Raw genomic sequence first — 57671 nt, 5'->3', positions numbered from 1 at the left:
ACATACCTGCAAATGTCACTTTACGGGGTGATGAAAGTAGTAAGGGTCAGGGAATTCAAATTACCGGGGGTGGAGGTTATACTAGCCGTACCTTTGCCGCTCAAAATATTACCATTCTCGCAAACAACGGTGTCACCATTACAGGAGTAACTGTAACTAATCCCAATCAACGGGGAACTGCGGTTTGGGTGGAATCAACTAATCCCACTATTACCAATAACACTTTTACTAATAGTGTGCGGGATGGGGTGTTTGTAACGGGGACAGGTAATCCCAGGGTAGAAAATAACTTGTTTACCTTGAATCAAGGTAACGGTATTTCCATTGCCAAGGAAGCCAGGGGAGAAGTTCGGAATAACGTATTCCAAAATACTGGATTTGGAATTGCAGTCAGTGAAAATGCTGCTCCTTTGATTAGTAATAACCAAATTATTGGTAACAATGGTGGTGTGGTAATTACTGGTGCTGGGAAACCGGTGTTGCGCAACAACGTGATCCAGGATAGCCGTGACCACGGAGTTGTGGCAATTACCAATGGAGAACCAGATTTAGGAACCGAAGCCAGTCCGGGAAATAACCTAATTCGCAATAATGGGAGACAAGACCCGAAAAAATATTTTGATATTTTAAATGCAACACGCGATCGCACGATTATTGCAGTTGGTAATGATGTTGATCCGAGTCGGATTTCCGGGAAGGTGGAGTTAGTTGTCGCCAAAGTTGAACCACCACCACCACCAGGGGGAGGAGGTACAACAGCCTTTCGAGATGTTCCAGCGAATTTCTGGGCCAAAAGTTATATCGATGCCCTTGCTGCCCGTGATATTATTGCTGGATTCCCCGGTAATGAATACCGTCCCAATGAACCTGTCACCCGCGCTCAATTTGCAGCCATCATCAATAAAGCCTTCAATCCCCCAGCAAGACGGGAAGCAATCAATTTCCGTGATGTCCCCACCAGTTTCTGGGGATTCCAAGCAATTCAAACAGCTTCTCGCGGTGGCTTTTTATCCGGATATCCCAATGGGACTTTCCAACCCCAGCAACAAATTGAGCGGGTACAAGCTTTAGTTTCCCTCGCTAACGGATTAGGATTAACCACAACCGGAACAAATGTGCTATCATTCTACAGTGATGCCAATAGTATCCCTGATTATGCTCGCAATGCGATCGCGGCAGCCACTTCTCGCTCTATTGTCGTTAATTTCCCCTCCGTCAGACAACTGAATCCCCGTCGTCCTGCGACCCGTGCAGAAGTTGCTGCTTTTGTTTATCAAGCAATGGTAAATGCTGGTTCTGCACCTGCAATTTCTTCTCCCTTTATTGTTAATGTTTCCCAGTAGCAGTCTACTAAATTAACTTAGATGGGTGAAAAAGGCGCGTAGTCGCGCTAGTCCACGACAACCCTGCGGGTGTAGCGCCTTTATCATAAAGCTTTTTCGGAACTCAAGGCACTACTACAAACCCTTCAGGACTCATACCGTTTGAATGTGAAGTTGCACATAACAAGTTGTCCGCAGCGAGGAGGAACGACAAAGCAATCTCCTAACCTTCAATGTTAACGAGTTACTGAGATTGCCACCCTCTAATTCTTTCCGCACTGCGAGAGCAATCAGCAAGCTACACAATTATACGCCAAAAATTATATGCAGTTTCATCTAAAAATTGGTATCGTGTGGTCGAGTACTAGTCTACGACAACCCTGGGGGGTAAAGCACTTTCCCACTGGTGATGTCTGCTTTTAACCATATGGTAAGCGATTCGCCAGAATTTATATTTCTAAAGCATCATGATTTTGCCGCGTTCAGAATAGGAACGCGGTTTTTTGCTGGTATTGACGTGTAATTTATAACCTAGTATAAATACTCTTATCATTATGTTAATAAAAACACTAAAAATATTTTAATATCTGTCCGAAGATAGATGAAACAACTTGTAAAACTCTCAAATTTAGACTATATATGTTTTTATATATTTCGGATATCACGTAACTAGAGGGGCATAAAGTTCATGGTGCAAATAATAAAAAACTTGCCAGTAAATGAACTCAGCGATTAAAATCAATATTCAAATAATTTTATTTCATCAAAAAAAATTACAAGGAGACAATAAGTATTAATACGTATAGATTGTTATCGGTAAGGACAAATCAAGCTGTCCCATTGTCAATTGCGCAGGTGACAGATATGCACATATTTGCCAACCAGACACAAAGATTGCTGGGGATGGAGACACAAAGGTCTTTATGGGAAGCAATTGAGCGCATCCGGATAAAATCCGAGCTTGACTTGTTGCTATTGACGGGGAATATCTCTGGGGATGGGAGTTATGCCTCCTATGAAACGGTAAATAATTTAATTACGCCATTAAAAATACCGACCTATTGGCTAGTAGGAGATTGCGATCGCGATCGCATAATGGAAGACTGTTTAAATACGGGTATGTTTTCCCAGCGCAAAGTATTTGAGCGGGGAGGTTGGCATTTTATTTTGCTCAATTCTTGCGTAGTAGGTTCCAGCTACGGATTTTTATCAGCACAAACCCTAGATTGGTTAGAGCAACATCTAATCCAAGCAACCCCCAAACCCACTTTAATAGCTCTCCACCATCCCCCCTTTCCCATCGGTTCGGATTGGTTAGATACAAGTTGTTTACAAAACTCCGAGGAATTTTTGGCGGTTTTAGACCGTCATCACCATGTCAAACTGGTATTATTTGGACATATACACCAAGAATATCACCGCCATCGTCAAGGTGTAGATTATTTAGGTACGCCTTCTACCTGCGTCCAATTTCAACCCCAAAGTTCTACATTCAAACTTGACCATCGATTCCCCGGTTTTCGTTTACTGCAACTCTATCCAGACGGAACTTGGAAAACCCAAGTGGAAAGAATACCCGTATTTCGAGACTCAAATATTGCCATCGCACATCGATAACTTCCCCTACCTCCTGGAGTCGAAGAAAAGTAGGGAGGGGGAAGTAGTGAATAAAAAGATTTGGGTGCGACTTTTGACTACAGAGGAGTCAACAGGAAATACCTCCAGCAGAAAATCGTGCCATCATAGAGCTAATTACCACAATCATGGTGTACAAGTTTGAAGGTAAGAGTCAAAGGGAGGTAGAACAAATGTTGGGAATTACACTCAAAGAAACACAGGTTTATCGGGAAATTAAGGAAGAAGGACGGAAAGCAGAAGCGTGTCAACTCATTACGCGTCAATTAACCCGACGGGTAGGAGAACTACCACAACCAGTGCGATCGCAAGTTGAATCCCTTTCCCTAGAACAATTAGAAAATCTCGGTGAAGCATTGCTTGATTTTACTAGCATGGCTGATTTAGACGCATGGTTAGCAGCACTTAACCCTTAAAATGGTGAAGCTGCTATTTTCCAACCTGAATGCGTCGAGATTCGATATTTTACAAATTATTTCAGCAATCTCCCAGTTTATTATTCGCCCTGTTAACAAATCCACCTGCGAATGCAGACGAGTACATATTTGATTCGGTAGCAGTTAAAGAAGCAAAATTTGAAATCGATGGTGTATTTCTACCACCGCAAACCGAAAATCCAGGTGTGGTGTATTTCTGTGAGGTGCAATTTCAGAAGGACGAAAGACTATACGAAAGGGTATTTGCCGAATCCTATCTCTACTTTTATCGCAACCGTGGCAGATTCAGCAATTTGCAAATCGTCATCATTTACCCATCCCGTAGCTTAGAACAAACAGATATTAGTCCTTACCAGAGTCAACTCAACAGTCCCCAGGTACATCGGATATATCTGGATGAACTCGGAGATATTCGTTCGTTACCCGTATGGGTAGGATTAATGGTGTTGACTACAATTGATGAAGAACAAGCAACAGAAGAAGCAAGGAATTTATTAACAAGGAGTCAACAGGAAGTACCTCCAGCAGAAAATCGTGCCATCATAGAGCTAATTACCACAATCATGGTGTACAAGTTTGAAGGTAAGAGCCAAAGGGAGGTCGAGGAAATGTTGGGAATTACACTCAAAGAAACACAGGTTTATCGGGAAATTAAGGAAGAAGGACGGAAAGAAGGAATAAAAGAAGGAGAACAACGAGGAGAGCAACGAGGAGAGCAACGAGGAGAACAGCGAGGACGGAAAGCGGAAGCGTGTCAGCTAATTACGCGTCTACTAACCCGACGGGTAGGAGAACTACCACAACCAGTGCGATCGCAAGTTGAATCCCTTTCCCTGGAGGAATTAGAAAATCTCGCTGAAGCATTGCTTGATTTTACTAGCATGGCTGATTTAGATGCTTGGTTGGCTGGATTGGGTGATAATTCTCGATGAGATGATGCTGTTTTGACTTCAATTCATAGATAAATTATAAATACTGGGATTCACACTCAATTTTTCCGAAAGACAGCAGTGAAATAACCGCGATCGCAAATTCCGAAGGTTTGCAGCATCTGTCCAATGTTGATATTAGCAATCAAGAAAATATTTAGGCGTTGCATAAATGCGGGATGAACTGAAGGCTAAAAGTATTTAGTATTTCGTTCAATATTCAGCAAAATCATCCCCTGAATCAGCAAAGCTAATAGTTCAATAAAAAAAAGGAATTTTTGGGTTAAAACTACTCCCTGTACAGACGACCAGACGGGTCGTCTGTACCCACTCCCTACTCCCTTCCCTCACTAAAATACTTTTCCGCAGACCCTAAATAGTTCATTTCTACTCTCCACTCTCTATTTCCAATGTAGGGAAATTTATTTTCTGATTTGTGCATGAGTTAGCAAACCTCGGAAATATAGGTATATAGCACCCCAAGAGGGTGTGAAGTAATTACAAATTGCATTTATCCAGAGGAGGTGGAAAAATTGAGGTAATAATGGCGTTGATTAGGTGATAGTTCCGTGACTTCTGCATCCAAATATTGGGAATTTGTCAAATTAGATACCACAAGTAAGCGCCGAGTTGAGATGATTGCTGTTGCCAAAACCTATTTTCAAAGGCATTTTCCAGACTTACATGATGTTGCTGATGTGACGGTACAACGTCACCTTTGGCAGATTCAACATGACGCAAATGGAGAACGGGAAGACAAGTTTTTGGCTGAACTATGTCTACGTTGTTATATTTCACACCAGATTTACCAGGTTTGCTTGGATTTAGGGATGAAGTTTGGCAGCAAAAATGGTTTTACTTATCAAGACTTGTTACCGTATGTGTTGGATGATGAGGTTTTAGAGATAGCAGTACGTCAACCGCAACAGCTGAGTGCTTGGTTGAATACCCACAGAAGTCAACAAGGTTTCCCTGGTTTGGGTAATTCATCTTATCAATCTTTGGCTACCAATATTCTCAAAACTTTTGACCCGACTAAGGGTTCCTTGAGTGCTTGGGTAAGTCGTTATGTGAAACAGCATACGGAACTGAAGCGGTTTCTGTTGCAACATGGTGTGTTCTTGGTCAGTGATTGGGCTTTGTTAAATGATACTAATCCCAAGGAATTGCAGCGGATTTTGACGACAATATTTGGTTTGAGTCAGGTGGAAATTGAACAAGCTTGCGAATTATTGGTGAGTTACCACGGTGTATATCGTCAAGACCGCTTACAGCAAAGGATGGCTGGAGGAATGCTTAAGTGTCAACCTCCGACAACCCACCAGTTAGCGCGTATTGCTAATGATTTCCAATCCCGTTTGGGAAAATCGATTACACCAGATACTGTGTTTAAACAATTACAGTTAATTGCGTTAAAATTACGCCAGTACCGCATTGCTGCACAGGGAGGAACAGTCACATCTGTTTCCTTCGACCGGGAAGAGATTCGTCCAATGGTGGAAGCAACCCAGGTGACTACGGAAGATGATGAACAGGTAGAATTCATCCGCTTATACCAAGCTCAATTTTCCCAAGCATTGGATGAGGCGATCGCTCAGGTTTTAGCTGATGTACAAGCGAAAATTCAACGTAAACGGGGTACGGTGGAACAGCAATTTACTACGGCTTTGCATTTATTCCATTGTCAAGGTCAATCCATGAGTCAAATTGCACCCCTAATCGGTTTAAAAAAACAGTATGAAGTCACCAGGTTATTAAAATTAAATGACTTAAGAGCTGATATCCGGCAAAATTTATTATTAAGCTTGCGATCGCGGATTTTAGAACTAGCTGAAAATTTCACCGATTCATCCCGTTTACAAGCATTAGACCAAAAACTAGAAGGAATCCTCGATGAGCAAATTTCCTCTTTAATTCAAGAAGTTGAATCGGAAGTGAAAAACCCCATTCGCAACCAACCCTTACGCAGTTTACTTGCACGTCGAATCTGTCATTATTTGCAGTCCCAGGAACGGAAAGGGTCAAAATAACTGGGAAAGCACTATTAATTCCGATTAATAATTTATTATATAATTCCCCGTTAAACACCCATCCCCTCATCTGATTCCTGTCCTGAATGTGGTGTACCAAAAAAAATTCTCTGACAAACAACGACTAACTGATTTAACTAACTTAATATGATTGACCAACCTTTAACTAACTTAGATGTCACGGAATTACTCGACTGGTACGCTCTCAATCCAGCTTACACCGAGTTATCCCCAGAACGATGTCAGCTCGCAGCAAATAATAGCAAAGATGTGATCCATCTCCAACAACGTTGGCAAGTGTATGTCAATGGTTTAGCTGTACTGGGTTTTGCTGATTGGTTGGCAGAACGCGCTCCCGACTTAACAATTAATATCAATCACGCAACGATTTGGCAACCTATCTATGGGAATATTTTGGCAGCTGGATGCCATATTCAAGTTGGTGATTTCCGGGTTTGTGTGCTAAATGCTAGCAATTTTAGTAGTCAGCATAGTCTACCTTTTGCGGTTTTTGATATTCCGGATTTGGCAGCCCATTTTTATATTTTAATGCAGGTGGAAGAGGAAAGTTCCCAAGTTGCATTTGCTGGTTTTATGACCTATGAGCAGTTTTGTTTGCAGCGAAAAAGGGAAGATTTAAAAATTGAAACTGATTGGAATTATCGGATTGATCAAAGTTGGTTTAATGGGGATGCAAATGCTTTATTATTAAATCTACGCTGCTTACAACCAGATGCCATTTCCCTACCCCAATTAACATCTGTTTCGGAAGCCGAGGTCAGAAGTGTACGGCAAAAAATTACTGAGAACAAGTCCTTATTAGCCAAAAAAAATCCCTGGCAAATTTTGAGTATCGCTGACGCGAAAGTATTTTTCAGTCAGCCAGAACTCTTAAAATATTGGCTTGATACAGCAAAAAATGCCAACAATCAACCCTTAATTAATGTGGGATTGTGGTTACGCGATCGCATTGATATGGCGACTCAAGAGTTAGGTTGGATGTTGATGAATACACCCAGTTTATCTCCCGCACCAATGCGTTCCTTAAGACTGATTAACGATAATTTTGACCAAATCCGTTCCAGCTTAGAAACGGAAGGGGTGCATATTCCTGCTCATGCAAGGGGTGCATTTCGGGATTTAGAATGCGAGTCTGGTTGTATTCGCTTCTATGCTATTACCTGGATTATTTCGGAAACCGATGAAAATCCAGAATGGTTATTATTAGTGGCTTTGGGTGGACAACCAGGTACACCCATGCCAAAAACATTACAATTAGAAATTAAAGATGAAAATCAATCTTTGTTTAATGAGTCTTTATTTGATACAAGTAGAGGAGTTTTGTTTGCCCAAGTAATTGGAAATATCGGTGAAAATTTTTGGGTCAAAGTCACTGCTGATCAACAATTTACTTTTGATATCCCTCCCTTTGGGTTGGAATTAGAATGAAGGGATTTTACACCTTTGATATCATTAAATGACTATCGATATCCCATAATTCGGCTTTTTCGATATAGATATCTTGCTAGAAGTCGGCTTTCTTGCAGCGACCCAAACTCTGGAGAAAAATCCGACTTCTCATCCCAGGCAAAATTTAGTTTTTATACCGTTTTACTTTGGAGTTGATACCGGACGGGAAGTAGGGAAAGAATATGTATCAAAATTGGGTGGAATAGTTTTAGCTTTTTTATCTCAAGTGAAAATCATTGAGCAGCAATAAATCCAATTCTGATTCCAGCTAGAGATGGGTCATGTCTATGATATTCTACCACAGGAATAAAATATTCATGATTTGATAATTATCCATAATCAAATATTATACTTGGATGTATTTTTAGATACTTAAGAACACGATAAAGGAGGAATTGTTACAGGTATTGTTAATAGTGAACTAATTAGCAGCAATTTATATTAAACTTTGAAAAAATCCTGAATAGGATGCTCATCCTAACCTACATTCACAGGGTCATCCCATCTACCAAATCCCTACAACTTGCTTCTGAGTAGGGAGTAGCAAGAAAATCAATGCCTTACTCGCTCAATATCCAGATAATCCAATATCCCATGAATTATTGTAAACAATCATATTGATTCTTAATAATCAACCAGTAGATTAACAAGCATCAAACAGCCTGCGAGATGATAGACTATGGAAAGCTGTCCGCATATTTTTAATCTTAAAGTTCAAAAAGTTGAACAAACATGTTTATTTGAGTTGTCCTGGGGTGAAGGACAAAGATTAGCCTCGCAGGTTAACTATCCAACCACCTTGACCCAGTTATACAAAGAGTGGGAATGTGCATATCTGAGTTTTTACAAATCAGAACAGATGCGCGGACGAGCCGTGGGGGGTGGTGTTGCCAACTTAAATATCGATTGGCACGCCGAACTAGTCAAGGCGGAAACGAAGTTAATGTACGAGTTTCATCGCTGGTTGCGGAGTGGAGAATTATACGAAATCCGAGCCAGAATTGCCCAAGCAAGTCAGGAATTGCTGACAATCATCAACTCAGGGGAAGAACAGACAATTCAAATCAGCTTGACCTGCACACCGATGGAAATTGACCGTTTACCCTGGGAAGCTTGGGAATTAGGAAGCGAATTTGCCAGTATGGGAGCGATTAAAATTATTCGTACTCCCTTAAATATAGCAGCCAATGCCAGTGGCAGCAAGAAGTCACTCCGGGGTAAAACCAGAATTCTGGCAATTTTGGGTGATGATAGTGGTTTAAACTTTGAAGCGGAACGCAAAAGCATTAAATCCCTGGAAAAAATTGCCGAAGTGAAATTTGTGGGTTGGCAACCACAGCAAACAGCAAGTGAGGTGATCACAGATATTGTGGAAGCGATCGCCGATGAACGGGGTTGGGATATCCTGTTTTTTGCTGGACACAGTAACGAAACTGAATTAACCGGGGGAGAATTAGGGGTTGCTCCGGGGGTTTCCATCTCGATTAAGGAAATTGCTCCCCAACTAACAGCAGCAAGACAACGGGGTTTACAGGTAGCCATCTTTAACTCCTGCAAAGGTCTGAATATTGCCCAATCTTTGATTGATTTGGGTTTTAGTCAGGTGGTGGTGATGCGGGAACCCATTCATAACCGTGTTGCAGAGGACTTTTTAGTTCACTTTCTACAAGCATTAGGTCGCAACCTGGATTTATACGCAGCAGTAACGGAAGCCAAGCAGTATCTGCGGATGGAAAAAAGCCATACCTACCCCTCTGCTTACCTAGTACCATCTTTATTTTGTCACCCTGGTGCGGATCTATATCAAATAAAACCAATTCGGTGGAAGGATAAACTACGTCAAGGTTTACCAAACTTTACGGAAGCAGCCGTTCTCACCGCAACAGTACTGTTAGCCCTACTAGCTCCGGTAGAAATGTTGCTGGAAGATGGACGGATTCTCACCCAAGCAGTTTACCGTAACCTGACAAGTCAAATTCCCAATGACGAAGTTCCTCCGGTAGCTTTAATCGAAATCGACACGGAATCCATCTATCGCGCGAAATTAAAGGACAGTCAACTGTTACCAATGGATCGAAGTTATCTCGGTAAAATCCTGGATAACACCCGGAAACTGAACGCCAAAATCGTGGGGATAGACTACACCTTTGACACACCCCAACCGGGGGGAGACGAGAACTTAGGAGCAGCAGTCCGTAAAGCTGTGGATGAAAATATCTGGTTAATTTTGGGAGCAGTTTTAGAACCCACCCGGGAAGTGGGAACCAATGAAGCAATTGGTATTAACAAATGGGATTGGACATTACAGGGGTACACAGACGCTTACCATTACCAAGTGGAGTATCCCGATGGGGATTGTCGTCAAGCTTGTCCCATTTCCTATCTAATGGCTTTGGTGCAATCTGCAAATCGGGAAATCGAAGGAATTCCCCAACCAAATCTGAATCGGACAACTAACCTCCGGGCAGACTTTTTTGACGCGATCGCCCGCAAAAAACCAACCCAGGGAAGGACAGGAGCAATTCTCAAAAACCATGAATTCATGGGAATTCGTCCCCTAATCGACTTCTCCATCCCACCCAGTCAAGTATATACAAAAATACCCGCTTGGCAAATCATCGAAAATCCCAGTAATAACAAGTTTCCCCTGATACCCGAACAAATCGTCCTAATAGCTAGTGGTAGTGATGAGCGTTTAGGAACTAGTAAAAACAAAGCAGATTACTCAACCGCACCCTCCGCAACCCAATATTGGGCAATGCAAAATCAAAGTAGACAAAGATACCTCACCGGGGGAGAATTTTTAGCCTACATGACCCATCATTTCCTCCAACGGAGGATGGTAATTCCCATCCCCAATCTGTGGATGATTGGAGTCGCTGTCATTTTTGGTAAAACCACCTTTTTCCTTCTCAAACGTCAGCCGAAATGGACATCCCAACATCGTTTACAAATTATCCTCGCTGCGATCGCTTTTAGCAGCATTTACGGAATCGTTTCTTTGCAACTGTATATATCATCAGCAGTGTTATTGCCCTGGTTATTACCTACGTCCGTATTTTTAACCTACATTATATCCGTGACAAGGAGAAAAACCCATGTCTAGCAATCAGCGTCGCTTTTACAAAACCCTTTTAAGTTTATCTCTACTCCCTTTGATGACGGTGACAATCATCTCCCTGGGAATAAATCACACATCCGCATTGAACATTTCCGCAAAAACACCCCAACTGATTTCCCAAAACTTCACTGGATTTATTGCCTCATTTTGGGAACGTCGTCCCAGAAGACGTAATATCTCCCGTTCCGGTGCTGGTTTTTGCGCGATCGCACCTGGTTTAGTCGATACCTATAAGATTTGGCACAACAAACCCGTATTTTTATGGAATTATTCGGGTAAACCCGAACAGGTACAGTTAGTGGTGCGAGATTATGATACCCAAACTATCCTCTGGAAGCAGGATGTGAATATTTCTGCGCAAAAGCTAGCCTATACTGCACCCCAACCCCTAGAAGCGGGTAAACTCTATCAATGGCAATTAGTTGGTAAAACTAGCAGCAATTGGTTTACTTTCCAAGTTCTCCCCAGTCAAGAGCGACAAAAAATTGCCACGGAACTGCAAGCACTAGAGCAAAAACTCAAAGGCGATCGCGCTTCTGCTGAGGTCATCGCTCAGAAAAAAGCTGAGTATTTCCTCAACTATCAAATTCAACATCAAACGGAAACTGGTACATTTAATGCGTGGTCGGATGCACTTCAAGTTATCAGTGAAGTGGAAAATCCTTCCCCTGCTTTTGTACAAAAACGGGAGGAATTTGTTGCTAGTGTTTGTACTCCTAGTCAACCCACCGCAAGAAAAGGAAACCAGAGGGATTTTAGATTTTAGATTTTCGATTTTGAATTGAGATCATCAAAGGGATTTTGGATTTTAGATTGAGACTTCTTGAAGATAGGAAATAATCTCAAACCGTATATTTGTCCTGATCGACTGACTTGAGAGTGAGTAGTAGTCCATCGCACTAACTTTGATGGGTGAAAAAGGCACATAGTAGCACTAGTCTACGACAACCCTGCGGGTATAGCGCTCTAAATTAAAGCTTTTTCGAGGCTAAAGCCACTACTAAAAACCCCTCATAACCTATGTGATAGACCAATAAGGGGTAGTGAATAAATAGTGAGGGGTCAAAAACCCTGGGGGAAGTATTAAAAGCCTCTTTTCAAATAATCTTTAAAACATTATCCCTCTTTGGTAAATATAGGCTAATCGGACGTTGCGCATATATTCTTGGGTTTTGACTCTGGCAAATTGAGATGTATTATCGGTGTTCATCTCAGTTTCTGATGGTGCAGATGTCGGTAATTCTCTATTCTCTGGTTTCCGTTTCTCCTCATTAACTTGTTGATTAATACCTTCTGGTTCAGCTATCTGCGCGTGGAACATTGCTGTTTACTCCGTTTTTTTCTCATGGAGATATAAGTCGTTTTCGCAGCACGAAAAATACAGAAATAAAAATTTTCCCCGTCAAGACTTTTCCTCTGTATCTGTAAATCACAAAAATTCAATCTGCGATACTTTGAACGTCAATACCCCTAGAAGCTCTTTGCAACCGAAAGGGGAGATATCAAATCGAATTCACCCTTCTTTCCCTCCTCACCCTACATACTACATTGTTACTACAAACATATTCTCTGGATTTCGATAGATTTTTGGGAAAATATTCTACTCAACCCAAAATCCAGATTTTTTGATACCATAGTGATATCATTTTGGAATCAAAATAAGATTATGGATGTAATGAAAGCAGCAATCAAAGAATTTCCAGCCTTTAGAATCAACGGATTTGTGGTGTTAGGGGTGTTGAGTGCGATCGCCTTAGTCGGAGGGTGGTATATTTGGCATAGCGTCAACAATTTGCAAGCTATACTAGCGAGGGGTTTAAAAATTACCGATCTATTGGGAGAGGAAGGAGCAGCACAAGCGATCGCCTGGTTATTGGCAACCCTATTAGTGATTGTGATACCTTCACTTTCGGGATTTTTCAGTGTTGAACCAAATCAAGCCGTGGTGTTGGTATTATTTGGGAAATATATGGGTACGGTGCGTGAAGCTGGTTTTTGGTGGACAAATCCCTTTGCAAGCAAGCGAAAACTATCTTTACGGGTGCGTAATTTTAATAGTAAGATTATCAAAGTGAATGATGCAGAAGGAAGTCCCATTGAAATTGCCGCAGTGGTAGTTTGGCAAGTAGTAGATTCAGCCAAATCCCAATTTGCAGTGGATGACTACCAGGAATTTGTTGCCATTCAAAGCGAAACAGCCATCAGAGCCTTAGCAATTCGTTATCCCTACGACACCTCCAACGCACCAGATGGCAAAGAAACCCCTTCCTTACGGGGGATACCCGATGAAATCGCCCAAGCACTACAAAGGGAACTACAAGCTCGTTTGCAGGTGACAGGAGTAGAAGTATTAGAAGCACGACTTTCCCACCTAGCCTACGCACCGGAAATTGCCCAAATGATGTTACGACGACAACAAGCTAAAGCATTAATTGAAGCACGACGACAAATTGTGGAAGGTGCAGTAGGGATTGTCAACGAAGCTCTCAACCGTTTGAGTCATGAACAGACCCTTGAGTTGGACGATGAACGCAAAGCCTCTATGATTAATAATCTGTTGGTTGTTTTAACATCCGAGCAAACCGCTCAACCTGTAATCAACACTGGCACACTTTATAGTTAGTCGAGAAAATGAGCCAGAAAAAACGGTTTTTATTGCGTTTGGATATGCGATTATATGAGATATTAGAAAAATGGTCAGCAGACGATTTACGTAGTGTCAATGCGCAAATCGAGTTTCTGTTGACAGAAGCAGCAAAGAAATCAGGACGTTGGCAAGAAAGCAAAAATAAATCTGGAGATGATTGAAATGTACATAGGGATTTTTGGTTGCGATGACCCCACGTAGAGACGCGAAATTTCGTAGAGACGCTAAATTTCGCGTCTCTACAATAATTTTGGGTGTTGAAATTAGCGGTGGCTTTCCAACCTAGCAAAACTATTTTGAGGAAGAAACTGCGCCTTTTTGGGATTGGTTTGTTTTCGATTTATTTTCTTGTTCTTTCTCTTGTTCTTGATGATTGGGGAAAGAAACAGAAGATTGGGAATTATTTGAATTCACCACAGCGCTACGAATTGCTCCTCGGAAAATCAAAGCACCGACAGTTTTTAATTTAAAACCCCAACCTTTGGGTAAATTATCATCACCATCGTTTTGACCTAAATCAATATAAATCCGAGGGGGAATAAAATACTGCACTCCACTGTTAGCGAGTAATTCGTGGGTTTTTTCCATCATCTGATCAATAGCTTGATCAAAATCTATGTAACTTTGATAGGGTTGTTGCAGTTGCTGTTGAATTAATCCAATAAATTCCCGGATTATCGCGATTCTTGGGTCGGGAGTAGTATTGGTTGGGGATGAATCTGGAACTGAATAATCGATGGGTACTCCGGGAATTTCTAGCGGAGGTGAGGGGGGTGGAGTAACACCTAATTGTTTGAAAATAAGGTGTTCTAATGATGCAAATAAATTGGCTTGAGCTTGGGCTATTTTAACGTTATTCACGTCATTTTTCCGGGGAAGAAGAGTCCGAATTGCTCGACGGACGACTTGGGTCAAGGTAAAGGGAGGGAAGGGAATTGAGTTTGGATCAATATTTTCCCCATGTTGGGTCATTAGTTCGTCCAAAGGAATTAAATCCTGGGGTACAATTGGCATTTGAATGGTAAAATTCTGAAATTCCGGATTTTGGCTGGTTTTGCTGAGGAGATTGACTTGACGATTATTTTGACGGTTTTGTAGTTTAAGTAATTCTTCGGCTTTGGTTGCGTCTCCATCGAGTAATTTAGTCAAACCTTGCTGATTAAACGGATAAAGGGGACTATTTAAACCAATATAAATAAATTCAGCGCAGTAGGCTTTGTTTTCAGCAAGATTGAGGAAATCAATCGCATCCGTTGAACCAAGAGCAGCAAGAGCGCAATTTTTGAGAAACTCTTGGAGGGAATTGCGATCGCACACTCGCACCGGATCACCGCCATTAAAATCATTTTCCGAAAATTCAACAAACGAATTCATCACAGCTAACCAGCATATAATCGTATCGGTATAGCCTCTAGCTTGGGTTTTGGTCACGAATTCGGGAAACTCCAAACCCTGCGCGATCGCCACAAAACCTGGATGTCCGAACATTCCTGCGTGGTAGGTGTCGGGTTCGTTGAGGGAAGCAAAGGATGGATTTCCTGCACGAATTGCGGGAACAATTGCACCCGTATGGTGTCCACCCCCTTTAATAATCAGTTCCATCAAGTTTGTTTCGTCGCTACTATCCAAAATCCAGCGCAAATCCACCACCCGACCATAGGCATCCTTATGGTAAACATAGGTACAGGGTAAAATCCCGTATTCATTCAGGTACTTCACAATATCACCATGTCCCGAAACCGAGTTCCCATCCGGATCGATTAAATCATCCTGATCCGCAATCCCAATATATCCGGGAACTTTAATGGTTTCGCTACTCATAATTGTTTCATCGTCTACAATTATTTGTTTATAAAAAAGCCGTTTTATCTTTTTAACTGGTTTGCCATAAAACATTCCATAGTCGGGAGATTTAATTGCGTTAAATATTCTTAAATCCACCTGTTCGGGGGAATATAAAGGCAAATTATTCTGTTCTGTCATCTGATTCTGGAATTATTTTTTATATAGGGGAATTGCTAAGTTTGAGACAAAATTCATCGGTAAAAACAAACCTGATATTACAAAAATAGATAGGGTTTAGTTTGTTTACGAATCTCTTCGCTCTTGCTTAATATCAACGTGAATTCGACAGATACAAATAATCCCTCTCCAAAGCTCTTGAGAACAGAGGTTTTGGAAGAATTGATTCTTGATTGAAAACTGCGGATTTTCTGTTCCTCTGGGAAGTCACAGAGGGTTTGGGGTGAGGTTCATCGAACTCACGTTAATATCAATACTATTCTTTTTCAATCGGCTTGATAATTAACTATTTTTAGATATATTTAGGTATATTTAGGTATTCTAAAATTTATGAAAACCTGGTGGGATAGGCATCTTACCTGTTATTGTGTAATTTACGCATAGGAAGAACCCTCCCCGATTTCGGAGAGAAGTTACCAGGAAGATTTTCTTCTGACAAAGTTCTACGGGGGGAGTATCCCCCCGCAGACTTTGCGCTTTCTAGCAAACTTTGGGGGAGGGAACCCGCATTTCTCACAAAACCCTAAAACCCACAGGGAATGGGGAGTAGGGAGTAGTCAGAAAATCAATCCGTTACTCAAGGTTTACAACTTACTCGTGAGAAATTCAGGGGAACTGGATTTCCCTTCTCCGCAGCTATCCATTAGCCCCATCTTTCTTAACAATCCGAAGGTCTTTCTTTGAAGTTTTCATAAGGGTGTAACTGTAAACCCTCCCTAGGGATTTATTTCTAATTCCGTAATTGCACAGGCATTGCCAAATAGGTCATTTTCACACCACCGAGGGGAGTAAAAATTACGGGTGTGAGATGGGAATTTAACTGCATGAGGATTTCGCTTGTGGGTAATGCTTTTAACCCTTCCAGTAAGTATTTCACGTTAAAAGCCAGGTCGATGTCATCGCCGGAAATTTCGGCAGGGATTGTTTCAAAGGCACTACCGATATCTTGGGCTTCCACCGATAGGCTGACTTCCTGATTACCACTATCAATACTGACCTTGACGATGTTATTTTTTTGGTCAGCCAGTACGGCAATGCGTTCCAGGGTGGTTAAAAATAGTTTCCGGTCGAGGGTTAATTCCCGTTGAAATTGCTGGGGTAATAACTGACGATACTGGGGATATTGACCTTCCAGGGTACGACTAGTTAAACGCTGATTACCCCATTCAAAAATCGCCTGTCCTTGGTCAAAGGAAATTGCGATCGCCTCTTCTGGTTCTGTATGCCCTAACATCCGTTCTAGTTCCCGGAGGGCTTTCGCTGGGACGGTTACTTCTAGCTGTTCAAAGTCCTCGTCGGAGCTTTCGTTGGCTGTTTCCACCACCGCTAAACGGTGTCCGTCGGTAGCAGCAAATTCTAAAGTATCGGGCATCATTGTTAAGTGAACCCCAGTCAAAATCTGTTTAGTTTCGTCACTACTGGTGGCAAATAGGGAACCCCGTAAACCCTCACTTAAAATTCCCGCAGCAATTTCCACAGTTTGCGGTTCTGGGATAGTTGGTAGTTCGGGAAATTCCTCCCCACTCATGGCCCTAACTGTATATTTACCACTTTTTGGGATAATATTAACGATAAATCCTTCTGTCTCAGCCATGTTTTCCTCATTTGCCGACCCATCTAGACTAATTTCTCCCTCTGGCAAACGGGAAATAATATCATTTAATAACTTGGCGGGAATGGCAACGGTTCCCCCTTTGATGACTTCAGCACTAAAACTAGTCCGAATTCCTAAACTTAAATCAAAAGCCGTTAAACTCACCTGCTGGGTTTCTTCACATGCATCTAACAGCACATTGGCCAAAACCGGATGGGTCGGACGGGAGGAGACCGCACGACTTGTCAAGGAAAGATTGGTGTTGAGGTTGGTTTGCGTACAAACAATTTTCATACCGTCCGATTTTCTCCTAGACAAAATAGGGCCTTGTTTATCCTATCATTAACCAGAAAAAACCTGAAAGTCGTCGTTTTGCCTGTGCCAGAAATTTAAACGGGTGTCTTTTTTAACAGCATCTGTGGAAAACCTGTGGAAAAAATCCATTTTTTTCCACAGCAAAATTGGGGAGCATGAACCTAATAGGAACAGGGATACTGTCAGCACTCAGAAAAAAGGCAAATTGCCAGGGGAAATTATCGCCGATGGGAGAATAAACGGTTTTCCACAGCAAGGGAAGGTTTTTCCACAGGCTTTAGGAGCGTTGACTAATGTTAATGCGATCGCTCAATTGTCTAATTTTTTGCATCGTACTTTCATCACTGGCACATAATTGGGCAATCTTTTCACAGCTATATAACACTGTAGTATGGTCTTTGCCGCCAAATTCTTCACCAATACGGGGATAACTTAAATCTGTGTATTGTCGCATTAAGTACATCCCCACCTGCCTAGCCCAACTAATTTCCCGACGACGGGAATTGCCTTTTAAATCTTCAATGGAAACAGAAAACTCATCCGCAATAATACTTAAAATAGCCTCTGGGGTAGCAGCTAATTTTTGACGTTGTGGTTCGAGGACGGGAATCAAGTTTTCCACAGTCATCGGTAAACCCCAAATGGAAATATAAGCTAAAGCCCGAATTAAAGCTCCTTCTAACTCGCGAATATTGGAAGTGTAATTCGAGGCAATATATCTGACAACATCCGTAGGTAAACGGATACTTTCGTTTTCGGCTTTTTGTTGCAAAATTGCCATCCGGGTTTCCAAATCAGGAGCTTGAATATCCGCAACTAACCCCATTGCAAATCGGGACGATAAGCGCTCATGTAAACGGGGAATTTGATCCGGTGGACGGTCAGAAGCAATCACAACTTGCTTTCCCGTTTCATGGAAAGTATTGAAGGTATGGAAAAACTCCTCCTGGGTGGATTCCTGACCCTCAATAAATTGGATATCATCCACCAGCAAAACATCCGCAGTTCGGTAGTGTTCACGAAAGCTTTGCATCCCGTCCTTTCCCTTGCGAATGGCTGCAATCCAATCATTAGTAAATTTTTCCGTGGAAACGTAAAAAATTCTAGCTTGGGGGCAAATTTCTAGGCGATAATTACCAATAGCCTGCATCAGATGAGTTTTGCCTAAACCGACACCTCCGCACAAAAACAAGGGATTAAATTCCCGTCCCGGAGACTCAGCAACAGCAAGGGAAGCAGCATGAGCCATGCGGTTATTCGCACCGACAACAAACCGGGAAAATACATATTTGGGATTTAAAGCTGGTGTGAAGGGAGGTTTCAAGGCAGGATAATTAGGCGTAGTTCCTGTAGGTAAATTATTACTTAAGGATTCGTGCTGCCAAGATTCGGTCTTTACCTCATTATCATTATCGTTAATAACAATATAGATTTGTACTGATTGTCCAGTGATTTCCCTGACAACCGAGGCAATCGTATGGATGTAATACTTTTGTAGCCAATTACGGGCAAAGGGATTAGGAGTCGAAATCACCAAGCAGTTATCTTCTAAACGCTCGGCTTTGGTAGGTCTGATCCAAGTTTCAAAGGTGGGACGGGAAAGTTCGACTTTCAACCTTTCCAGAACCTGATTCCATAAATTGTCAATGGACATGGACATGCGTAACCACCTTAGCGCTCAATTGTCACGGGGGAAAATATGGCAAAAAAATAATTTAGCAAAATACAATCTAGACTGAAAGCACATTAACGGGGTTTGATATTGGTGAGTGATTTTTGATTGGGAGTTACAGCAGTCGGGACGGTATTCAGGAAACAGGAGTAAACCAGGAATCGGGATGAATCATCACCCTTGACTTGACCAAGGCTGACGAATTCATCGTCGTTACATCCATAGACGCAAAAGCTTGCATGAAATGAAAATTCCCCAGCAAATTTTGGGTATTACCCGTCCTTGGCGTTTTTTTATTTTCCCAATCGAAACCCGTGAACAAATCGTCTCGGTAGGGTATATCCTACCACTTGCTGACGAATACGGAGAAATTAAGGACACATGAATCAAAATATAGAAGTAACTAAATCCCAACAAATTGATACACAAGATACACAAAAATTTATCCCCAAACCGGGTGTATGGCGAATTGCGGGTTGGTGGTTGGGGTGGTTTGGCTTGATATTCCTGAGCGGATGTGGACAGTTAGCCAATAATTTGCCTGTGGTTCCCAATCAAAATCAAGCTTCCCCACCCCCACAGGTAGATAATAATCAGGATACCCAAGCTGCTCCTCCACCGATTATTGCCGCTAGTGGTGACCCCAATTACGTCGTATCGGTCGTCCAAAGAGTTGGGGACGGGGTGGTAAGGATTGATGCAGCGAGAACAGTACGTAGTCAACCGCGATCGCAATTTGAAGATCCATTTTTCCGGCGTTTTTTTGGGGGGGAATTCCCTGAAGAACCACGGGAACGAGTGGAAAGGGGTAGCGGTTCCGGGTTTATTATTAATCGGGAGGGACAAATACTGACCAATGCTCACGTGGTTGATGGTGCAGATAGTGTCACCGTCACCCTCAAGGATGGACGTAGTATTCAAGGTAAAGTTTTAGGGGAAGACCCAATTACCGACGTGGCTGTAATTCAAATTGAAGCCGATCGAATTACCCCCATCCCCATCGGCGATTCTGACCGCTTACAACCAGGAGAAGCAGTCATTGCCATTGGGAATCCCTTGGGTTTAAATAACACCGTTACATCCGGAATCCTCAGCGCTACCGGACGTTCTAGCAGTGATATTGGTGCATCCGACAAACGGGTTAACTATCTCCAAACCGATGCAGCTATTAATCCCGGTAATTCCGGTGGTCCCCTCCTCAACTCCAGGGGAGAAGTCATCGGAATGAATACGGCAATTATTCGCGGTGCGCAGGGATTAGGCTTTGCCATACCCATCAACACCGCTCGACGCATCGCCCAAGATTTAATTACTAAAGGTAGAGTCGATCACCCCTACCTGGGTGTGAAAATGGTGACACTTAACCGAGATATCCGCGATCGCATTAATCAACGTCTTGGAGTTAGCCTGGAAGCAGATAAGGGTGTACTATTAGTCGAAATCGTCAGTGGTTCCCCCGCAGCGAGAGCCGGATTAAGAGCCGGAGACGTAGTACAATCGATCAATAATCAACCCGTCACCAAAGTCGAAGAACTACAAAAAATAGTCGAAAACAGCAAAATTGGCGAACCACTACAAATACAAATTATGCGTAACAGCCAAGTTCTCACTATTCCCGTCAGTCCCGCACCCTTCCCCACCCAAAGTTCAAGTCGAGAGTAGAGACGACCAAAGAATCGTCTCTAGGTGCAGGAGATATTAGGATAAGGTATCTGTCTCCTGTATCCCCTATCCTGTCTCCGATCCTCATCATGGAAAACAACCATCAAATTATCCAACTCGGTAATCCGATTCTACGTCAGCAATCTCTACCTGTAGAAAACCTGGCTGACCCATCCATCCAAACCCTAATCGATGAATTAATTACCACTGCGATCGCAGCTAATGGGGTGGGTATCGCTGCACCCCAAATGGCTATTAGTGAGCGATTATTTATCGTTGCTTCCCGTCCGAATCCACGCTATCCCCATGCTCCCCAGATGGAACCAACGGCCATGATTAACCCCAAAATTATCGCCCATTCCCCAACCACCGTTAAGGGATGGGAAGGCTGTTTAAGTGTTCCTGGTTTGCGGGGTTTCGTCCCTAGATACACCACAGTTGAAGTTGAGTATACTGACAGGTATGGCTCAATTCAAAACTGTCAATTAACAGATTTTGTCGCCCGCATTTTCCAACACGAATACGACCATCTGGAAGGCATCCTGTTTATTGATCGGGTGGAATCACCACAAGATATTCTTACGGAAGCAGAATATCAGCAACTACTCGACAATTCGTCTCTACCTGTAGAAAGGGAGTAGGGAGTAGGGAGTAGAAATGAACTATTTTCCTGTTTGGCTGCGTTCAAACGACATGGGGGGCTGAATTAAAAGTGAGTAGGGGAAAACCACTTTCATACCTTTTGATGTCACACCATTTCGCAGAAATTCTGATATATTTTCTTCCCTGAACCGCACAGACGCGATATATCGCGTCTCCCATCACGGACTACTCCCCTTCATTAAGTTATTTTGTTTTTTCCCATTTACCTATCAAAAAAAATTAAAATAGTATTCGGTTAAGTCTTTTCATTTATACTCAATTTAAGCTATACTTAACCTAACGTTAACCACGTAACGCGTTTGGCTTTGGGAGCATCATGACAAAAATCACCACCAGCCGTCGCGATACTACCGATGGGCGTTTTCAAGCGTCTGCTGAGGGAATCGCAAATAGTCGGGAACCATCAACAAGTGGAGTCGAGCAGGATCAACCCTTGCGTCAGAGTTTTGTTGGTTTGGAAATAGTGCATGTGACGAGTGGACGTGTACGCATCCGTGCCAAACAAGCAGAAAAGATAGATTTGTTAAATGGGGTTGGGGAACTGCTGGGTACAAAGGAAGGATTTACCAGTACAGTCCTCCATCCCTCAACCAAAAGTCTGGTGGTCAAGTTTGATGAGTCTCAGATATCTTCCCAGGTTGTTGTGCGCATACTAGGGAAATTAGGTGTAGCCGATGGGAGATCATCCTCTGGACAAATGGCAGAAGACCTGTTTGCAGCGTGGAAATCCGTCGCCTTTTGGCAAGAACAGGGAATCGACCTGTTACCGTTGTTGCTAGGGTTAGCGGTGACAGGAAGATTAGGTGTGAATGGGTTTGCCGCAATTCCCGTATACCTGATTACAGTAGAGGCAGCCCGGAAAGTGATTAACTATTTACAACCCCAGGTGTCGGCATTTTTCGCCACAGATACCCCGGAACCGAAAAATCGACAAAACCCCATAAAAAACAAAATAAAAGACCAGATCAAAAATCAGGTGAAAAACCACCTGCGATCGCCGAGTGGAAAATCAGCGACTCCAAATCGGGATCAAAAAACATCTCAAACATCAACATCATCAAAATCATCAGTGGAGCATCGACCTAAATTGTCAACTCAGGGACTTTTAACGAAAGAAGAATCTCTCAACCGTAGCACTGGTTCCATCGAATACAGTGTTGTCCATGCAATTCCCGGTCGGGTACGGTTTCATGTTCCCCGCATCGGCACAGATCGAGTTTATGCTCGCAACTTGGAACGGCTGTTAAAAACGGATTCCCAAGTGACCAGTGTGCGGATTAACCCAGATGCATCATCAGTCGCGATCGCTTACCCAATTAGGAATTTAGAGCTATCCTATTGGGTGAATTTACTGATGCAAGCTGATACGGATACAACTCCATCTGCATCCAGTCATCAAAACAATCAAAATAATCATCACCAAAATCAGCCAAATCAACCGCAAGCACGTTCAGGTACTATCACCACCTCCCCATCAATGGTAGTGAATCAGACCTCGAATATCAGTGCTAGTCAGACAGAGGTATCAGTAACAGCAAGAGCGGTAGAGGAATCGAGTTTTGTTACTGCTTCCCCCACAACAGTGAACGAGATATCGAGTTGGTGGACAGATTTGAAAGCACCAGCCTTATCCTATTCCCTCGCGTTTATGGCGAATTTTCCCCTGGATTGAGGGAAGTTGATGGTTGACAGGTGAGTGTTAACTGTTCACCGTCATCACAACAGGATAATTTCGGTCTGGGTATTTTCCAATCGTGTAAATAAGTTTGAAAATTCGATTTCGTTAGTCAGTCGTCAACAGTCAATACGGTTTGGAGCAGAAAATTCGTCAACCCCAAATAATTGTAGAGACGGGATATATCGCGTCTCCCGAAATCACCACGAAAAATCATGAACCAACCGTATTGATTCAACAGTCAACCGTCATACAGAAGACATTCCTCCAGAGTTTCATGGTTAATTTTTATCTACCCATCATCATCGTCACTAAATTGACAATTCACCTATCACGCTTACAACTGTGAAATTATCAAGTTGTCAGCAAACCAGAAAATTAATTTATATCCCATTCCCAGCGACTTTTGAGTCAGTTGGGAAAATGTTGTCGCGCGAATAAGTAAAACTCACTGAAATTGCATAAATACTTACTTGATTTGGTGTGAACCGTCAACCGTTAACAGTTATCTGTGAAAAACTTAAATGCGTAACAGCAGATAAATTAATTTGATTTCGCTCAATTTAATCCAACAGTTCCTTCAGTTTTGTATGCGAGTAGAGCAATGGTACAACTCCAGACGGATTTACGACCCTCCCCCAGCCATCTTAATGCGATCGCCGGGGAGAAAGTAGTTTCTGTTGAACAAATTACTCCCACCAAGCGCTATCAATCACCGGAAATTCGAGTCGCTCAGACCTTGAAAACCGTTGAATACAGCGTTGTTCATGTCACACCCGGAAGAATACGTATACGCATTCCCCGTTTGCGTTACGACCCCGACTATGGTCAACGCTTACAAACCTTACTGGAAGCAGAAACCACAGTCACCGAAGTCAGAATCAAACCAGCTGCGGCTTCATTGGTTGTGAAATACACACCCACCTCCCCCCACGACACCCAAATTAAGCCGCATTTAACCCATCTTGTCCAAGCAGCAAGCGATGTGGTAGTTCTCAAACCGGTGAAAACCCCACCAGCACCGGAAAATAACTGGCCAGGATTGCAATTATCAACCCTAGCTACCACAATGGCCGTATTAGCAGGACCCTTGGGTTTCTCCATCCCTCCATTACTAATTGCGGGGACAATTGCAATTACCACCTTACCCGTACTCCAAAAAGCCTGGTTAGGACTATTTCAGGAAGGTAAATTTACGATTGACCTGCTAGATTTTATGGCAATCGCCATCACCACCTGTCAAGGACAATTCCTCACACCAGCATTGATGCTGAACCTGATCGAAATCGGGGAAAATATCCGCGATCGCACAGCGCGTTCATCCAAACAACAAACCCTCGATTTACTCGATTCCCTGGGACAATTTGCGTGGATTGAACAGGATGGGGAGAAAGTGCAAGTACCCATCGCGGAAGTGGAACCAGGAAATACGGTCATTGTCTATCCAGGGGAACAGGTTCCCGTTGATGGCATAATTATCAAAGGACAAGCCCTCCTAGACGAGCAAAAACTCACCGGTGAATCCGTCCCCATCCTCAAACGTCAAGGACAAAGCGTTTACGCATCCACCTTAGTGCGGGAAGGGTGCATGTATATTCAGGTGGAGCGGGTAGGTAATGATACCTGTGCGGGTCAAAGTATCCAACTAATGGAAAACGCTCCCATCCACGATACCAGGATGGAAAACTACGCCGCCAAACTCGCCCAGAAAGCCGTTGTCCCCACAATATTACTGAGTGGTATTGTGTTTGCAGCTACTCGTAATCCCGCCAGAGCCGCCAGTGTCCTCACTTTAGACTTTGCCACCGGTATCCGGGTATCCGTTCCCACCACCGTCCTTGCAGCCCTCACCGGAGCAGCCCGTCGAGGAGTATTAATTCGTAGCGGTCGCGCCCTAGAGCAATTAGCCGCCATCGACACCATTGTCTTTGATAAAACCGGCACATTGACCCTAGGTAAAGTTGCCGTCAAGAGCGTAGAAAGCCTCGATCCCCATACCACTCCAGAAAGAATTATGGCGATCGCGGCGGCAGCAGAACAGCGTCTGACTCACCCCGTTGCCGAAGCTGTCATTAACTATGCCCAGGAACACCAGGTGGAAATGTTACCCCGCAGCCAGTGGGATTACCAACTGGGATTAGGAGTGACAGCCCTAGTTGATGGCGAACAGGTGTATGTGGGGAGTGAAAGATTCCTGCGGCAGATGGAGGTGAATATGGATGCTTTAGCAGCATTAGCCGAACACCCCCAGAATGCCATTTATGTGGCTAGTAATGGGCAATTGAAAGGTATCATTCGGTACAGCGATGTGATTCGTCCCGAAACACCATCCGTTATCCATACCCTGATGGAAGTAGAAGGGGTGGAGGTACACATGTTGACGGGGGATAATCAGCGTACAGCCACAGCCGTTGCCCAGGAATTGGGGATTTTACCCGAATTTACCCATGCAGAAGCCTTCCCCGAAGAAAAAGCGCGGGTGGTGCGGGAATTGCACGAATCCGGTCGAACAGTGGCTTTTGTCGGCGACGGGATCAACGATTCACCAGCCCTTGCCTATGCCGATGTATCAATTTCCTTCGCTCATGGTTCGGAAATTGCCAGGGAAACAGCCGATGTGGTGTTAATGCAAAACGATTTATCCGGGCTAATTGCAGCCATTGAAATCGCCCGTAATGCCAAGCGTTTAATCCATCAAAATACGGGAATTATTGCGGTTCCCAATTTAGCAGCCTTAATCGTAGCAGTTCTATTTGGCTTAAATCCCTTAGCTGCTACGGTTGTGAATAACGGTTCCACCGTCGTTGCTGGAGTAAACGGATTACGTCCCATTCTCAAAAGTCAAACTGCAAATATCGATGAAGTTTAGCGAGCGAAGACAGATAAGTAAGTTACAACAGAAGTAGAGACGACCCGTCGGGTCATCTCCAATCCCGTCGGGTCGTCTCTAATCCTGACGGGTCGAATGTGAACCAATTTGGAAGAGATGTTCATCTGAAAAGCTAAATAAAGCTCTTGAGATTAATCCAAAATGGGATGCTTCTTAACTGTGTCTAAAGCACGATGAATTTCATGGAAATAAAACAGTACGATGGACAACTTTATCGGTATGCTCAATCTTGTGAAATTTGCTAGAAGTAATCGACTAGAAGCTCAAAAAAAACAATTTTAGGTTGATTTTTGAGCAAACTCAGCAAAACTAAGATTGAGATATCAACAGACGCAATTCACTTTTGCCAACCGATTAAATATATTGGAGGAGAATCAAAATGGCACCAAAAATTACTGACTTTGTTGAAGACGCAGGAGCACCTGGAATTATTGCTGGAATTGGTGCAGTTTTACTCGCTCCAGTTTTAATTCCAGTAGTAGCTAAAGTAGGTAAACCCATTGCCAAATCCGTCGTCAAAGGAGGAATAGTCCTGTTAGAAAAAAGCAAAGGAGCCTTTGCCGAAATGGGTGAAACCTGGGAAGATATAGTAGCCGAAGCACGGGCAGAATTAGCAGAAGCAAAGCAATTACCAGCTTTTGAAGCAACATCCCATGCTGAGGCGATCGCTGATAACGGTCAAGGATAAGCTGCTTGGTTTTAACTATTCCCCGACTTCTGGATGCAGAGGTTGGGGAGTAGAGACAACTTGGTGGGTCGTCTCCGGGGGAGTACAGACGACCTGTCGGCTCGTCTGTACAGATAGAAAAAATCACTTTCACAGGTTCTGGGGTGTCAGCATTACATGTCGGCTACTCCCAAAAACCATAAGTTTCTGTATTTCTCAGAAGTAATCCATAGGTGTTGAGTAACGGGTTGATTTTCCTTCTACGGACTATCCCTGTTCCCTACTCCCTGTCTCAAATCCAAAATTCAGTCAGGCAAACCCCAAGGAGCATTGAAAATGGCAAATAATGGATTTGTTGGAGCTGTGAAAATACCAACAAAGATGAAAAAACCAAACAGCAGAACTAATTCATCTCCCCATAGCCAAACCAAAATAGTGACGAATATTCCCACCCAGGTAATTAGTCATACCCCCGGTCGCTTACGATTACGAGTAAGTCACAGCGATCGCATGTATCTTCAGGATTTACAACAAACCCTTTTAAACCATCCTGAGATTGCAGATGTCCGCACAAATACAAATCAAGGTAGTATCACCATTTACCATCGTTTCCCTAGTTCTCAATTAACAGAAGTAATGGGGATTTTGGAGGATTTTGGGATTATCCTGGGAGATATATTTAATATTGGCACAGGTCGCACCATTGCCGCCGAAACTGTCACCAGTACGATTATTGATCTAAATCGACGAATTAAACGTTCCACCAATGGGGAATTCGATTTGCGGGTTCTCTTTCCCTTGGGTTTAGCCTGTTTATCGGTGCGTCAGTTACTAATTAAGGGTCTACAACTAGAAATTATTCCCTGGTATGTACTAGCTTGGTACGCATTTGATAGTTTCTTAAAGTTGCATACCGCATCGCTCCCAGAGGAAGGATAATATTTTAAAGTTGACTACCGCACACAGTGAAGTCAACTGATTATCCTAGCGGCTTCCTTACCAGTGGTGAAGAGACGATGAAAAAGCTGATCAATCAACCCGAAGACTTTGTTCGTGAAAGTTTAGAGGGTATGGCAGCTGCCCATTCCCATCTGATTCAAGTTCATTTTGAGCCGACTTTTGTCTGTCGTCAAGATGTACCCTTAGTCAACAAAGTAGCAATTATTTCTGGGGGTGGTAGTGGACACGAACCAATGCACACCGGCTTTGTGGGAATGGGAATGCTGGATGCAGCTTGTCCAGGGGAGGTGTTCACCTCACCAACACCTGACCAAATGTTGGCCGCTACTCAAAAAGTTGATGGGGGTGCGGGTGTTCTTTATATCGTCAAAAATTATAGTGGCGATGTGATGAACTTTGAAATGGCGCTGGAAATGGCGCGGTGTGAAGGAATACGCGTTCGCAATATCGTGATTGATGATGATGTCGCTGTCAAGGACAGTTTGTACACCCAGGGAAGAAGGGGTGTAGGTACGACAGTACTAGCGGAGAAGATTTGTGGAGCGGCAGCAGAGCGGGGATACCCATTAGACAAATTAGTAGAATTGTGTCGCCGTGTCAACTTGAATGGGCGTAGTATGGGGTTAGCGCTGACATCCTGTATTGTTCCAGTGCGAGCAACCCCCACATTTACATTAGGCGATCGCGAAATGGAAGTAGGTATCGGTATTCACGGAGAGCCAGGGCGGCAAAGATTACCTTTGAAAAGCGCCAATGAAATCGCCGAGATGTTAACTTTATCGATTTTAGAAGATTCTGGCTATACACGGATAATGAGGGAATGGGATGAGGTACAGGAAGGTTGGATTGACATCGAAGCCACGGATTTTCCCTTTCAACCAGGTAGTAACATTTTAGTATTTGTGAATGGCATGGGGGGAACCCCAATTTCCGAACTTTATATTATTTATCGTCGCGTTGCCCAAATTTGTTCCCAGCACGGTTTAAAAATTGTGCGCAATTTAATCGGCTCCTATATTACCTCCTTGGAGATGGAAGGATGCTCAGTAACACTTCTTCAGGTGGATGATGAGATGATGGATTTATGGGACGCACCCGTCCATACACCAACTTGGCGCTGGGGAGTTTGAATTTAAAACCAGGAGATGCAGGGGGAGATATGGATATTTAGTATATCTCTATATCATGATGATATGCCCCTTTTCTCCTCCGCACCTGATCCCCAACTCCCGTACAGAGGTGATATATCGCGTCTCTTCCTATTCCCCATTCCCTTTTATTCAAAATCCCATTCATCTCAAATATCTAAATAATTTTATGAATCAGGAACAAATTTTGCGCTGGTTGCAACGATTTGCCACCACAATAGATAAAAATAAAGAATATTTAACCCAACTGGACGCAGCGATTGGCGATGCTGACCACGGGATTAATATGGAGCGGGGGTTAAAAAAATTACAAGCCCAATTACCTGCTTTAGAAGACAAAGATATCGGTACTACCCTCAAAAGTGCTAGTATGACCCTGATATCGAGTATTGGTGGTGCAAGTGGACCATTGTATGGGACATTTTTTTTACGAGCGAGTGCAGCGATCGCCGGAAAACATGAATTAGATGAACACGATATGCTGACCCTACTGCAAGCAGGTTTACAGGGAATTGTGGAACGGGGGAAAACCCAATTAGGAGATAAAACAATGGTTGATGCATTGTACCCCGCAGTTTTGGCATTTGCCCAAGCAGTTCAAGATGGTAAACTGATGCAGGAAGCCATGCAGTTAACCGTAGCAGCTTGTGAACAGGGAATGATTAGTACCAAAGCCATGCAAGCAAAGAAAGGACGCGCGAGTTATTTAGGCGATCGCAGTATCGGTCATCAAGACCCCGGTGCAACTTCCTTGTATTTGATGCTCAAAAGTTTGTATGAAAGCGTTTGAAAATAAAAACATCAAGAAAAGGGAATAGGAAGGGAGAGACGAGAGATATATATCGGGTCTATACGGGAGTAGTAATAGTCTCTGGTAGATTGTTCGGTTAATCCTGCATTTGGTATCGTGTATTCTGTTTTCTCACCCAAAACGGTAAATTACAATTGGATTAATTGAAATTAATCAACAACTGGAGGATTCACCGGGATGCAAGCTTCATACAACACTGATAAGCGTAAATTTTTATCCTGTCTGTCCCATGCAGCCATATTTTTTAGCACTCTACTATTTTCCATTGGAGTACCCATAGTTGTAAAATTAATTTCCGATGACCCGGTTGTGAAAACAAATGCCAATGAATCGATTAACTTCCACCTCAACGTCTGGTTTTGGGGAACAGTGATTGGCGCACCCATTGCTTTTATTTCCTGGGTTACGTTCGGGATTGGCGGTATTATCTTTTTCCCCGTACTTGCCTTTGGATACCTACTGCACTGGGGTTTAACTTTTTGGGCGATCGCTCATTGCTTGAGTATGCCGGATGAACCTTTCCGTTATCCATTTATCTTTAGGATATTTTAATACTTGTCCCATATCAACCAGGCTGTGTCGCTAGTGTACTAACACCCACAGCCTCTGTAAATCCTTTTTTTGAGCAATCTGAGTTGGCAGCATTCTGCTGTAATATACTAAATACACGCCGCACAGATGTAGCCTTAATATGGTTCAGTATACACTCGCTCAAAGCCCAGAAGTCATCATCAATGTTCCTGGAAAAGATTCCGCCAAAGCTCGTGAAAAAGCAATGGATCAGCTGGTGGAATTAATGGATTCGGGAGAATTACCGACCGAATTAGAAGAAGGGTTTAGCCCTCAGCAATTAATCGAAGTTAAGGAACCAAAATTACAAACCGCAACCGACGAAGATGCAATTACCCAAGCGGTTCAAGTTTTAAACCATTTAGCCACCCTGAAACTCAAAGTTCAGGAATCCCGTAGCGAAGCATTAGAAATTCGCAAAGCCATCGATGTCCTGTTTTCCGATGAACCCGTTAGCGAAGAAGACGTTTCCCGTCTCAAGGAAGGCTTTAAAGTTTTGAAAAACTACGCTCAAGCCAACCTCCGGTATCGGGAAGCACGCGCTCAAGCAGAAAATGCTCGTAAAACCCTCGACGAAGCTTTGGCTTCTGCTGATAAGTAACAGTAATTGGGGTAGAAGTTTTCTGTGGGAACACCTGCATAAAAACCGCAAGTCCCATCTAGTAGTAAGTATGTTAATCAACACATTACTACTAGTATGAATACCATGTTATATAAATCACTGAAATTGTTTGTAATTGGTAGCGCGATCGCGGTTTCTAGTGTGATAAGTATGACTGCACCAGTGCTGGCTCAAACTCAAGTCAGAAAAATGAATACGACAATTGTTGCGAATTTAATTAAAGACTCTTTGAAAGGCACACAATTACATTTACATAATCTTGGCAGTAAAAGTGGTAGTAGTTATCACAAAAGTAACTCTTCCTACATCCAATTTGGTAAATCTTTGGGTGGGAACAAACAAATATTTACGATTCCCGAAACAAAAGTAGATGCAGGTTCCTATGGATGGTTAAGATACTACGTCAATGACGTGAATCTCTCCAGCTTTGATATCAAACAAGACGGAAACCGCTTTAAAGTCACCCTCCTATTTGAAGGTAATGGAACCGAATTAAAAGGTTATCATACAGCAAAATTCGTCGATTTTGGCGACAGTGGTGCGCCGGATGTAGAAATGGGTAACATGCGTTTAGATGTCTATTTAACCCCTGGAAATGACAGTCAAGGACGTTTAATCTACAATCAAGTGGAAGTAAATTTTGATGCAAATATTCAAGCAGGAGGAATTTGTAAATTTAAAACGATTAATTTCTGCGGTAATAGTTATAAAAGACAAATCGCCGTGGGGATAGAAAATGCTGTCCGTGCTCAATTAGATAATCCCATAACTCGTAATCAATTAGCAGCAGCTTTTTCTCCTGTAATGAAAGCTCTAAATATCGGCAAAATCACTAAAGTTTATATACAAGGTTCTACCATGTTTGTTGAATACCAATAAGGGAAAACTTACAAAGTAAAAAATAATCAAAAGACGCGACATATCGCGTCTTTTCAATTTTTGAAACAAACTTTTAAGGTGAGTACTCCTACGGAAAGAGCTAGCTAGGATCGATGGGTTATAAAGCCTGCAACCCTTTTCCATCAATATTTGTGGTCAATAAAAGTTTTTAAAAACCTTCTAGTACTTCACCATATTAATTTTGACGAGTAAGAAAAAGTAGTTAGTTACAGGTATAGAGCTTTATTGTCCAGCTTTTTCCAGGCTAAAACCACTACTACAAACCTCTTAGAATTCATGAGACTACTAGTCTATTGAGAACCAGATCAGTAAACCAGGAATCAATCAGTTATTGAGCTTGTTCTTAACTAAACTTATTGCAATTATGAAAGGGTATTTTAGTCGCAAAAAGTGATTTACAAATAGATATATAAGACTTAAAAACCTGGTATTTGTCATTTTTGCAACCTAGCAAAGGTGGAATGGGTTGAGTTAAAACTATTCTCCACTCCCTAGCCTTACCAAAAGACTCTTGCCGCATACCCCAATTATAACTTACTCGCGATGATTTTGAGTTGCCCCACATTCTCGGCAATAAGGTAAATATTTATATGTTAAGCTGTGGCAGTTAGGACACTCTACATATTGATAATAACCGCAGTGGGGACAATAGGCTTCATTGTAGTGAAGTTTTTTTGCACAGCGAATACAGCGTGATTTTTGGATGCGATTTGCAGCTTGAAGTCGGGGATTAAAAACGATTTTTTGTAGGAATTTAATAACAGCAAAACCAATGAGGGGAATGAGAAGAATATAGACGTAGCTGACGAGAAATAGTAATCCCCCGAAGATGGCGCTAATAATATCAAAAATGAATTTAAAGATAGCACCAATTTGCAGAAATTCAAACAGTTTGATGATGAGGGGAATACAAAATATAACCAATAAATGCCAGGTAATTAGGGAAATCAGTCCATATTCTCTGGTTTGACTAAATCGGTAAACGACTAAAGCAATGGTAATTAGGGGTAGGAGGAAGAGAGATTGGAAACCCAGTTGAATGGTGGGATACCAGAAGGATGAGCGTTTATATCCAGTTTCTACGGTTGTAAATTTATCCTGATTTTGGAGGATATCCAAAAAATTACTAGTTTCTGGCTTGGCAATTAATTGGTTTTTTAAACTGGTAATTTCCTGCTTGAGTATACCAATACTGCGGTTGTTTTTATCTAACTCTATTTTTGCTTTTTCTGCACCAACAACATTTATTGACTGTTCGCGAGGTTGTCCGGCAATTTTTTCCAATAAACTCGAATCATACTGGGAACGGATAGTTCGGTTTTTATCTTCTAGGGTGTTTATTTGTCGTTGTTTTTGTTCGATACTTTTAACAATTTTTTGATTTTCTGAATTGTTAATTCCATCCTTCAACTGGGCATAATCTAGGCAAATTGTAGAAACCTGACCTAGATGTCCAGTTTCTACAGCTTGGTAAGTTTTGAGTAAAGATGATTTCGGTTCAATATTAATATCTAGAAATGCCGTTCTGACGATATCAAAATCCTTTCCTGGATTAGTTTGAGTTCGGTAACTTTGCCATTCTTGATAACAGGGATAAACCTGTTCAGGACTTAAGTACCATTGACTGATACTATCGAGACCTGTAAATACATTAATCAAGATAAAAATATCAATCAAAATAATTACAATCAAACTAACTTTATTGATAGGTTCGTTGTTGATTGTGCGGGAATTACGGAAAAACTGGTTAAATAAACGGCGGATGCGATTGAACATATGATTTAGAAAAAAAAATACAGGATAAATAACTGTGAATGGGAATTCTAGTTTTGCGATCGCAATCCTTCAATGATTTTGAAAATCTTACATTTAGGGTTGTTGACTGTTAAGCGTTGACAGGTCAGTCAACAGTCAAAACCAATATTTTGCACTACGGAAATAGAATTGCGATATTTTTTGTGGTGTTGATTTCCAAGAAGTTAGACCTATCCGGTAGAGTTGAGTTTCGGAAGCTGCGGAAAAAGTCATTTTTTATTTGGGAAATAAAAATAACCTGTGCTAAAACAAATGTCAACTTGTTCGCCCTTGAAATATTTAGTTGGTTAGCCTGTGCAGTTGCATTCGATTAATCAAGTCCACCAATCCCCATCTCCGGAAAAATCGGGTTGTGTTTCCCCAATACCGAACAATGAGCAATTGTTGGTCTTGGCACAAATCTTTTCACGTAAATTAGCTGGGGAAATTACTGATAGTCAGAAAATTCAGGTACGCTGTGCCATTTCCCATCAGCGTGTCATGGTACTAATTGAACATCCGGAAGAGATTGCCATTGCACCAGACACAATTGTCGTGTTGTTGGCACAAACAATGGAATCACATCCAGAATATATTACACACAAGGTGGAGTTTTTTTTCCGCAAACTGGGGGTAAAACGTCCCTATGCCAAACGGATCGTCACCTTTAAAATCCGACACACCCATTCAACAAATTCTGCTGTCACCCCAGAACATAGTTCCGCATTAACCCTGAGAAAATCAAGTTCATTAATCACTCTCCAATCGATAACTAAATCCATTCCTCCCTTGCGAATGCAGGCAGAAATGGAAACAAACACAGACATCCAATCATCACCTTGGTCTAAATCTTCAGGATTATCGAACATTTTTCTGGGTTGGTTGATTGCTGGAATTACCGGAACTTGCGGCGCGACATACGTATTAACTCGTCCCTGTGTACTGGGTGAGTGTCAAGCACTACAAGCAGCACGTAAATTAGATTTAGATTTAAAACAGTTAGGCGAAAATGCTAACAACGAAAGGGATTTAAAGCAACTCCAAACCCGCATAGAGGAAACAAAAATTAACCTCAAAGCAATTCCCCGATGGTCATCTCGATCTGCGGAAGTAGCCAGTTTAACAGCCAAATTATCAACGGAATCCCAAGCTGTCACCCACATGATTATGGGTTGGGAAAAAGGTGTCACAGCCATTCAACAAACCAGAAGCTTTACAGACAATATTAACGACCTGTATACACGTCAACAGCTATGGCGCAATGCGATCGCACCCCTAGAGGCAATTCGTCCTCATAGTGCATTTTACCAAATTGCCCAAACTCGGTTATCCCTGTACCGCAATGGATTACAATCTGTTAACGTCCAACTACTTGCCCAGGGAAGATGGCAACAACGCCTGAATGCAGCCAAAGCGATCGCAACTACAGCTAGTCAACGGGATACTACAGCCAAAACCCTCCGTGAGTTCCAACAAGCCCAAAATACCTGGCAAACGGTAATTAACGCCCTCCAAAACATTCCCCAAACCAGTCCAGTTTATCTCCAAGCCCAACAATTACTCAAAGTCTATCAACCCAAACTCATCGCTGCCCAAACCCGCGTCCGCAATGAGCAAAATTCTGGTTTATTATATAATCAGGCCCGTAACACTGCTCAACAAGCCCAAACCGCCATGCAAAACAGTCAATGGCAACAAGCAGTCAGTCTATGGCAACAAGCCCTGAACCTTGCTCGACAAGTTGCACCAGGGACAAGTCATTATTCCCAGGCCCAACCCCTAGTCGATTTGTATACATCTGCCCTCGAACAGGCACGCACTCAAATAATTAACCCCGATGAAATCGAGATTGCCCGACGCGACCTGGAAAAAACCTGTCAAGGTACAACCAGAATTTGTAACTTTAGTTTAGCAAATCGGGCAATCACTGTGCGGATGACACCCGATTACGAAAAGACTTTAGAAGCGAGTTTACAACCCGTCGCTGGTAAAACCGAGAATGTCACCCTTGTCACTAATCACCTGCAAACTTTACAAACAGCCCTAGAGGCTATCAGTGATAATGCGGACTTACCCCTGTTCGTTTTTGATGCCCAAGGTGCGCAAATTTATACCCATATTCCCCGTAGTAAAGCTAATTAGCTTTGGAGAAAGTCGGGATATGGGGAGAAGATAGAGACGACCCGGCGGGTCGTCTGTACTATATATTTGAGAGGACTTATAGCATTTATAGTATTTATGTGCTATTAAATTTCCCCTTCTCCTGTCTCCTGTATTCTTTCTATGGTTCCCCTACAATAAAAGTAGTCTACACCAGGGCACGTTTTCAGAACCATTGGAGTCTGAGTAAATGCATTCGCCGATTGTCCCTTTGCCTACCAATTGAGAGAATATGTGTAGTTGGAAATTAGAAAACTTGCATTATAGTGATAATCCACCCCCCAATTATTCCTATACCCAACTATTCCCCAATCCATCTTGGTGTGGCACAATTTCGGAGCTAGATATTGAATTTTATATTGAAGGAAATACCCACGCACCCTATCCGCCTTTACTGAATTTAGCATCCCATATTATCCAAAATATGCATGTAATTGTTGAAAGGGCAATAATCGATGTATCTCTCCATTCTGGCTATGCATTGCCAAATCTTCAGGTGGGTTGGTTTTGTTTGCGGATGAAAAATCATTTACCCACTTATCAAGCTGTTTGTTTAGTATGCTTAACAGGTTATGAGTCTGATGCTTGGGTGGTAAATTTTGATAATGAAGATATGCCAATTAGTCGGGAAATTTATAGTTGGTAAATTAAGTTTGTGGTAGGAAAAGAATAGGGAATAGGGAACTATAGGGAAACACAATCATGTTAGAGTACAACTTATGCAAATATCTGCCCTCTGCGGACGAACTTCCCGACTCCGATGAAACACCAGTGGATAACGAATTACAGGAATTAATTCCAGGGTTATTAAAATCTATTTTGCTGATACTGGGGGCAGAACGGATGCACTGGTTGTTTGCCATTGATATGGGTACGTAGACCCGGACAAACCCCCCATTGTCCCGGACGCTTTTCTCAGTTTGGGGGTAGAACGAGTGTACGATGAGGAATTGCGTCCTAGCTATGTACTGTGGGATGAGAATGTAGTTCCGATTTTAACTTTAGAGTATAGTTTCCCCCAATTATCGTCAGGAATATACTCAGAAGTTACAGCAATATGCGGAGATGGGTGTGTTGTATTATGTGATTGATTCCTCCCGTCGTCGTCGCAAACCCAGATTAAAGTACAAATTACAACCAGGAAATCCAGTTTGGCTCCCGGAAATCGGTTTGGGAATCGGTTGTGAACGAGGTAATTATGCTGGAGTCACTAGGGAATGGTTATACTGGTATGACCAAATAGGTCAGCGTTATTTGACCCCTCAAGAACAAATTCAACAGCAAGCAGAACGTGCGAAGTTGCTAGGGGAAAAACTGCGCGAACTAGGGGTAGATCCGGATACAATATGCCCTTAGAATTAAACTTCCCTAATCGCTTGATATTCGGAATACCGTCCTTGCCATTTTGGGGAATAGATTACACTAGGGACTTGTAGATTTTACGGTGTGAAAAATCAATCATGTTCAAAGCAATTTTATGGCGAACTGGATTAATAGCTGCTTGCTGTCTAACCCTTGCGTGTGAATCACCAGACAACACGCAAACCACCTCAGAAGCAACAAGCACACCAGCAGCCACCGAAGCAAGTACAACTACCACACCAACAGAAACCCCAACCGCAACATCCTCCCCCGCTTCCACTCCATCCGACAAAGAAGTAACTACTCCCTCTGGATTAAAATATACTGACCTGAAAGTTGGCAGTGGTGCAACACCAAAAACTGGACAGACAGTTGTTGTTCATTACACAGGTACACTTCCAGACGGGACAAAATTTGATAGCTCCCGCGATCGCAATCAGCCTTTTGAATTTGCAATTGGAACTGGACAAGTGATCAAAGGTTGGGATGAGGGTGTAGGGACAATGCAAGTCGGTGGTCGTCGTCAATTAGTTATTCCCCCACAACTAGGTTACGGTGAAGCTGGAGTTGGTCCAATTCCCCCGAATGCGACACTAATTTTTGATGTGGAATTACTGGAAATTAAATAGGTTTTACCAGGGAATGGGGAGTTGGTAGTAGTGAGAAAAAACCACTTACCCCCTATTTCTCACAAAACCCTAAAGCTCACAGGGAATAGTCCGTGACGGTAGTAGTTTAGGGTGGAGAAGGAAAGTCAATCTGTTACTCAAGGCTTAAATTGACTCGCTCAAAATCCAGGTTTCATCTCATGGAGAAGCTGCGCTACGCGCATCTACGGCTATGGTGTCAGCAGTACTAGGCTACTCCCTTGCGACTAACCACCACCAACAATGGTGACAACCTCTAAGCGATCGCCTGGTTGGATCACGGTGGTTTCCCAATACTGGCGGTGGAGTATTTCCCCATTGTACTCTACCGCCACCAAGCGGGGATTAAAACCTAAATCAGTGAGTAGTTTTGGTAAATTAATTTGTTCGCAGCAGTGACGGGTTTCACCGTTCACCTGTAATTGAATTTGCACCATATGGAATTATTGTGAATCGAGAACTGGTAATGCAGAATGACACTCCCCATGCTCCCTTCTTGATCTTGATCCTAAAGATGGGCTTTCGGTTGAACGCGATTGAGTTGGGAGAGTAAATACTGAGCGACTAGGGTTGGTTGTTCAGCTTGCATTAAACTGCGAACAACTGCGACTCGTTGCGCTCCCGCGTCAATGACATCGTTAATATTATTGGGATCGATTCCGCCAATGGCAAACCAGGGAATGGGACAATTTTTGGCTGCATAGGAAACGTATTCTAAACCCGCAGCAGCTTTTCCCGCTTTAGTAGGAGTTTCGTATACAGGACCGACACCGATATAATCTGCGGCTTCGGCAATTGCCTGTTGCATTTCTTGCGGATTTGTGGTAGAACGACCTATCAGGCGCTGTGGCCCGAGTAACTGGCGAGCTGTGGCAATGGGCATATCCTCCTGTCCTAAATGTACCCCATCGGCATCAACAGCGATCGCTAAATCAATGCGATCATTGATAATAAGTAAAGCACCGTAATTGTGGCATAATTGTCGCAATTTCTGAGCAACAGCCAAGCGAGTAGAGTCGTTTGTCTCCTTATCGCGGTATTGTACCAAAGTTAATCCACCCTTGAGGGCTGCTTCCACATTTTCCAATAATTTTTCGGAAGGAGAGGTGACTAAATACAATTGCGATCGCTGTAATAATCGATGACGCTCATACCCCATTAAATTGGTTTCTAGGGTGTATATCTGATAACGCATTTGTTTAAAGGCTTTACCCATATTGGGGTGGTACAGTTTTCCGTATTCCTCCAGTACCCTGACGGCTTCCTGCACCCGACAAAAATTCGCCTGGAGTAGTGCCAAAATATCCTGACGGGTTTCTTCCTGGGGATGGGATAAATCCGTACCCACATCTGCCAAGGTGTCACGAGCAGCACGCAACTCCGCAGTATGCCAATGGGCAATTTCTTGTCGCAAATGCTTACACTGGGAGGCTAAGTTACTATCGTTTAATCCAAATCGACACCATTCTTCGATAATCCGTAAACCTTCACGAGCTCGGTCTAAGTTCGCATCGAGAATACGGCAAACAACTTGCTGAATCTGTCCATTACGGCTATATCCCCCGACCATTACTTCAACCCCATTCGTGCTTTTATCGTAACAGGCAGCCCAGTTCATATTGGTAATTTTTTCCTATAGTTTTTTTTGGCATTGATTTTATCTTCATAAAACTTCCAATTTTTCTGTCAACTCTGTTAACAGTTAACGGTCAACAGTCAACAAACTGAAATGGGAAAATCTGAGTTTTTGCTATTCCCTGATATAACTGTTACTAAATTAATTTGTATCAAAAAAGACATATGAATCAAAATTGTGTGCAAAAAATCTCGACAGTTCGCTAGTTAAGGTATAAAAAAGTCTTACGAGGTGAAAAAAGTTCAGTCACAGGTGACTTTCTCCTTCCCTTTGATAATTCCTTTCCACAACGCAGCAAAGCCGTCCTATGGTCAAATACTATATAACAAATTCAGTCGTTCCTACTCTCCTTCAAGCCACGATACAAGTGTCATTCTTGTTGTTGGGGATGAACTTGGGTTTAGCGACAAGCGTTTATGCACAAACTCCCAGTCTTTCCACCAACGACAGGGGTGGAAGAATAATTTCTCAGGAGAATGTGTTATTTGTCAACCCAACTAGTGGAGATGACAATAATAACGGTAGGGAAGCTACTCCCTTGCGAACGATTACCAGAGCGTTGCAAGTTGCTCAACCTAACACAGTGATTGTCTTAGGTCGGGGAACCTATTCTAGTGCCAATGGCGAAGAATTCCCTTTATTTATTAAATCAGGAATTAGCATCCAAGGCGATACGGCAAGTAAAGGACGGGGAATCCTGATTCAAGGGGGTGGGGAATATCTTAGCCGTAGTTTTGGCAGACAAAATACCACCCTAGTGGTTGGTAATAACGTCACAATCGCAGGAGTGACGATTACCAATCCCCAAGGACGGGGTTATGGGATGTGGATTGAATCAACAAATCCGCAAATTATAGGCAATACCTTTACTGGTAGTGTTCAAGATGGTATTGCGGTGACGGGGAATGCTATAGCCAAAATCAGTCAAAATTACTTCTATCGGAATGGAGCTAATGGTGTGACGGTTTCTGGTTCCGCTCGTCCCGAAATTAGTGAAAATATTTTTCAACAAACTGGCTTTGGGATTAATATTGCCCAAAATGCCGAACCGATAATTACAGGTAATCAAATTCAGTATAATCGGGCTGGGGTGATTGTTCAAGCTAATGCTCGTCCTGTTTTGCGTCAGAACCTGATTCAAGGTAATCGGGAAGATGGACTAGTGGCGATCGCTCAAGCAAATCCCGATTTAGGTAGTGATGGGGAACCGGGTAATAACGATTTTCGCAACAATGCCCGTTATGATATCAATGCAAACGCCGCCAAGCAACCCATCCTCTCGGTGGGAAATCGGATTGACCAGAAAAAGATTGCGGGACAGGTGAATTTTCGCGGTTCTGCTGCTCCTATCGCTGCTAATCCCATTTCACCAGCACCTTCACCCTTTAGTAGTAGATTAAGCTTAAATCGCCCCAGTCGTCCATCCAGATTAGCATCTACAGTCCAGACAAACACGAGCAATACAAATACCAATAATACAAATACCACCATCATCAACCCTGTCAGCAGCAATCGGGAAGCACCTGTTCGGGAAATTGTCTTTGCTGCTCCCGATACACCCACCCCGACCACTCCGAGTATTATCCCCCCCAACCGACCATTACGCCAACAACAGGTCTCTTCTGCAACCGGATTTCCCATTCCCCCAAGTTTAACCAATACCAACTCCCAAACAACGTATAATTACCTGCAAGTCAACCCAACCACAGAAATTAACCCACCCCAACCCCCCAGCATTCAACCCCCCATGCCTACTGGTAATTTAGGTGCCGTAGCAAGTAATATGCCAATGGGGACGTTATACCGGGTAATTGTGCCAATTCGCACCAATCAGGAGGAAGAAATAATTAAATACTTAGCTCCAGGTGCTTTCCGTACAGCATGGCAAGGACAAAGTGTAATTCAAGTCGGTGTATTTAGTAGCACCTTCAACGCTGAACAAATGGTACGAATCCTAAATAATAACGGATTACAAGCCATGATTCAGCAGTTAAGATGATTGGATTTTGGATTTTGGATTAGATGAATTTCGTTTGTTGGTAGAGACGTAATATATTACGTCTCTACATATATCGCGTTTGGATGTGTGGTTATTCCCTATTCCCTACCCTAAATAATCAGCCGTAATAGCCACAATGCGATCGCTTGCTTGACCATCTCCGAAGGGGTTAATTGCATTGGCCATTGCATTATAGGCTTCCGGATTGCTTAATAGTTGGGTGCTGGCATTGGTAATATTAGTACTATCGGTTCCCACTAGTTTAGCCACACCTGCGGTGACTGCTTCCGGACGTTCTGTGGTTTCCCGCAATACTAACACTGGTTTACCCAGACTCGGTGCTTCCTCCTGGAGACCACCAGAATCAGTTAGCAAAAGATGCGATCGCAATATGGCTCCAACTAATTCCCTGTAATCAAGGGGTTCGGTGAGAAATATGCGCGGGTGATTCCCCAGCATCGCTTGTAGGGGTTCTCGAACAATGGGATTACGATGGAGGGGTAGTAATAAGGCTGTGTCGGGAAATTTATCCAGAATTCGCAAAAATCCCTCGGCAATTCCCGCTAGGGGTTCTCCCCAATTTTCCCGACGGTGAACGGTTGCTAAAATCACTCGGTATTGTTCCCAATCTAAACCGGGAATATGACAAGGAGGTTCGGTCGCAGCGACTTTTAGCAAGGCATCAATCACCGTATTTCCAGTTTGATGGATGTGTCCAAGAACTCCAGAACGTTGGAGATTTTCCACTGCTAACTGGGTCGGAGCAAAATGTAACTGGGTAATTTGGGAAATCAGCCGACGATTGGCTTCTTCGGGATAGGGGTTATAAATATTATCAGTACGTAAACCAGCTTCCACATGACCCACAGGGATTTGTTGATAAAAAGCCGCCAATGCAGCAGCAAATGCGGTGGTTGTATCCCCCTGAACGATAATCAAATCTGGTTTTTCCAGTTTGTATAATTCCCCCAACCCTTGTAAACTACGACAGGTAATATCACTTAAGGACTGTTTTGGTTGCATAATCTCCAAATCAAAATCAGCCTGAAGATGAAATAAATCCATTACCTGTGCCACCATTTCTCGGTGTTGTCCTGTTAAAATCACCTTAGTGATAAATTGGGAATCTGCTTGAAAAGCCTGAATCACAGGAGCTAATTTAATCGCTTCCGGACGTGTACCCAAAATAATATCAACTCGTTTCTGGTTGGAATTAATCATGCTTCTATAGGAGACAGAATACAGGATACAGGATACAGGAGATGATTGGTTGGGTACAGGATATTATGATTCTATGGGATAGAGAATACAGGATACAGGAATAATGGCGTTGCTGAATACAAATATGATTTAAAAATTTTATTTTGTGTAGGGACGTAGCATTTTTATTTTGCGTAGAGACGTAGCACCGCTACGTCTCTACACTGCGAAATATGCCCAGGTGCTACCATTCTCCACCAATTCCCACATTGCTATTAAACACATCCGCATTGTTCAGATTAGCACCAATTAAGGTCGCTCCATCCAATTCCACGCTATACAAATGAGCATTCTCCAGATTCGCACTGCTTAAGTTCGCATCATTTAAACTCGCACTGTTCAAAAAAGCTGCTGCTAAATTAGCCTTTTCCAAATTTGCTCCGGTCAAATCTGCTCCTTCCAGGTTAGCTCCCCGCAAATTTGCACCCTGGAGATTAGCGTTCCGCAAATCCGCACCAATTAAATGAGCTCCTTGCAAATTCGCACCACGCAAATCACATCCATAACATTCACCAGTGGTGAGCAAACGTTGTACATTGGTAATATTCACCTTACCATTCGTGGCCGCAACCGGTGTCGAGCTAAATAATGCAACTGCACCAACAAACGCGATCGCATCGACAATTCTTGCTATTAACTTAGTTTTCATGGCTATTTCTCCTCACACTTCTGTGAGTGAATACACTCTCCCAATCCCAAATTCCTGAAAAAAATCAAAAAAATGCTACAATCAGAGCAACTGTACTATAAAGATATAGCAGACAGAACAATAGGGTTCGGATCAGAAAATTTATAAACCCCAAATAATTATTGTAGAGACGTGATATATCGCGTCTCCCGAAACCTGTGAATATCCAAAAAATTAATATCCAAAAATTAAAAGTTGAGATACAGTGTTTCCCAAGTAAATGAAGTGCAACCCCACCCGCGTTCTCAAACGCACCACCCACTGTGGAAAGCAAACGGGGGTGTACTATGCAACAAAGATGCTTCGTGTCTATGGTGGGTTTCCTAGGTATCTAACCAGGATAAGAAAGTCTAAAATCGAATAATCCAAAATCCAAAATCGGACAATCTTCCCATGCGTCCTACATTTCTACTAATCGATGGCCATTCCCTAGCATTTCGTTCCTTCTATGCGTTTAGCAAGGGAGGGAATGGGGGTTTGCGGACAAAAACGGGAATTCCTACTAGTGTTTGTTTTGGGTTTCTCAAATCCCTATTAGAGGTCCTAGGGAACGAACAACCGGAAGCTGTTGCAGTCGCTTTTGATTTGGGTGTACCGACATTCCGTCATCAAGCGGATGATACCTACAAAGCTGACCGTCCCCAGACCCCGGAAGATTTTTTGATTGATATGGAAAATCTCCATGAATTGTTAGCAGCTTTAGGGTTAAGAATAATTACAAAAGCTGGATATGAAGCCGACGATGTGTTAGGGACAATGGCACAACAGGCAGCATCGGCGGGATATCGGGTTAAGATTGTATCAGGCGATCGCGATTTGTTCCAATTAGTTGATGCCGACAAACAAATATCTGTTTTGTATTTAGGGAAGGAAGCTTTTTCAGTTCGTGGTGTCGGGGGTGTGACGGAGTATGGTGTGGAGGAGGTACAGGGTAAGTTAGGGGTTTTACCGCACCAGATTGTGGATTATAAAGCGTTGTGTGGCGATAAATCGGATAATATCCCTGGGATAGAGGGGATTGGGGAAAAAACGGCGGTACAGCTATTATCGACCTATGGCAGTTTGCAGAATATTTATGACCATATTGGGGAGATTAAGGGTGCAACCCATAAGAAATTAATTAATGGCAAAGATAATGCTGAAAAGTCCCAGTTTTTAGCGAAAATTATTTTGGATGTCCCTTTAGATGTAAAACTGGACGAGTTTGTTTTACGGGGTTTTGCAATGGAAGCATTAACCCCGGTTTTGACAAAGTTGGAATTTAAATCTTTTTTAAATAAAATTCAGCAGCTTCAGCAAAGATTTACCGGTGTTAATGATGAAAATTCTCTGGATAATCATGTTGCGGTGAGTCCTGTTGAGGATAGGGAAGAGCAGCTGGAAAATCAGCAATTATCTTTATTTCCAGTTGCATCCGCAGATGACGGTTTAGATTTTTGGACTCCCGCAGAAACCAGTGCAGCAATGAAAGGAGATGATATCGGGGATAATGATTTAATTAAGGTGAGAATTATTGATGACCAAGTTAAATTAGCTGAGTTAATTGAGATTTTACGAACTCAAACCAATCCAGAAAAACCCGTTGCTTGGGATACGGAAACCAGTGCATTAGAACCACGGGATGCGGAGTTAGTGGGAATTGGCTGTTGTTGGGGAATTTCCCCAGATGAAGTTGCTTATATTCCCCTAGGACATACCCAGGGAACAAATTTAGCTAAAAATTTAGTTTTAGATAGTCTGCGACCGATTCTAGAGGATGAAACCTATCCGAAAACATTTCAAAATGCTAAATTTGACCGTTTAGTGTTGCGTGTTCAGGGAATAAATTTAGCCGGGGTTATATTTGACCCCATGTTGGCTAGTTACGTGATTAATCCTGATGATAAACACAATTTAAATGACATTACAAGTCGATATTTAGAAGGGATAAACTTACAAAATTATGAAGACTTGGTGAGTAAGGGCAAAACCATTGGGGAAGTTTCAATTCAACAGGTTGCGAATTACTGCGGATTACAGGTTTATGCCACCTATCAACTATTTGCAAAAATGCAAGCAGTTTTAAATGAATATCCCCAACTACAGCAATTGTTTCAGCAAGTGGAATTACCCCTAGAAACCGTATTAGCAGAAATGGAATTTACAGGGGTGCGGGTTGATAGTGAATATCTAGAAAAATTTTCCCGACAACTGGAACAGGATTTACAAACCATCGAAAATAATGCCTATAATGCGGCGGGAGAAACCTTTAATTTAGGCTCTCCCAAACAACTGAGTCAATTATTCTTTGAAAAACTCGGTTTAGATGTAAAAAAATCCCGCAAAACCAAAACCGGATACTCCACCGATGCGGCTGTTTTAGAAAAACTCCAGGGAGACCATCCGGTTATTGATGCCATTATTGAACATCGCACCCTAGCTAAATTAAAATCCACCTACGTTGACACTTTACCAAAACTCATTCGTCCCGATACCCAGCGCGTTCATACTAACTTTAATCAAACCGCCACATCCACCGGGAGACTATCATCATCAAATCCGAACTTACAAAATATTCCCATCCGTACAGCCTTTAGTCGGCAAATTCGTCAAGCCTTCCTACCAGAACCAGGATGGTTAATGGTAGCAGCAGATTATTCCCAAATAGAGTTACGAATTTTGGCCCATTTAAGTCAAGACCCGACCCTAATTACAGCCTATCAACAAAATCAAGATATCCACACTGTCACCGCGAGATTAGTGTTTGAAAAAACCGAAATTACCCCCGACGAAAGACGCTTTGCCAAAACAATTAATTTTGGGGTAATTTATGGTATGGGAGCGCAAAAGTTTTCACGGGAAACAGGAATTAAGGTCGCGGAAGCGAAGAAATTCATCGCCAAATTTAATGAACGTTATGCCGATGTTTTTAGCTATCTGGAAAAAATGAAAAAAACAGCTTTAGCTAATGGTTTTGTGGAGACGATTTTAGGGAGAAGACGTTATTTTAAATTTCAAACCGCTCAAAGTTTACTAGGGAAGAATCACGATGAAATTGATTTAAGTAAACTCCGATTAAATAATGATGACGCAGGTTTATTACGTGCAGCCGCAAACGCTCCCATTCAAGGTTCTAGCGCTGATATTATTAAAATTGCAATGGTGCAGTTGCAGCAAATTTTGCAGGGATATCAAGCTCGTTTATTACTACAAGTACATGATGAATTAGTTTTTGAAATTCCTCCCCAGGAATGGGAAGAATTGCAAGGTAAAATTAAATCCACAATGGAAAATGCTGTCTCCTTGAGTGTACCCTTATTAGTGGAAGTGAAAGCGGGTGAGAATTGGATGGAAGCGAAGTAGGTTGTTCAGTTAGAGTTGGGAGTAGAGACGACCCATCGGGTCGTTTGTACGGGGAGTTGGGAGTAGTTTTAACTCAACAAGTCCAATTTTCGCAGCGATAGGTCAAACAAGTAAACCCCTAACAACAATCAATCGGAAATTCAGTAGTCATCATGAACTGCGTACACCAGGATGCATGAAAGTGATTTTTCCCCACTCCCTATACCGTAAGTCGGAGACATATGGATTTTGCCATTTTGCCCAATAAGGGAATATAATTTGTATTCTCGAACAATATTTTTCCCAGGGTTGCCAAGTGAAACCACCCATTACGCGTCTACCATCACAAACAAGAATCTGTTTTGTCGGAGAATCCTTTGTCAACGGAACAGGAGACCCGGAATGTTTGGGATGGACGGGTAGAATTTGTGTTGATGCACATCAGCAAGGTTATGATATTACCTACTATAATTTGGGAGTGCGAGGGGAAACAACCACCCAGTTAAAAGAGCGTTGGTATGGTGAAGTTGTGTATCGTTTACCAACAGAATTGGTTTCCGAGTATGATGGTCGGGTGGTATTTTGCTTTGGTGTTAACGATACCGCGATCGCAAATGGTAATAGAAGGGTTTCGTTGTTGAATACAATCTTGAATACCAGAGAAATATTAAGTCGAGCGCAGGAATTATATCCGGTTTTGTTCGTCGGACCACCACCAATGTTGGATAATGACCAAAATACAAGAATTGCAGAATTATCGATGTATTTTGGACGAATTTGTCGAGAGTTAGGGATACCCTATTTAGATATTTTTCCGATTTTAAAACAGTCTACTATCTGGTTTGATGAAGTGCATGGGTATGATGGTTCCCATCCCCGGAGTCGGGGGTATCAGGAATTTGCCAATATAGTTAAAGCATGGGATGGGTGGAAGCAGTGGTTTCCGTTAAAAGTTTAGGTATGTAGAAGACAGAATACGGTCTTCAGGAGATAATTTATTGTCGAGGAATACAGCCATGACAACATCAGCGAGACATGATAGCAAGCATGGTCAGAATATGGTAATTCTGCCTTTAGAAAATGGCGATCGCTTAACACGGGTTGAGTTTGAACGTCGTTACCAAGCTATGTCGAATCTCAAAAAGGCTGAGTTAATCGAAGGAACTGTATTTATTATGGCATCTCCCGTCCGTCACAGAAGTCACGGTCAACCCCATGCTTACATTATGACTTGGTTGGGGACATATCTGGCTGCAACACCGGGAATTGAAATTGGTGATAATGTGACGGTACGGTTAGACGCGGATAATGAACCCCAACCGGATGCTTTATTAAGGTTGGAGCAGGGTGGTCGTTCGACGGTGAGTGTGGATGATTATATCGAAGGTGCGCCAGAATTAATTGTGGAAATTGCTGCAAGTAGTGCTGCGATTGATTTACACGATAAGAAAAAGGTCTATCGTCGTAATGGGGTGCAGGAGTATATCGTTTGGCAAGTCTTAGAAAATAAGTTAGACTGGTTTAGTCTGGAAAATAGTGAGTATATCTCTGTTTGTCAAGATGAAAATGGTGTAATTAAAAGTCTGGTTTTTCCCGGTTTATGGTTGGATGTGAATGCATTGTTGACGGGTAATCTTGCTCAAGTTTTCGCTGTGTTACAGCAGGGTTTACAAAGTCAAGAACATCAGGATTTTATTACCAGGAATTAAACCACGTTCTGAATTATACTTTGCAGGCTGATATATTTACTTTTGGGTTTGTTGAGAGTTTACTGGTGACAGTAGACCTTTAAGGATTAAACGAATCGGGAATCAGAAAATTAACTGTAATCAGTGATTTTGAAGATTTTACCGTCTTTAAACTCAAATTCAGAGCATCCATTGAGTCGCAGGGTGTCTCCGGTTTTCATCCCATTGGGAAAATCTACAGCTAATACCGCTTCATAGTCAATTTGTAGCATGACTTTATCTTGGTTAAATGTCAAATCCCTAATCGTCTGCTGTCGTGATGAGAACAGTGATTTTGATTCCGTTGCTAATTTGCGTAATTCTTCAATACCGATTAATTCTACATTGACATTACTTCCTGTAACGTTTTTAAAAACCACTTCTGGATGGACTAAGGCAATCATTCCTTCGATATCAAAATTGTTGTATGCAGTAACATACTTGTGGATTAAAGTCTCCATCTCTTGGTTTGCCATCATCTTCTATACCTAAACCGATATATCTTCCTTTCGGAAATTATTCATGAAAATTTTCGGTTTAGTATCTTACCTACGACTGAAAACAGTACAAAGATTTTTACCAGCATTGGGATATACGTGGTAGAGACGACCCACCTAGAGACGACCCACCTAGAGACGACCCGGTGGGTCGTCTCTACTGATAATTATTTGATTTCTATCATTGGGTGCATCGTAAATTTGGGAAAATTTGGCAAGATGACCATGAAGCCAATTTTGGATTTTGGATTTTCGATTTTGGGTTACTATATTTCAGGATGTTGGGAACTTTTTTTAAAAGATATTAATTACACAACTATACATGCAGATACAGACACCAGATTGGGTTAAACACGCCGTTTTTTATCAAATTTTTCCAGACCGTTTTGCAAGGGGAAAACAAGCTCATCCTCGCTTGATTCAACAGCCAAATTGGGAGGATTGGGATGCTCCTCCGACCCTACAGGGATATAAAGGAGGGGATTTGTGGGGAATCATGGAAAATCTGGATTATATTGCATCTTTGGGAATTAATGCGATATATTTTACTCCAATTTTTCAATCTGCTTGCAATCACCGCTACCATACCCATGATTATTATCAAGTAGACCCGATACTGGGGGGAAATATCGCTTTTAAAGAATTACTCGATGCAGCCCATAACAGAAATATTAAAATTGTTTTAGATGGGGTATTTAATCATTGTAGCCGGGGTTTTTTCTTCTTCCATGATGTCTTAGAAAACGGTCCCCACTCTCCCTGGATAGATTGGTTCAAGATTGAAGGTTGGCCCCTTGCACCCTATACTGGAGATATTCCAGCTAATTACCGAGGATGGGCTGGAAACCGTGCTTTACCGGAATTTAACCACGACCATCCTGATGTGCGGGAATACATCATGCAGATTGCCGAATATTGGTTAGAATTCGGGATCGATGGTTGGCGATTGGATGTACCCTTTGAAATTAAAACACCTGGTTTTTGGCAGGAATTTCGCGATCGCGTGAAAGCGATTAATCCCCAAGCTTATATTGTCGGGGAGGTCTGGGGAGATTCCCGTCAGTGGTTGGATGGAACCCAGTTTGACGGGGTGATGAATTATCTATTTACCAGTGCAGCGATCGCATTTACAGCTGGGGAGCGGGTAATTTTGGAACATGTGCGATCGCGGGATTATCAACCCTATCCTCCCCTATCTGCTCCTGAGTATGCCGAGAAAATCCAAGAATTATTAACACTTTACCCCTGGGAAATCCAACTTACCCAGTTAAATTTATTGGCTAGTCACGATACTGCGAGATTAATCACAATCGCTGACGGAGATGAGGCTAGTGTCAAATTAGCAACATTACTCTTGATGACATTTCCCGGCGCACCCAGTATTTATTATGGCGATGAGGTGGGTTTACCAGGTGCGATTGACCCCGATTGTCGTCGTGGTTTTCCCCCAGAATCGAACTGGAATCAGGAACTACTTCATACCCACCGTCAGCTAATTGCCCTACGCCACCTTTATCCCTGTTTGCGCATTGGAGAGTATAATTTACTGTATGCTCAAGGTGATTTGTACGTATTTAGTCGTAGTTTGAGCCAAGAAAGTGGAAATGATGGAGAAGAATTAATCGTTGCAGTGAATACAGGAATCGCACCTGCACATGCCAATATTGAAGCAGTTAATTTCAAGTATCGCCCAGAAAAGATACTTTACGGTCAGGTGGAAATTAACAGGGAGCAAACGGGTGACATGGATATGTTAAGTTTAAATTTACCTCCACGCAGTGGTTGTATAATTGGGAATTAAAGTGAGCGTTTAACCCGGATTTCCCACAAACCCATACAATTTGCGTAGGGACGACCCGTCGGGTCGTCTCCAGGGAAGTAGGGAGTCGTCGGGTCGTCTCCAGGAGAGTAGGGAGTCGTCGGGTCGTCTCCAGGGGAGTATTAGGTAATTTTTACAACATTAATACCCGTGTTACTCCTGTATTCTTGAATTCTGCTGTCAATACACAAATCCAGAAAACTATTTCCATTGTCCCAGAGCAAAACCGATGCAACAACAAGATATTAATCCAGACATGAATATCAAAAATCCGATTCCCCAATATCCGGTGAGTATCTGGGAAGCGATTTTGATTTTCATCGGTGCGATCGCATTGATGGGTACTGGTTTGGCTTGGATTGGAATGCGGATGTTCAATAATACTTTTAATCCTGTCCGTGCGGAGAAAGTTGCCAGGAGTTTAGTGGACTATCAAATTCCTGGTGGTTCGACGGGTGTATTGGGTTTGAGTATCGGTGCAGAAACCTTCGCTATTGTCAAAAGAGACACGGAACCCTCCGATGTATTTTTGTATGTAAGTAAAGCTCCCAGCGATCGCATGAGTGAAGAAACTCCGATTAATTTAGGAGACGCGATCGCTTTGGAAAATTCGATCACGGGTGAATTTATTTTTTCTGACACCTACACAGAAGCAAAAACCCTTTGCAATCAAGCAACCCAAGTGACAATTCAAAAAGGAGAACAAATTGATACTACCCGAAATAGCACCCAACCCGCAATTCAATATTCGGCAAGAATTACCGATGGGCATGTTCAACGGGTGATTAGTATCATGGCTATAGGTGATAATACGCAAGCCAAAGCAGAGCAGGTATTTAATTCAATTAAGTGTATTTGATGATTCGATTTTGGATTTGGGATTTTGGATTATAGCAATCCGATTTGAGTAGTGAAAAATATTGGTTTTGGCTGTATCCTAGGGGAGGTCTTCTCCCAGAAAAGTTTATGGCTGTTTATGTCAACTGTTAACAGCTAACAACCCCATATGTAAGATTTTATAAATCATTTGTATCTCCTGTATTCTGTATTCTGTATTCCCAGTCAACTCCTCAAAGTTCCCCTTTTATCCTGTTCCGATTCGATTGCGGTGAATAAAGCGCGGAAATTACCTTCTCCAAAACCCTTTGCTTGTTGACGACGTTCGATGAACTCGAAGAAAAAAGTTGGTTCGGCAAAAATGGGTTGGGTAAAGATTTGTAGCAGGGGTGAAAAGGGAGTATTTTGATGCCAATCAACTAAAATTTGTTGGGAGGCGATCGCTTGTAATTCTGCTGTCGTTAAAGGAAAACCATGACGTTGACAGACGTTGGTGTAGTAGGAGGGGGGAACGGAGAGGAACTGTAAACCACGTTGACGAAGTTGGGTGATCGCATCAATAATGTTGGGTAAGCGAAGAGCAATATGCTGAATTCCAGCACCGTTATTAGCGTTGATAAATTCCTGGATTTGGGAGTTAGCTGTTGTCGGTTGGTTGATGGGGATTTGTACCCGACCACAGGGGGACATCATCACTTGACTACATAATCCAGATGTTTCAGTCTGAATGTTGAAGCTTTGTTGGGGTTGGAAGCCGAGAATATTTTTGTACCAATTGCTGACTGGAATTAATTCACCGTCGGGAACATTAATGACTATGTGGTCTATTTCTAAAGGAGATGGGGAGTGATTGCAGGGTAAATTCTCAGTTAGCCAACGTCTTTCCACCAGAACATGGGAGATATGGGTCAAAGAACTCCAACCAGCTATTGTCAACCAGCGTATTTGTTGATGTTCCAGCTTAAGTTCTTGTAGGGGAGTGAGAATTTGAATTTGATTTTGATCTAGTCGAGCGATCGCTTCTTCAATATTATCCACTAAAAAGCTAATTTCTCCCACACCTGGAGGATGGGTTTGTAGGTATCTAACTGCATCATCACTGGGTTGTTGAGGTGACGATACAATCAATCTGACTGAACCAGATTGCAGGATGTAAGTATGTTGGGATGGATGGTTTCCCTCAGACAATTCCCCAATCCAGGGAAATTCCTGATTTCCCCAAACCAATTCAAACCCCAATACATCAATCAACCAGCTAGCAAAGAGATTCCCATCTGTGACGAAAAAGCGAACACAATCAATTTTCATCGGATATGAAAATGAAGTTACCGCGTACTTTGACTCAATCATTATACGTGGCTTTCCGTTTTTATGTAGACAGATTCAAGTTGAATTGTTTCCCATCCTCTAGATATAGATACTGAAATATGGGGGAATAGTCTACATGTATTACTTACACCAAAACCGTAGATGCGAGTAGCGTAGCTTCTCTTGGAGATGAAACTGGTTTATCCCCACTCCCTAACCCTTAATCCAAAATCCAAAATTGTTCGATGATGTAATAATGTATTCTTGATATTTCGGTTGTGATAATTCAAACTGCTTACACAGATTTTTCCCAAATTCGGCTTGATTATCTATGGTAAACCCTATCAGCAATCGGAATCAAATTACTTCGTCGTCAACCGCTTCTGCAAACACTGATAATTCTCTGTTAAAAAAATTTTATAACTTGCCAATCAGTCAAAAACAAACCATTGCTCTAATTGCGTGTCAGTTAGTTTCTGTGATTGGGATTGGGATTGGTGGAACTTTGATTACTTTCCAAGGATTACGTTCGCAATTATTAGAACAGGCTAAATCCGAGCTAGCGGTGACTAATATTGCCTATAATATTAAGATTAATCAAATGGGTTTTGGTTTTCGTGGACAAGCGGATAACCCAGCCATTATTAAAGCTGCAATTGCCTACAATTCTGGATTAGCAGTAAATCCGGGGTTAAAAGCGGAAGTAAAAGGCATACTTTTTAATGAAATTATCGCCAGAAAAATAGAATTTGCAACTTTGGTGGGTAGGGATTCAAAAATAGTAGTCAATGCCAATAATGACAGAACAGGAGAAATATTTAATCCTGATAATTTAGTCAGTGAAGTATTTGCCAATCCCCAACAAATCAAGGCGACAAGAACAATTAAATGGGCAGATTTAGAAAAAGAAGGGGCAACCTTACCAAATGGTTTTCAAAATCAAGATGCACTGATTCGTTATACTGTTACTCCCGTCAGGGATACTGCAAATAAAACAGTAGTTGGAGCATTAGTTTCCGGTGATATTGTTAATGGGAAAACCGTAATTCCCGCCGAAACAATTAAAGCAACAAATGGTGGTTACAGTGGAATTTACTATCGTCAAACCGATGGCAAACTAGCCCTAGCATCATCCCTACAAACACCGACATCGGGTGATACGCGCCAATCGATACCGGGAATAACCCTGGGGGAAGCAGGACAAAAATTACTGGATGCAGCAAGTCGAAATAATGGTCAAATCGTCACAGGACGGTTACAAATAGGGAATCAAAGTTATACAGTTGCGGCTCAAGCTGTACCGAGTAAAATCACCCAAGCAGGGGATGAAATTAGAATGGATTACGATAAAGAACCCAGTGGAATCTTAGTTAGGGGGACACCAGAAGTTGGTATTAATAACTTGTTAAGGCAAAGTATTTTGGAGCAAATATTAGTTGTCATCATTGCCTTGGTACTGATTGCTATTTGGAATAGTATTTTGCGTCGAGGTATTACTCAACCAATCAAAAATTTGCAAAAGACAGCCCAGCAGTTTAGCCAAAATATTAGTAATCAAAAAGGCTCCAATTTCAGTAATATCCAAGCGGAAGTATTTGCTAATGATGAAATTGGGGAACTAGCCACTTGCTTTAATACAATGGCAGACTGTATCCGGGAACAATTCCAATATCAAAAAAGTGAAACCGACCTAGCATTAAAGCTCAACCAAATTACCGGGGAAATGCGGGAATCATTGCAGCGCGATCGCATTCTCAAATCAGCAGTGACAAATACACGGGAAGCTTTAGCCGCTAGCCGGGTATTATTCTACCAATTGGATGAAAATTATCAAGGTCGCATTATCTCCGAATCGGTGGATTACCAGTCAATAGCAAGCTTTGGGGAATTAATCGATAATCCCTACGATATCAGAGATAAAATAGCCGAACTAACCCCGGAAACATTAGAAATAGTTAGAGATATCCACCAATCCAAATTGAGCGCAACCAGTATCGCACAACTAGAAAAATCCCAGGTTAAAGCCTACATGTTAGCACCGGTATTTGCCAATCAAAAATTACAGGGTTTATTCGTAATTCAAGAATGCAAACAACCTCGAACTTGGCAAGAACTGGAAATAAATCTTTGCACCCAAGTCGCCACCCAAATCGGTTATGCTTTAGAACAAGCCGATCTACTTCAACAAATTGAACAAAGTCGCAAAACAGCCGAAAAGATGTCCCAAAGCGAACGGGAACAAAAAGAAACCCTACAGCTGCAACTACTAGAACTATTAAGCGACGTTGAAGGAGCAGCAAGCGGAGATTTAACCGTCCGTGCAGATGTTCGAGACGGAGAAATTGGTACAGTAGCCGATTTCTTTAACTCCATTGTCGAAAGTTTGCGGGATATCGTCACCCAAGTTAAAAGTACCGCAGTCCAGGTCAACCAAGCAATCGGTGATAACTCCATCGCCATTCGTCAACTAGCTGAAGACGCGATCGCTCAAACCCAGGAAATCGAGCAAACCCTAAATGCAGTTGACGGGATGACCACCACAATGCACGCGATCGCCCAAAATGCTCAACAAGCTGCAACAGTCGTGGAAATCGCCGCTCAAAACGCTCAAGCTAGCGGTGAAGCAATGGATTTAACTGTTCAAAAAATCATGTTTTTACGGGAAAGCATCGGTGAAACCGCCAAAAAAACCAAACGTCTCGGTGAATCTACCCAACAAATCACCCGTGTCGTGTCACTAATTAACCAAATATCCCAACAAACCAACCTCCTCGCCATCAACGCCGGAATCGAAGCCGCTCGCGCAGGAGAAGAAGCCCACGGATTTGCAGTCGTTGCCGAAGAAGTCGGTGAACTCGCCGCCAGATGCAGTTTTGCCACCCGCGAAATCGAACACCTCGTGGAAAATATCCAAACCGAAACCAACGAATTAGCCCAAGCAATGGAATCGGGAACCACCTATATTGTGGAAGGGACACAGGTATTAGAAGATACAAAACATAAACTAAAAGAAATTATCCAAATATCTGACCAAGTAGACCAGCTAGTCCAATCAATTTCCCAAGCAACCCAATCCCAAGTCCACACCTCCCAAGCGATCGCTGAACTGATGAAACAAATCGTCACCGCATCCCAACGCACCAGCACCTCATCCCACCAAGTTTCCCAATCCCTGCAACAAACCGTCGCGATTTCCCAAAAACTCCAAACCACCGTGGAAACATTTCGCGTTGATTAGGTAGAGACGACCCAACGGGTCGTCTAGGTTCGTCATGAAAATATAGGTAGAGACGACCCAACGGGTCGTCTCTACTGTCTCCTTTATTATTTATCTCCATGACCAAAAATATCCTTCCACCCACCCATCGAGTCGGTGCATTTGCAGTTATTCGAGACACCCAAGAACGAGTTCTCATCTCCCATCGGGGGGATATTCCCTTTTATAACTTACCAGGAGGTGGGATTGAACCCGGTGAAAGTGTTAGCGACGGTTTATTGCGTGAGGTTCGGGAAGAAACCGGACTGATTGTCAAATTGACTAAATTAGTGGGTGTGTATTCCAAAATAGAAAAAAATGAGGTGATTATCACTTTTGATGCAGAAGTGATTGGTGGAGAACTACAACCGACAGCAGAAGCTATTCACCATGTATGGGTGACACTAGGAGAACTGGAAAAGTATCAAATTTTAGCCACCCATCTAGAGCGTATTTATGATAGTTTCCGGAATCAGGGTCATGCTGTGATTAAGGAGCAGTGACAAGAAAAAGACACACTTACCTACAATCAATAAGTGTGTCCCAACTTGGTTTGGTAACTTGTAGTTTAGGTTAAACTTGGATGGGAAAATATGGCGATCGCGATATTTCCAATTAATTTCCCATTAAGCTTCCGGTGTTAATAACTGAATATTGGAAAAAATGAAATCCTGTACGGATGTACCACCCTCAACTTGGGTAGTAATAGTGCGACGATTGAGGATATAATAATCTCCAACTTTCTCGTAAGTATCAGTGAAATTACTTACACCACCCTTTTGCTCACCAGTTTTCGGGTCGTGGTACACAGAATCGTAGGTATGGGAAAGATAACCTTCACCCGTATCATGGACGGAAAAAGTATTAATGGTGACAACGACACCATGAATATGGCGATGGACTAGGGTGACAATATTGTCCCGAACCTTGTATTTATCACCAGCCGATTTACCACCGATAAGGATTTCCACATTTCCCGCTTCGTCAGTTTCACCGTAGCTAAAGGTATTTGCACCGTGGGTTTCTTCAAAAGTACGACGAATCCGGTGAACCGCAATTTCCCAAATCTGTCCGTTGATAGCTTTTTGAGCTTCTTCGTTATCGATCCCCGTAACTTCCCCTTTTAAGTTAGCACCAATGCGGACTTGACCTGTAAACTCCTTATCATCATGTTTATAGGTAATATCAGCCGTGTAACCAGGAAAGTTTTGATCCCAGGTGTAGCGGTTTTCGTAAGCTGCGCGGAAAAAATCAGTTGCCGAAATTTGAGTTGCAGTCATGGGTTTATCCTATAGTTACATCACAATAACTAGCGTTCTATCAGTTCTCCTCTATTGCTATCAGCATAAAAGGTATGCCATGACTCTGTATAGTCCCCAAGTGGGTACAGTTCTCACCCCACGTACCATTTAAGAGGGTGTTTGAAAAGTCGATTTTTATACTTAACAAGCTCGTTTTTGGGAGTAGGGAGTAGGGATTAGGAAATAGAGATATGCGATATGCCGTTCTACTTAATACCAAATTTAATGTAAATTTGCACATAATTTGAACCCACTCCTTTACCTACGGAGAGGGAGAAATCTAGTCCCCTCCCCGTA

47 protein-coding genes and 2 pseudogenes (1 of these 49 running past the window's edge) are annotated in these 57671 nt (G+C 42.4%); 37 read left to right on the top strand and 12 right to left on the bottom strand.

Annotated features, from left to right (window positions below):
- The 10 genes and pseudogenes from CDC37_RS19515 to CDC37_RS19475 form a co-directional block, all read left to right on the top strand.
- On the top strand, positions 1-1343 hold the 3' portion of the coding sequence (locus tag CDC37_RS19515; RefSeq protein WP_096624310.1) for a DUF1565 domain-containing protein. The gene continues 385 nt to the left of window position 1, outside the view; 1343 of the gene's 1728 nt are visible here — the last part of the coding sequence; the start codon falls outside the window, past its left edge; the stop codon is at positions 1341-1343.
- A 786-nt stretch (positions 1344-2129) separates the two neighbouring features.
- Positions 2130-2939 (top strand): 3',5'-cyclic-AMP phosphodiesterase, encoded by an 810-nt coding sequence (gene cpdA, locus CDC37_RS19510; RefSeq protein ID WP_096624308.1) that lies wholly within the window; start codon positions 2130-2132, stop codon positions 2937-2939.
- A gap of 92 nt (positions 2940-3031) precedes the next feature.
- Positions 3032-3124, top strand: a pseudogene (locus CDC37_RS25850) (DUF2887 domain-containing protein); the annotation flags it as partial.
- Positions 3125-3130: 6 nt separating this feature from the next.
- Positions 3131-3373, top strand: coding sequence for a DUF4351 domain-containing protein (locus CDC37_RS19505; RefSeq protein ID WP_442861100.1), 243 nt, complete (start codon positions 3131-3133; stop codon positions 3371-3373).
- 29 nt (positions 3374-3402) lie between these two features.
- Positions 3403-4326, top strand: coding sequence for an Rpn family recombination-promoting nuclease/putative transposase (locus CDC37_RS19500; RefSeq protein WP_096624306.1), 924 nt, complete (start codon positions 3403-3405; stop codon positions 4324-4326).
- A 566-nt stretch (positions 4327-4892) separates the two neighbouring features.
- Positions 4893-6353, top strand: a complete 1461-nt coding sequence (locus tag CDC37_RS19495) for a hypothetical protein (protein WP_096624304.1) — start codon at positions 4893-4895, stop codon at positions 6351-6353.
- 147 nt (positions 6354-6500) lie between these two features.
- Positions 6501-7802, top strand: a complete 1302-nt coding sequence (locus CDC37_RS19490) for a DUF1822 family protein (RefSeq protein WP_096624302.1) — start codon at positions 6501-6503, stop codon at positions 7800-7802.
- 73 nt (positions 7803-7875) lie between these two features.
- Positions 7876-8073, top strand: coding sequence for a hypothetical protein (locus CDC37_RS19485; protein WP_096624300.1), 198 nt, complete (start codon positions 7876-7878; stop codon positions 8071-8073).
- A gap of 429 nt (positions 8074-8502) precedes the next feature.
- Positions 8503-10929, top strand: a complete 2427-nt coding sequence (locus CDC37_RS19480; RefSeq protein WP_096624298.1) for a CHASE2 domain-containing protein — start codon at positions 8503-8505, stop codon at positions 10927-10929.
- Entirely contained in the window at positions 10922-11710 is a 789-nt protein-coding gene (locus tag CDC37_RS19475) for a hypothetical protein (protein WP_096624296.1), read from the top strand. The genes CDC37_RS19480 and CDC37_RS19475 overlap by 8 nt, the downstream gene beginning before the upstream one ends.
- Positions 11711-12052: 342 nt before the next feature.
- On the opposite strand, the gene CDC37_RS19470 is transcribed toward CDC37_RS19475, so the two are convergent.
- Positions 12053-12265: a hypothetical protein gene (locus CDC37_RS19470; protein WP_096624294.1), complete on the bottom strand. Its 213-nt coding sequence runs from the start codon at positions 12263-12265 to the stop codon at positions 12053-12055.
- Between the two features lie 354 nt (positions 12266-12619).
- Here CDC37_RS19470 and CDC37_RS19465 point away from each other — a divergent pair, with 354 nt between their 5' ends.
- Both CDC37_RS19465 and CDC37_RS24765 read left to right on the top strand, forming a co-directional pair.
- Positions 12620-13567, top strand: coding sequence for an SPFH domain-containing protein (locus CDC37_RS19465; protein ID WP_096626418.1), 948 nt, complete (start codon positions 12620-12622; stop codon positions 13565-13567).
- Between the two features lie 8 nt (positions 13568-13575).
- Positions 13576-13752 carry a hypothetical protein gene (locus tag CDC37_RS24765; protein ID WP_172892802.1) on the top strand — a complete coding sequence of 59 codons (177 nt, stop codon included), beginning with the start codon at positions 13576-13578 and terminating at the stop codon, positions 13750-13752.
- Between the two features lie 130 nt (positions 13753-13882).
- Here the strand turns inward: CDC37_RS24765 and CDC37_RS19460 are convergent, their stop codons facing one another.
- The 3 genes from CDC37_RS19460 to dnaA form a co-directional block, all read right to left on the bottom strand.
- Positions 13883-15574: a hypothetical protein gene (locus CDC37_RS19460; protein WP_096624292.1), complete on the bottom strand. Its 1692-nt coding sequence runs from the start codon at positions 15572-15574 to the stop codon at positions 13883-13885.
- A gap of 769 nt (positions 15575-16343) precedes the next feature.
- Positions 16344-17501 (bottom strand): DNA polymerase III subunit beta, encoded by a 1158-nt coding sequence (gene dnaN / locus CDC37_RS19455; RefSeq protein ID WP_096624290.1) that lies wholly within the window; start codon positions 17499-17501, stop codon positions 16344-16346.
- 298 nt (positions 17502-17799) lie between these two features.
- Positions 17800-19182, bottom strand: coding sequence for a chromosomal replication initiator protein DnaA (dnaA, locus tag CDC37_RS19450; RefSeq protein WP_096624288.1), 1383 nt, complete (start codon positions 19180-19182; stop codon positions 17800-17802).
- 256 nt (positions 19183-19438) lie between these two features.
- Here dnaA and CDC37_RS24505 point away from each other — a divergent pair, with 256 nt between their 5' ends.
- The 13 genes from CDC37_RS24505 to CDC37_RS19395 all read left to right on the top strand — a co-directional run bounded on the left by CDC37_RS24505 (position 19439) and on the right by CDC37_RS19395 (position 31741).
- Positions 19439-19579, top strand: a complete 141-nt coding sequence (locus tag CDC37_RS24505; protein WP_157780789.1) for a hypothetical protein — start codon at positions 19439-19441, stop codon at positions 19577-19579.
- A complete protein-coding gene (locus CDC37_RS19445; RefSeq protein WP_096624286.1) occupies positions 19576-20856 on the top strand; it encodes an HhoA/HhoB/HtrA family serine endopeptidase in 1281 nt (426 codons plus the stop codon). Before CDC37_RS24505 ends, CDC37_RS19445 begins: the two co-directional genes overlap by 4 nt.
- Before the next feature lie 89 nt (positions 20857-20945).
- Positions 20946-21497 carry a peptide deformylase gene (gene def, locus CDC37_RS19440; protein ID WP_096624284.1) on the top strand — a complete coding sequence of 184 codons (552 nt, stop codon included), beginning with the start codon at positions 20946-20948 and terminating at the stop codon, positions 21495-21497.
- 338 nt (positions 21498-21835) lie between these two features.
- A complete protein-coding gene (locus CDC37_RS19435) occupies positions 21836-23191 on the top strand; it encodes a hypothetical protein (RefSeq protein WP_096624282.1) in 1356 nt (451 codons plus the stop codon).
- 139 nt (positions 23192-23330) lie between these two features.
- On the top strand, positions 23331-23543 hold the full coding sequence (locus tag CDC37_RS24500; RefSeq protein WP_157780788.1) for a hypothetical protein: 213 nt from the start codon (positions 23331-23333) through the stop codon (positions 23541-23543).
- 255 nt (positions 23544-23798) lie between these two features.
- A complete protein-coding gene (locus CDC37_RS19430; RefSeq protein WP_096624280.1) occupies positions 23799-26063 on the top strand; it encodes a heavy metal translocating P-type ATPase in 2265 nt (754 codons plus the stop codon).
- Between the two features lie 400 nt (positions 26064-26463).
- On the top strand, positions 26464-26772 hold the full coding sequence (locus tag CDC37_RS19425) for a DUF5132 domain-containing protein (RefSeq protein WP_096624278.1): 309 nt from the start codon (positions 26464-26466) through the stop codon (positions 26770-26772).
- A 315-nt stretch (positions 26773-27087) separates the two neighbouring features.
- Complete coding sequence (locus tag CDC37_RS19420; RefSeq protein ID WP_172892801.1) at positions 27088-27690, top strand: HMA2 domain-containing protein; 603 nt, start codon at positions 27088-27090, stop codon at positions 27688-27690.
- 77 nt (positions 27691-27767) lie between these two features.
- Positions 27768-28841 (top strand): dihydroxyacetone kinase subunit DhaK, encoded by a 1074-nt coding sequence (gene dhaK, locus CDC37_RS19415; protein WP_096624276.1) that lies wholly within the window; start codon positions 27768-27770, stop codon positions 28839-28841.
- A gap of 187 nt (positions 28842-29028) precedes the next feature.
- On the top strand, positions 29029-29649 hold the full coding sequence (gene dhaL, locus CDC37_RS19410) for a dihydroxyacetone kinase subunit DhaL (RefSeq protein ID WP_096624274.1): 621 nt from the start codon (positions 29029-29031) through the stop codon (positions 29647-29649).
- 198 nt (positions 29650-29847) lie between these two features.
- The gene (locus CDC37_RS19405) at positions 29848-30222 is read left to right on the top strand and encodes a DUF4870 domain-containing protein (RefSeq protein WP_096624272.1); all 375 of its coding nucleotides are present in this window, start codon (positions 29848-29850) and stop codon (positions 30220-30222) included.
- Between the two features lie 139 nt (positions 30223-30361).
- Positions 30362-30841, top strand: coding sequence for a hypothetical protein (locus tag CDC37_RS19400; RefSeq protein WP_096624270.1), 480 nt, complete (start codon positions 30362-30364; stop codon positions 30839-30841).
- 96 nt (positions 30842-30937) lie between these two features.
- Positions 30938-31741: a hypothetical protein gene (locus CDC37_RS19395; RefSeq protein ID WP_096624268.1), complete on the top strand. Its 804-nt coding sequence runs from the start codon at positions 30938-30940 to the stop codon at positions 31739-31741.
- A 555-nt stretch (positions 31742-32296) separates the two neighbouring features.
- Here the strand turns inward: CDC37_RS19395 and CDC37_RS19390 are convergent.
- Positions 32297-33538 carry a hypothetical protein gene (locus tag CDC37_RS19390; protein WP_096624266.1) on the bottom strand — a complete coding sequence of 414 codons (1242 nt, stop codon included), beginning with the start codon at positions 33536-33538 and terminating at the stop codon, positions 32297-32299.
- Between the two features lie 333 nt (positions 33539-33871).
- Here CDC37_RS19390 and CDC37_RS19380 point away from each other — a divergent pair, with 333 nt between their 5' ends.
- The 4 genes and pseudogenes from CDC37_RS19380 (at position 33872) to CDC37_RS19365 (ending at position 37707) form a co-directional block, all read left to right on the top strand.
- Entirely contained in the window at positions 33872-35698 is a 1827-nt protein-coding gene (locus tag CDC37_RS19380; RefSeq protein ID WP_096624262.1) for a hypothetical protein, read from the top strand.
- Positions 35699-35948: 250 nt separating this feature from the next.
- A complete protein-coding gene (locus CDC37_RS19375) occupies positions 35949-36362 on the top strand; it encodes a hypothetical protein (protein ID WP_096624260.1) in 414 nt (137 codons plus the stop codon).
- Between the two features lie 56 nt (positions 36363-36418).
- Positions 36419-37072 (top strand): annotated as a pseudogene (locus CDC37_RS19370) (Uma2 family endonuclease).
- A gap of 104 nt (positions 37073-37176) precedes the next feature.
- Positions 37177-37707, top strand: a complete 531-nt coding sequence (locus tag CDC37_RS19365) for an FKBP-type peptidyl-prolyl cis-trans isomerase (RefSeq protein WP_096624258.1) — start codon at positions 37177-37179, stop codon at positions 37705-37707.
- A gap of 245 nt (positions 37708-37952) precedes the next feature.
- On the opposite strand, the gene thiS is transcribed toward CDC37_RS19365, so the two are convergent.
- Together thiS and CDC37_RS19355 are read right to left on the bottom strand one after the other, a co-directional pair.
- Positions 37953-38162: a sulfur carrier protein ThiS gene (gene thiS / locus CDC37_RS19360; protein WP_096624256.1), complete on the bottom strand. Its 210-nt coding sequence runs from the start codon at positions 38160-38162 to the stop codon at positions 37953-37955.
- 71 nt (positions 38163-38233) lie between these two features.
- On the bottom strand, positions 38234-39343 hold the full coding sequence (locus tag CDC37_RS19355) for a thiamine phosphate synthase (RefSeq protein WP_096624254.1): 1110 nt from the start codon (positions 39341-39343) through the stop codon (positions 38234-38236).
- A 385-nt stretch (positions 39344-39728) separates the two neighbouring features.
- Here CDC37_RS19355 and CDC37_RS19350 point away from each other — a divergent pair, with 385 nt between their 5' ends.
- Positions 39729-41360, top strand: a complete 1632-nt coding sequence (locus tag CDC37_RS19350; protein WP_231943114.1) for a DUF1565 domain-containing protein — start codon at positions 39729-39731, stop codon at positions 41358-41360.
- Positions 41361-41465: 105 nt separating this feature from the next.
- Here CDC37_RS19350 and wecB read toward each other — a convergent pair whose 3' ends face one another.
- Both wecB and CDC37_RS19340 read right to left on the bottom strand, forming a co-directional pair.
- Complete coding sequence (wecB, locus tag CDC37_RS19345; protein ID WP_096624251.1) at positions 41466-42581, bottom strand: non-hydrolyzing UDP-N-acetylglucosamine 2-epimerase; 1116 nt, start codon at positions 42579-42581, stop codon at positions 41466-41468.
- Between the two features lie 223 nt (positions 42582-42804).
- Complete coding sequence (locus tag CDC37_RS19340) at positions 42805-43269, bottom strand: pentapeptide repeat-containing protein (RefSeq protein ID WP_096624249.1); 465 nt, start codon at positions 43267-43269, stop codon at positions 42805-42807.
- A 432-nt stretch (positions 43270-43701) separates the two neighbouring features.
- On the opposite strand from CDC37_RS19340, the gene polA reads away from it, so the two are divergent.
- From polA to CDC37_RS19325, 3 genes are all read left to right on the top strand, one after another.
- Entirely contained in the window at positions 43702-46650 is a 2949-nt protein-coding gene (polA, locus tag CDC37_RS19335) for a DNA polymerase I (protein WP_096624247.1), read from the top strand.
- A gap of 295 nt (positions 46651-46945) precedes the next feature.
- Complete coding sequence (locus tag CDC37_RS19330; protein WP_231943113.1) at positions 46946-47587, top strand: GDSL-type esterase/lipase family protein; 642 nt, start codon at positions 46946-46948, stop codon at positions 47585-47587.
- 58 nt (positions 47588-47645) lie between these two features.
- Positions 47646-48338 carry a Uma2 family endonuclease gene (locus tag CDC37_RS19325; protein WP_096624245.1) on the top strand — a complete coding sequence of 231 codons (693 nt, stop codon included), beginning with the start codon at positions 47646-47648 and terminating at the stop codon, positions 48336-48338.
- A gap of 110 nt (positions 48339-48448) precedes the next feature.
- Here the strand turns inward: CDC37_RS19325 and CDC37_RS19320 are convergent, their stop codons facing one another.
- A complete protein-coding gene (locus CDC37_RS19320) occupies positions 48449-48835 on the bottom strand; it encodes a nuclear transport factor 2 family protein (RefSeq protein WP_197707020.1) in 387 nt (128 codons plus the stop codon).
- A 340-nt stretch (positions 48836-49175) separates the two neighbouring features.
- Here CDC37_RS19320 and CDC37_RS19315 point away from each other — a divergent pair, with 340 nt between their 5' ends.
- Together CDC37_RS19315 and CDC37_RS19310 are read left to right on the top strand one after the other, a co-directional pair.
- On the top strand, positions 49176-50654 hold the full coding sequence (locus tag CDC37_RS19315; protein WP_096624241.1) for a glycoside hydrolase family 13 protein: 1479 nt from the start codon (positions 49176-49178) through the stop codon (positions 50652-50654).
- A 247-nt stretch (positions 50655-50901) separates the two neighbouring features.
- Positions 50902-51531, top strand: a complete 630-nt coding sequence (locus CDC37_RS19310) for a hypothetical protein (protein ID WP_096624239.1) — start codon at positions 50902-50904, stop codon at positions 51529-51531.
- A gap of 203 nt (positions 51532-51734) precedes the next feature.
- Here CDC37_RS19310 and hppD read toward each other — a convergent pair whose 3' ends face one another.
- Positions 51735-52817 (bottom strand): 4-hydroxyphenylpyruvate dioxygenase, encoded by a 1083-nt coding sequence (hppD, locus tag CDC37_RS19305; protein ID WP_096624237.1) that lies wholly within the window; start codon positions 52815-52817, stop codon positions 51735-51737.
- Positions 52818-53148: 331 nt separating this feature from the next.
- On the opposite strand from hppD, the gene CDC37_RS19300 reads away from it, so the two are divergent.
- Positions 53149-56055: a methyl-accepting chemotaxis protein gene (locus tag CDC37_RS19300; protein ID WP_096624235.1), complete on the top strand. Its 2907-nt coding sequence runs from the start codon at positions 53149-53151 to the stop codon at positions 56053-56055.
- A gap of 98 nt (positions 56056-56153) precedes the next feature.
- The gene (locus tag CDC37_RS19295; RefSeq protein ID WP_096624233.1) at positions 56154-56576 is read left to right on the top strand and encodes an NUDIX hydrolase; all 423 of its coding nucleotides are present in this window, start codon (positions 56154-56156) and stop codon (positions 56574-56576) included.
- Positions 56577-56699: 123 nt separating this feature from the next.
- Here the strand turns inward: CDC37_RS19295 and CDC37_RS19290 are convergent, their stop codons facing one another.
- Positions 56700-57353 (bottom strand): DUF3386 domain-containing protein, encoded by a 654-nt coding sequence (locus tag CDC37_RS19290; protein ID WP_096624231.1) that lies wholly within the window; start codon positions 57351-57353, stop codon positions 56700-56702.
- Between the last annotated feature and the right edge of the window lie 318 nt (positions 57354-57671).

It is taken from the genome of Calothrix sp. NIES-3974, assembly GCF_002368395.1.
In the GTDB taxonomy this organism is placed as follows: Bacteria; Cyanobacteriota; Cyanobacteriia; order Cyanobacteriales; family Nostocaceae; genus NIES-3974.
This window is presented reverse-complemented; position numbering and strand designations above follow the sequence as displayed.

Bases quoted from the DNA above. Each gene is read 5' to 3' on its own strand.
- CDC37_RS19505 (WP_442861100.1), top strand. From the start codon at position 3,131: ATGTTGGGAATTACACTCAAAGAAACACAGGTTTATCGGGAAATTAAG.
- CDC37_RS19500 (WP_096624306.1), top strand. From the start codon at position 3,403: ATGCGTCGAGATTCGATATTTTACAAATTATTTCAGCAATCTCCCAGT.
- CDC37_RS19490 (WP_096624302.1), top strand. From the start codon at position 6,501: ATGATTGACCAACCTTTAACTAACTTAGATGTCACGGAATTACTCGAC.
- CDC37_RS19480 (WP_096624298.1), top strand. From the start codon at position 8,503: ATGGAAAGCTGTCCGCATATTTTTAATCTTAAAGTTCAAAAAGTTGAA.
- CDC37_RS19475 (WP_096624296.1), top strand. From the start codon at position 10,922: ATGTCTAGCAATCAGCGTCGCTTTTACAAAACCCTTTTAAGTTTATCT.
- CDC37_RS19470 (WP_096624294.1), bottom strand. From the start codon at position 12,265: ATGTTCCACGCGCAGATAGCTGAACCAGAAGGTATTAATCAACAAGTT.
- CDC37_RS19465 (WP_096626418.1), top strand. From the start codon at position 12,620: ATGAAAGCAGCAATCAAAGAATTTCCAGCCTTTAGAATCAACGGATTT.
- CDC37_RS24765 (WP_172892802.1), top strand. From the start codon at position 13,576: ATGAGCCAGAAAAAACGGTTTTTATTGCGTTTGGATATGCGATTATAT.
- CDC37_RS19460 (WP_096624292.1), bottom strand. From the start codon at position 15,574: ATGACAGAACAGAATAATTTGCCTTTATATTCCCCCGAACAGGTGGAT.
- dnaN (WP_096624290.1), bottom strand. From the start codon at position 17,501: ATGAAAATTGTTTGTACGCAAACCAACCTCAACACCAATCTTTCCTTG.
- dnaA (WP_096624288.1), bottom strand. From the start codon at position 19,182: ATGTCCATGTCCATTGACAATTTATGGAATCAGGTTCTGGAAAGGTTG.
- CDC37_RS24505 (WP_157780789.1), top strand. From the start codon at position 19,439: ATGAAAATTCCCCAGCAAATTTTGGGTATTACCCGTCCTTGGCGTTTT.
- CDC37_RS19445 (WP_096624286.1), top strand. From the start codon at position 19,576: ATGAATCAAAATATAGAAGTAACTAAATCCCAACAAATTGATACACAA.
- def (WP_096624284.1), top strand. From the start codon at position 20,946: ATGGAAAACAACCATCAAATTATCCAACTCGGTAATCCGATTCTACGT.
- CDC37_RS19435 (WP_096624282.1), top strand. From the start codon at position 21,836: ATGACAAAAATCACCACCAGCCGTCGCGATACTACCGATGGGCGTTTT.
- CDC37_RS19430 (WP_096624280.1), top strand. From the start codon at position 23,799: ATGGTACAACTCCAGACGGATTTACGACCCTCCCCCAGCCATCTTAAT.
- CDC37_RS19425 (WP_096624278.1), top strand. From the start codon at position 26,464: ATGGCACCAAAAATTACTGACTTTGTTGAAGACGCAGGAGCACCTGGA.
- CDC37_RS19420 (WP_172892801.1), top strand. From the start codon at position 27,088: ATGGCAAATAATGGATTTGTTGGAGCTGTGAAAATACCAACAAAGATG.
- dhaK (WP_096624276.1), top strand. From the start codon at position 27,768: ATGAAAAAGCTGATCAATCAACCCGAAGACTTTGTTCGTGAAAGTTTA.
- dhaL (WP_096624274.1), top strand. From the start codon at position 29,029: ATGAATCAGGAACAAATTTTGCGCTGGTTGCAACGATTTGCCACCACA.
- CDC37_RS19405 (WP_096624272.1), top strand. From the start codon at position 29,848: ATGCAAGCTTCATACAACACTGATAAGCGTAAATTTTTATCCTGTCTG.
- CDC37_RS19400 (WP_096624270.1), top strand. From the start codon at position 30,362: ATGGTTCAGTATACACTCGCTCAAAGCCCAGAAGTCATCATCAATGTT.
- CDC37_RS19395 (WP_096624268.1), top strand. From the start codon at position 30,938: ATGAATACCATGTTATATAAATCACTGAAATTGTTTGTAATTGGTAGC.
- CDC37_RS19390 (WP_096624266.1), bottom strand. From the start codon at position 33,538: ATGTTCAATCGCATCCGCCGTTTATTTAACCAGTTTTTCCGTAATTCC.
- CDC37_RS19375 (WP_096624260.1), top strand. From the start codon at position 35,949: ATGTGTAGTTGGAAATTAGAAAACTTGCATTATAGTGATAATCCACCC.
- CDC37_RS19365 (WP_096624258.1), top strand. From the start codon at position 37,177: ATGTTCAAAGCAATTTTATGGCGAACTGGATTAATAGCTGCTTGCTGT.
- thiS (WP_096624256.1), bottom strand. From the start codon at position 38,162: ATGGTGCAAATTCAATTACAGGTGAACGGTGAAACCCGTCACTGCTGC.
- CDC37_RS19355 (WP_096624254.1), bottom strand. From the start codon at position 39,343: ATGAACTGGGCTGCCTGTTACGATAAAAGCACGAATGGGGTTGAAGTA.
- wecB (WP_096624251.1), bottom strand. From the start codon at position 42,581: ATGATTAATTCCAACCAGAAACGAGTTGATATTATTTTGGGTACACGT.
- CDC37_RS19340 (WP_096624249.1), bottom strand. From the start codon at position 43,269: ATGAAAACTAAGTTAATAGCAAGAATTGTCGATGCGATCGCGTTTGTT.
- polA (WP_096624247.1), top strand. From the start codon at position 43,702: ATGCGTCCTACATTTCTACTAATCGATGGCCATTCCCTAGCATTTCGT.
- CDC37_RS19325 (WP_096624245.1), top strand. From the start codon at position 47,646: ATGACAACATCAGCGAGACATGATAGCAAGCATGGTCAGAATATGGTA.
- CDC37_RS19320 (WP_197707020.1), bottom strand. From the start codon at position 48,835: ATGATGGCAAACCAAGAGATGGAGACTTTAATCCACAAGTATGTTACT.
- CDC37_RS19315 (WP_096624241.1), top strand. From the start codon at position 49,176: ATGCAGATACAGACACCAGATTGGGTTAAACACGCCGTTTTTTATCAA.
- CDC37_RS19310 (WP_096624239.1), top strand. From the start codon at position 50,902: ATGCAACAACAAGATATTAATCCAGACATGAATATCAAAAATCCGATT.
- hppD (WP_096624237.1), bottom strand. From the start codon at position 52,817: ATGAAAATTGATTGTGTTCGCTTTTTCGTCACAGATGGGAATCTCTTT.
- CDC37_RS19300 (WP_096624235.1), top strand. From the start codon at position 53,149: ATGGTAAACCCTATCAGCAATCGGAATCAAATTACTTCGTCGTCAACC.
- CDC37_RS19295 (WP_096624233.1), top strand. From the start codon at position 56,154: ATGACCAAAAATATCCTTCCACCCACCCATCGAGTCGGTGCATTTGCA.
- CDC37_RS19290 (WP_096624231.1), bottom strand. From the start codon at position 57,353: ATGACTGCAACTCAAATTTCGGCAACTGATTTTTTCCGCGCAGCTTAC.